The following is a 57671-nucleotide window of genomic DNA, read 5'->3' as shown; positions in this document are numbered from 1 at the left end:
CCGGCCTGCTGACCCTGGCCGACACCGTGGGCGCGCAGTTGCTCGCCACCGCGCTGCACCGGCAGGACCGCAGTGCCACCGTGCTCGCCGGGCACCAGGTGGGACTCGTGACCAACTCGTCGTTCATGTGGGCGAGGCTCGAGCACTCCGATCCCGGGCCGCTGGAGGAGGCCCTGCGGGAGAACGACGTGGTGATCGTGCCCGGTGGGCAGGCCGCCGACGCCCAGGGCCGCCCGACCTGGCTCGGCAAGAACAGCTCCGACCTGTCCGCGGTGGCCATCGCCGCCGCGCTGGGCACGTCGCGGTGCGAGATCCACTCCGACGTGGACGGCATCTACAGCACCGACCCGCATCTCGTCAGCGGCACCCGGCTGCTGCGGGAGGTCTCGTACAACATCGCGGCCCTGATGTCGCTGTACGGGGCGAAGGTGCTGCACCGGCGGTCCGTGCGGCTGGCCCAGAAGCACGGAATCGACATCGTGTGCCGGCTCAACCGGGCTCCCTACGGGGCGGGCTCGGTGATCGGCACGCGGGGCGCCACGGCCTCCGCGGTCGTGCTCAACCAGCGCTCCACGGTGCTGCGTTACGCGACGGAGGCGGCCGCGGACCATGCCTACGCCACCTTCCACGGAGCCAACATCGACACCGTCCGCCTGACCGACGGCCCGCTGGTGGCCGTCATCGGCGGCTTCGTCGACCTCGAGGAGTTCCAGCGCCGCCAGGGCCTGACGCTCGGCGTCCACGCCGGCATTCCGGTCACGGCACTGCGGGGCAGCAAGGTCGCGACCCACCTCGCCGAGAACGAGGAGGAGGCGCTGTACCTGGCGCAGCGCCTGCACGACGAACTGCAGAACCCCGACGCCCTGTTCCCCGAACCTGAGTTGATGGGAGTGTGATCCCGAATGACCACCGTTGCCGATCACCTGATCGCCGCCGACCGCGGCACCGACGGAGCCGGATCCGACGCGGCCCCGGCCGCGAAGACCTTCTCCAGGATCACCCTGTCCGACGCGGCGCGCGACGCCCTGGGAGCCCGGCTGGCCGAGGTGGGTGACCCGAACGCCGACATCGACCATGCGATGACCCGCTACCTGCAGATCTTCGCCGGGCTGCCGACCGCGGTCCTCCAGGAGATCCTGGACTTCGGCCGCCACATCGACACCCCCGGTGTCACGCTGATCGACAACCTCCCGGTCGACGAGCGTCTGCCCGACACCCCTTCCGACGGCGGGCCGAGCCGTGAGAAGCAGACCTATGTGGCCGAGGGAGTGCTGCTGGGCCTGAGCGGGCTGCTGGGAGAGCCGCTGGGCGTCCTGACGGAGAAGGCGGGGCAGCTCGTCCACGACGTCATCCCGGTCCCGGGCGGCGCCATGACGCAGACCAATCAGGGTTCGGAAGTCTTCCTCAACTTCCACAGCGACATCATGCACGACGTGATCGGCCGCTACGACGTCGCCAACCCCGATTTCCTGGTGCTCAGTTGCCTGCGCGCCGACCACGAGGGCATCGCGGGGACCCACTACGCGGACGCCCGTGACATCTCGGCGGCCCTCGCCCCCGAGGTGCTGGAGACGCTCCGTTCGCCGCTGTTCCGGCTGAACGCGCCGGGGAGCTACGTCCGTGACGTCGCCGACGGCGCGGAGGTGCTCTCCGACCCGGTGCCGCTGATCAGCGGCAACGACGAGTACCCCGAGATCGCCATCTCGGCCAACGGCGTCCAGCCGCTCACCACCGGGGCGCGGGCCGCCCTCGACGTGCTCCAGAAGGCCTGCCGTGACGTCGCCCACGCCGTCAACCTGCGGCCGGGACAGGCCCTGCTGATCAACAACCGCAAGGGCGTGCACGCGCGCACCTCCTTCACCGCCCGCTACGACGGCCAGGACCGCTGGCTCCAGCGCACGTACGTCCGGCGCAGCCTGTGGAACATCCGCTACCGGGTGACGCCGGAGAACCGCCGCGTCCACCACTGACCGGCCGCGCCGGCCGGCGACACGCGTCCTGCTCCACGACACGTGGCGCCACCTTCACGACACGTGGCTCCGCCTTCGGGTCCAAGCCCGTTCCGAGGCCCTCCTGCGGGAGGGCCTTCGTCGTTCCCGCGGTGTCCGTTCATCTCCGCTTCGACTGAGCGTCGACCGCAGGGCGTCTCCGGGACGTTCCGTGCTCCCGGCCGCCCGCGTGCGCCCCCTGTGCTTCGCCGGAAGCGTCCGGTCGCGCCCGGTTCGTCCTGTTTGACGTGGGCATGCTTGTGAAATCAGGGTAAAAACGCACTGCGGTGTTTCCCGGGTGCAGTACGGTGCCTTTCTGTGCGGTCGTCATGGGGATGGGTCCGCACGCACACCGCGGCTCTTGACCAGGGGTCGCGCGGCCTGGGGGGGCGTGTGGATGGCACAGGACGCTCGGACGTCTGCGGACATACGGGACACGGGCGAGACCCGTACGCGTCGGCAGCGGGAGGACCGGCATCGTGAAGAAACGTTCCGGCCCCGCGGTATCGGCCTGCGGGACAAGCCCGGTTGGTATGTGACCACGCTGCTCTGCGTGGATTCCCTGGTTCCGACCGTGACGCTGGCGCCCGTGCTGGAGCAGTCCGGGCAGCCCGCCTCCGGTCTGGTGACCCTCACCTCGACCCTGACCTGGCTCGGTGTGCGCGGCGCGAGACGCCGGTACACCCGTGACGAGGTGGGCGAGTCCCGCGGCGCCGTCCCGGTGCTGCACGACTGGCTCATGACGCTCGGGGTCCTCGCGGTGATCGGGGTCGGCGTCCGGACGGTCGTCGACCCCTTCGTCGTCCTCGCGGCCCTGACACCGGCCCTGCTGCTCGCGGTGTTCGCCCGGCGGGTGGTCTTCGCGCACCTGGCCCGGGAGCGCCGCGCGGCACAGGCGGTGCTGCGGGTCCTGGTCGTCGGTGAGGCCCAGGCCCTCCCGGTGGTGATGGGCCGGCTCGACTCCCGCACGGACCACCCCTACGCGGTGGTGGGCAGCGTCGCCGTCGGCGGTGAGGCGCCGGGCGCCGAGCGGCTGGACGCGCCCGCCGACCCGGACTCCGGCGCGCGCGCCGGGCGCGTGCTGGTGGACACGGTGCGCCGTCACCGCGCGGACGTGGTGCTGCTGGCGCCGGGGGCCCGGCTCTCCGGGCCGGCGCTGCGGCACCTGGTCTGGGCGCTGCAGGACGCCGAGGTCGAGGTGGCGCTGGCGCCCGGTCTGGTGGAGGTCTCCGACAAGCGGCTGGAGGTCGGCTCGGTGGCCGGCCTGACCGTGCTCAAGGTGGCTCCCCCGCAGGGGCCCGGAGGTGTCCAGCAGAGCCTGAAGGAGGCCCTGGACCGCTGCGGGGCCGCGCTCGGGCTGCTGGTGCTCGCCCCGTTCCTGGCCCTGGTCGCGCTGGCGGTGAAGCTGGACTCGCGGGGTCCCGCGTTCTACCGGCAGCAGCGGATCGGCCGTGACCAGGACGTCTTCGTGATGTGGAAGTTCCGCACCATGGTCGTCGACGCGGACGCCCTCAAGCGCGAGCTGGCGGAGCGCAACGAGAACGACGGCCTGATGTTCAAGATGCGCCGCGATCCGCGGGTGACCCGGGTCGGGCGGCTGCTGCGCCGCACCTCGCTGGACGAGCTGCCGCAGCTGTTCAACGTCCTCATCGGTGACATGTCCCTGGTCGGCCCGCGTCCTCCGCTGCCCGAGGAGGTCGCCGGGTACGACGCGACCGCGCTGCGCCGGCTGCGGGTCAAGCCCGGCATGACGGGGCTGTGGCAGGTCAGCGGCCGGTCGGACCTGTCCTGGGAAGAAACGGTTCAGCTGGACCTGCACTACGTGGACAACTGGTCGTTCGTCAGCGACCTCGACGTGCTCAGCCGTACGCTCCGCGCCGTCGCCGACGGCCGCGGAGCGTACTGAGGGGCCGCGGGGTGCGAGGGCTACGAGGGATGTGGCCCCGCTCAGGCGCGGGAGGAACCCGCGCCCTCGGACAGCCACCACCGGTAGGTGCCGGCGATGCCGTCGCGCAGCGCGATCGACGGCTTCCAGCCCAGGGCGGTCAGCCGCGACACGTCCAGCAGCTTGCGGGGCGTGCCGTCCGGCTTCGAGGTGTCCCAGCGGATCTCGCCGGCGAAGCCGGTGACCTCGGCGACCGTCTCCGCGAGCGCGCGGATGGTCAGGTCCTCGCCGCAGCCGACGTTGACCGGCTCGTCGCCGTCGTAGGTCTCCAGCAGCCGGACGCAGGCCGAGGCCAGGTCGTCGACGTGCAGGAACTCGCGGCGCGGGGAGCCGGAGCCCCACAGGGTGACGTGGTCCGCGCCCGAAGCGCGGGCCTCGTGGAAGCGGCGGATCAGCGCGGGCAGGACGTGCGAGGTCTCCAGGTCGAAGTTGTCGCCGGGGCCGTAGAGGTTGGTGGGCATCGCGCTGATCCACGAGGCGCCGAACTGGCGGCGGTAGGACTGGACCTGGCAGATGCCGGCGATCTTCGCGAGGGCGTACGGCTCGTTGGTGGGCTCCAGCGGACCGGTCAGCAGCGCGTCCTCGCGGATGGGCTGCGGCGCGAACTTCGGATAGATGCACGAGGAGCCCAGGAAGAGCAGGCGGCCCACCCCGGCGGCGTGCGCGCCGGAGATCACGCTCAGCTGGATCCGCAGGTTGTCCTCGAGGAACTCGACCGGACGCGTGCTGTTCGCCATGATCCCGCCCACCTTGGCGGCGGCCAGCACGACCGCGTCCGGGCGGATCTCGGCGAGGTACGCGGCGGTGGCCGCGGCGTCCCGCAGGTCCAGGTCGGCGCGGCCTCGGGTGAGGACCTGGTGGCCGTCGGCGGTGAGCCGGCGGACGACCGCGGAACCGACCAGCCCGCGGTGGCCCGCCACGAATATCCGGGACTGCGGCGCAAGAAGTGTCATGGACCGGATCATGCCAGCAGTCCGCGGGTGATCCCGCGCAATTCAGAAGATTTCCGTACGGATGGTTCGCGTACGGGGCGTGTGACCGAGTACGGGGCGGGGCCGGTCCTCCGGCCCGTCGGGGAGGAAAACCACTCATGAGCAAGACCGCGCTGATCACCGGTGTCACCGGCCAGGACGGGTCGTACCTGGCGGAACTGCTGCTGGGGAAGGGCTACACGGTGCACGGCCTGGTGCGCCGGTCGTCCAGCTTCAACACCGAGCGGATCGACCACATCTACCAGGGCCCCCAGGAACCCGGCCGGCGCTTCGTGCTGCACCACGCCGACCTCACCGACGGCGTCGCCCTGGTCAACCTGCTGCGCGAGATACAGCCCCAGGAGGTCTACAACCTGGGCGCCCAGTCGCATGTGCGGGTCTCCTTCGACGCCCCGCTGTACACCGGCGACGCCACCGGGCTCGGCTCGCTGCGGCTGCTGGAGGCGGTCCGCGCGGCGGGCATCGAGACCCGCTTCTACCAGGCGTCCTCCTCGGAGATGTTCGGCGCGACGCCGCCTCCGCAGAACGAGGCGACGCCGTTCCACCCGCGCAGCCCGTACGGCGCCGCCAAGGTCTACGCGTACTGGTCCACCGTCAACTACCGTGAGGCGTACGGCATGTACGCGGTCAACGGGATCCTCTTCAACCACGAGTCCCCGCGCCGCGGCGAGACCTTCGTGACCCGGAAGATCACCCGCGCGGTGGCCCGCATCAAGGCGGGGCTGCAGCAGGAGCTCTACCTGGGGAACCTCGACGCCGTCCGCGACTGGGGCTACGCGCCCGAGTACGTGGACGCCATGTGGCGGATGCTCCAGCAGGACGAGCCGACCGACTACGTGGTGGCCACCGGGGTCGCGGCCACGGTGCGCGAGTTCCTGGAGACGGCGTTCGGTCACGCGGGGCTGGACTGGCGCGAGCACGTCCGGTACGACGCCAAGTACGAGCGTCCGAGCGAGGTGGACGCGCTGATCGGCGACGCCTCCAAGGCCGAGGAGATCCTCGGCTGGAAGCCCGAGGTCAGGGTGGAGGAACTCGCGCGGATCATGGTCGACGCCGACGTCCGCCAGGTGAACGCCGAACTGGCGGGCACCGCGGTACGCGTCGACCGCTGAGCCGGCCGCCGGTCGCGGGACGTGACCGGCACGGCACACAGGCTCCGGCCGAATCCCGGGGGGACGGGGATCGGCCGGGCGCAGGGAGGAACACGTGTCCGGCGGCCCGCCGGGCACGTCAGGGGCGGCCCCAGGGCCGTTTGTTTGGGGGTTCCATGAGAAGAACGAGAGGGCTGAGCGCGGCCCTCGCGACGGTGCTGGCGGCGGGCCTTGCGGTCGCCGTGGCACCGCAGGCCGGCGCGATCAGCGAGTCGGTCGCCTTCACCGCGGACGATCTGCCCACCTGGCAGACCAATGGCATCGTCTGGGCGCTGGCCCAGGCGGACGGCGTGGTCTTCGCCGGTGGCACCTTCTCCGCGGTGCGTCCCCCCGAGGGGGGAACCGGCAGCGAGCAGCAGGCGGCGAACTTCGTGGCGCTGGACGCCGCGACGGGCGCGCCGACCGACTGCGACCTGTCCTTCACGGTGTCCTCCGGCACCGCCACCGTCCGCGCGATGGCCGTCTCCCCCGATCAGGAGACGCTGTACGTGGGCGGCTACTTCGGCGCGGTCAACGGCACCGCCGTCTCCAGCGTCGCCGCGATCGACATCGACACCTGCACGCCGCGGACCGGCTTCAACGCCGCATTCCCGGCGACCGTGCGGGCGCTGGCCGTCACCGACGACACGGTGTACGCGGGCGGCGACTTCACCAGCGTCAACGGCCAGCCGCGCGAGCGCTTCGCCGCCGTCGCCGCGGGCAACGGCTCGCTGCGCCCGTTCATCGCCGACGTGGACGAGCCGGGCCGGGCCATCGAGGTCACCCCCGACGGGCAGCACGCCCTGATCGGCGGCGACTTCTTCACCGTCAACGGGCAGAACTCGCACGCCCTGGCCGTGGTGGACGCCGCCAGCGGCGACGTCGAGAAGGCGTACCCGACCGGGTTCATCCCGAACACCTCGGTGGTCAAGGACATCGACACCGACGGGACCGGCTTCTACACCGGCAACGAGGGCACCGGCGGCGGGGTCTTCGACGGCCGCATCGCGCTGGACTACGGCACCTTCGACCAGCGCTGGCGCGACACCTGCCTGGGCGCCACCCAGGCCGTGGAGTCCTACGAGGACGTGCTCTACAGCGCCTCGCACGCCCACGACTGCTCCAGCGTCGGCGAGTACCCGGACGGGCGGCGCCAGCACTTCCTGGCCCAGCCGACCACCTCCACGGCCAAGCTGGGCTGGTTCCCGGACACCAACGACGGCCTCGGCGAGGGCATCGGCCCGCGCGCCCTCACCATCTCGTCGAAGAACGGCGTCGACTACCTGTGGTCCGGCGGCGAGTTCACCACCGTCAACGGCGCCGCGGCGCAGGGTCTCACCCGGTTCGCCTCCACCGGTGACGTGGGCGCGCCCACCGTCCCGGTGATCGGCGCGGACGCGGTGGAGCCCGGCAAGGTCAAGGTCCGCTGGCGCACCAGCATGGACGACGACGACAGCCGGCTGATCTACAAGATCTACCGCAACGGCTCGAGCACCCCGGTCGGGACGGTCGAGGCGGACTCCGTCTTCTGGGAGCGTCCGCAGGCCTCCTTCACCGACACCGGCGTGACCCCGGGCTCGACGTACAGCTACCGGGTGACGGCCTCGGACCCGGCGGGCAACACCAGCGCCCTGTCGGCGACCGCGAGCGTCACCGTGCCGAAGACGCCCGAGCCGTACGGCTCGGCGGTGCTGGCGGACGGCCCGAACCTGTACTGGCGCCACGACGAGAAGACCTCGCCGTACGTCGGCGACTCCTCGGCCGGCGACCAGAGCGGCGTGATGAGCGGCGGCCCGGCCCTCGGCGAGGCGGGCGCGCTCACGGGCGGCGGCACCTCGTTCGGCTTCGACGGCTCCGACGACCGCCTCTACAGCGACCGTCGCACCACCGTCGGACCGGCCTACTCGGTGGAGACCTGGTTCCGCACCACCACCACGAGCGGCGGCAAGCTGGTGGGCTTCGGCAACAACACCACCAGGAACAGCGGCAGCTACGACAAGCACATCTACATGGCCAACGACGGGCGCCTGTTCTTCGGCGCCTACAACGGGGCCACGCGGACGGTGAACTCCCTCACCCGCTACAACGACGGCAAGTGGCACCACGTCGTCGGCACGCAGGGCTCCGGCGGCATGACGCTGTACGTCGACGGCGCCCGGGTGGCGGGCAACACCGCGTACACCACGCACCAGAGCTACAGCGGCTACTGGCGCGTGGGCGGCGACAACCTGAGCGGCTGGCCGTCGCGTCCGAGCAGCGACAACTTCGCCGGTCAGATCGACGAGGTCGCGGTCTACCCGGCCGTCCTCGGCGCCGACCGGGTGGCCGCGCACCACCAGCAGGCCACCAAGCAGGGCGACACCGTCACCTCCGTGCAGGCGTCCGAGGACACCTACGTGAACGAGGGGTCCAAGAGCACCGCGTACGGCTCCGCCACCTCGCTGGCGGTCCGCGGCAGCTCCGGGTACGAGGCGTACCTGCGCTTCGCGCTGCCCGCGGCCCCGGCCGGCACCACGCTGACCGGCGCGGCGCTGGAGGTCCGCACGGACTCCTCCGCCACCGCCGGTTCGGCCGACGCCGTCACGCTGCGGCCGGTCACCGGCGCCTGGACCGAGGCGGGCACCACGTGGAACACCAAGCCCGCGCTGGGCCCGTCCACGCTGGGCACGCTCAACCCGCCGTCCGCCTCCAACTCCGGCGCCACCGCGGAGCTGGACGTCGCCGCGGTGCGCGCGGCGCTGGGCGGCGACTACGGCATGGCGCTGACGTCCGCCGGGACGGACGCGCTGTGGCTGTGGTCCAGCGAGGCCCCGTCCGCGGCGGGCACGCCGCGGCTGATCCTCACCTTCTCGCCCCAGTAGGGCGGACCCCCGGCCCGGTGGCCCCCCCGTCGGTCGCACGACCGCGGGGGGTCGCCGGGCCGGGGCACGGACCTGGCGCAGCCGCACCACCGAGCACGTCCCGCACGCGTGCGTGCGGAGCAGAGAGCAGGAGTTCCATGCGCAACCACCCGCTGGCGGCGGCCGCCGCCCTGATCGCCCTGGGCCTGCTGCCCGCGCTCTCCGGCTGCTCGTCCTCCTCCGACGACCGGGCCGAGGGCGGCGACCGGACGGCGGCGGGGCACTCCGCGCCCTCCGGGGACCGGACACCGGAGGAGGGGGCGTCCTCGTCCCCGGGGCCGGTGCTCCCGGACTCGAAGATCGAGGCGCCGAAGGGCTCCGGGGAGTTCACGAAGAAGGAGAAGGAGTACCTCAGCGGCCGGGTACCCGAGCAGATGGAGCCGGCCGCCGTCCTGGACCTCGGCAAGGAGGCCTGCCAGCGGATCGACCGCACCGCCCGGCACGACAAGGACGCGGTGATCGGCGCGCTGGTGGCCGGGGAGATCCCGGACGCCGAGCCGGCCGTCACCCACCTGTGCCCGGAGCACGAGCCGCTGATCGAGGCCGCGAAGGGCGGCTACCCGGACGGGCAGCACAAGAAGCCCGCGGCGGGGAAGTACCGGACCGTCTCCGCGGGACCGTCCTGCACCTGGACGGTCACCGGATCCGGCGGGAAGGTGCTGGCCTCCGGACCGGGCACCGGGGGCGGCAAGGACGGCACGTACACCATGACCGTGCCGTCCGGGGCCGCCCGGCTGCTCTCGTCCGGGTGCTACGCCTGGGTGCGGGCCTGACCGGTTCCGACCGCCCCGCCGTACACCTCCAGCAGCCTCCCGACCACCGCGTCGATCGAGAAGGCCTCGCCGGCCAGCCTGTGGGCCGCCGCCGAGGCCTTCTCGGCGTTCTCGGGCTCCAGCAGCTCCAGCACCGCCCCGGCCAGCGCGTCCGGACCCTCGACCACCCGGCCGGCGCCGGCCTCGCCGATCGCCGGCGCCAGGCCGTTGGAACGCGTCACCACGGCGGGCGTGCCGACCGAGAGGGACTCCAGGACCGACATCGGGAACGGCTCGTCCACCGAGGGCAGCACATAGACGTGGGCCCGGCGCAGCTCCTCCAGCACCCGGGCGGAGGGCAGCGCGCCGACGCAGAACACCCGGTCGGCCAGCCGCAGTTCCTCGATCCGCCGCCGCACGGCCGCGAGCTCGCCCTCGTCGGGACCGGCGACCACGAACTCGGCGTCCGGGTGGCGGCGCAGGACGGCGGGGGCGGCGTCGACGAAGTCCACGGGGCGCTTGCGGGCCTGCAGGCGGGCGGCGTACAGGATCCGCGGCGGCCCGGCGGGCTGCGGGCGCGGCTCCTGGGCGGGCACGCCGTTCACCAGGTGCACGGCGCAGGTCAGCGGGGCGCCGAGCACCGCGTCCAGGTCGCGCCGCTCGTGTCCGGTGAGGTGGAGCACGGCGGCCGCGCCGCGCAGCACCCGGCGGACGGCCAGGGCGTCCAGGACCTTGGCGAGCGCCTTGCCGCTGGGGTCGACCATGCCGTGCGTCTGCAGCACGAGCGGGACGCCGGCGCGCAGCGCGGCCAGCGCCACCGGGAGGGTGACCAGGTCGCGGGCGAGGTGGACGTGGACCACGTCCGCCTCGCGCACCAGGCGTCCGGCGCGGGCCAGCAGGGCGGGCGAGGTGATGCCGCTGAAGCCGAGCGGCAGCAGACGGCGGGCCGGGTACAGGCGGGCGGGCACGCCCTCCACCTCGCGCGGCGGGCCGTCGTCGAACCCCTCGGCCAGGGCGAGGAGTTCGGGACGGTGGCCGCGGGCCGCCAGGCCGTGGGCGAGGTTGAGCGCGACCCTGACGGGCCCGCCGAAGGCGCCGGTGGGCGAGTGCAGGGTGACCGCGTGCAGGACCCGCAGCGGCCCCTCGGGGGCGCTCACGCGGGCTCCTTCACGGGGCGGCGGGCGCCGTCGGCGGTGTGCAGGGTCAGCTCGGGCAGGTCCTGGTGGAGCACCGCGCCCGCGCCGACCACGGCGTGCCGGCCGACCGTGGCGCCGGCGAGCACGGTGGCCCGGGCGGCTATCCAGGCGCCGTCCGCGACGGTGATCGGGGCGTTGCGGTAGCGGAAGTCGGCGGCCCGGTGGTCGTGCGAGCCGGTGCAGAGCAGGGCCTCCTGGGAGACGCACACGTGGCGGCCGAGGGTGACCGGCTCCAGGTTGAGCAGCCAGGCGCCCTCGCCTATCCAGGTGTGGTCGCCGACGGTCAGCTTCCACGGCCACAGCACCCGCACCCGGTGGCGGATCAGCACCTGCTCGCCCACGGTCGCGCCGAAGGCGCGCAGCAGCGCGACCCGCAGCCGCGGCGGGCACCACCAGGCCATGAAGACCAGGTTCATCACCGCGAACCACAGGGCCTGGACCAGCTTGCCCCGCCCCTTGTCGTATCCGGCCAGGGTGAACGACGAGAGATCACGCATGCCGGCCCCCTTCCCCCCGCACGTCACCGGGGGGCGCCGCCCCGCCGGTCGTCCGCGCTCCCCAGCGCGGTGATCACAGGCTAGTGGGTCGCCGGAGGTCCCGGCAGGGCCTGTGGACAACCCTCGTCGCATCGTCCACGGGGCGGACGCGTGTTTGATGATCGCTCGTAGACTGCCAAGGACCCGGCCGGGGGGCCGGAGGGGTGTGGGGGAATGCGATGACCACCGAGCGAACGGCCGGCGGACCGCCGGGGGCCCCGGCGGGCGGGCCGGGGGGCGTGGGAGGCCCGCGGGGCGCCTCAGGCCCGCGCGGCGCGGGCGGCCCGAAGGAGGGCGCCGCGGGGCGCGGGAGCGCCGGTCAGGGGTCCGCCGTGCGGCGTCCGGGCATCCGGTTCCGTCCCTTCGCGCCGAGCACGCTGCTGACCACGGCGATGTCGGTGCCCCTGGTGCTGGGCCTGCCGCTGCTGCTGCCGCTGGTGGTGATGAACCAGCCGGGGGGCGGGGCGCGGGACACCGCGTACTGGCTGCAGGCCGGTCTCACCGCGTACTGCGGGGCGCGGCTGTCCGCCATGATCCTGGCCCGCCGCCGCAAGCTGCTGCAGGCCACCTTCTGGATGTTCTGCTACATGGCGATGGGCGTGGCCCCGCTGGCCCAGGCTGTGCTGGGCCGGGTGCCGACGCCCGTGGTGGGCCCGCGCGAGGACCTGGTGCTGGCGATCGCGCTGGTGCTCTTCGGCTGCTGCGCCTTCGACCTGGGGGCGCTGCTGGCGCGGTTCCGGCCGCCCTGGCGGCGCAGGGAGGCGGAGGAGGAACGGGACTTCGGCCGGGCGGAGACCGGCGAGGCGGGCGGACCGGGCGAGGCGGGCCGGACGTCCGACGCGGGCGGGGCGGGCGGGTCGGCGGGGGACCGGCGGCAGGGCCGCGAGGGCGGCGACCGGCCGCGCCTGGTGCACCGGCGCCGCGTCCATCTGCTCACCCTGGCGGCCTTCGCCGCGGCGGCGCTGCTGGTGATGCGGCTGGGCGGTCCGGCGGTCTTCTTCTCCAGCCGGCAGGAGATCACCGCCGGCCTGGAGGACGCGGGTCTGTCCGGCAACGGCTCCGAGGCGGGCCAGGCCTTCGTACGAGGCTTCGGCACGGTGCTGCCGCTGATCGCCCTGCTGGTCTACGTCCGGCGCCTGGCGACCTCCCGGCACGCGCGGCGCAGCTGGTCGACGGTGGCCGTCTTCGGGGCCCTGTTCTGCCTGAACGTCGTCGTCAACAACCCCATATCCAACCCGCGTTACTGGTTCCTCACGGTGATGTTCGCGCTGCTGTTCACGGCCTTCCCGGTGAGCGCGGCGCTGTACCGGATGTCGCTGACGCTGGGCGTGGTGGTGGCGCTGCTGCTGTTCCCCTTCGCGGACGCCTTCCGCTACGACGACAACAACACCCGGCCCATCGAGACCACGTCGTTCCTGGAGCCGCTGGCGCTGAAGGACTACGACCAGATCGGGATGTTCGCCAACACGATCACCTACGTGGAGTCCACCGGCCACACCTACGGCAACCAGCTGGCGGGCTGCGTGCTGTTCGCGGTGCCGCGGTCGGTGTGGGAGGGCAAGCCGGTGGACACCGGCGTGATGGTGGGCCAGTGGATGGGCACCCGGAACACCAATCTCTCCTCCCCCGTGTGGGCGGAGCTGTACATCGACTTCGGCGCGGTGGGGATGACGGCGGGGATGGGCCTCCTCGGGTACGCGGCCGCCCGGTTCGACCGGAGGGTGGCGAGGGCGTCGGCCGGCCGGCGGAGCCATCCGGGGCGGCTGCTGCTGATCACCGCCCCGCTGATCGCCGGCTACTCGTTCATCCTGCTGCGCGGTCCGCTGCTCCAGGCGACCGGAAGGGTCGCGATCGCCGCGATGTGCCTGTTGTTCATCACCACCCGCCGCGCGGACCGGGCGGTGCCGGGAAGCTAGGGCCTGCCCGGCGGACAGACCCTAGCGGAGCTCCGCGGGCGGGGTGCGGCGGTCGTCGACCGGTTCCACCCGGACCAGCTCGCCCCAGACGACGTAGCGGTGCTCGGAGGTGTACATCGGGGTGCAGGTGGTCAGGGTGATGTACTTCCCGGGCTTCTTCCGCCCGGACTTCTCCGGCACCTTCTCCAGCACGCCGACGTCGTACTTCGAGGTGCTCGGCAGGATCTCGAAGACCTTGTAGACGTACCACTTGTCCTTGGACTCGAAGACGACCGGGTCGCCCTCGTGGATCTTGTGGATGTTGTGGAACTTGGCCCCGTGGCCGTCGCGGTGCGCGGCCAGGGAGAAGTTGCCGTTCTTCCCGCCGGTCGGCAGGGCCGCCTTGACCGGGTCGGTGTAGTACCCGGCCGCGCCGTCGTCGAGCACCTTGGGGTCGGTGCCCTTCTTCACCAGGATCTGGTCGTCGTCCATGGCCGGGACGTGGAGGAAGCCGATGCCGTCCTTGGTGTCCAGCTTGCCGGGGACGCCGGCGCCCTCGATCTCCTGCTCCCACAGGTCGCGGACCCGGTCGCTCTCGCGGTCCGCGGCGCGGTCGGCGAGCAGGTTGGTCCACCACAGCGAGTAGACGACGAAGAGGCCGAGGACCACGCCGGCGGTCATCAGGAGTTCACCCAGGAAGCTGACCAGGGAGGCCACCGGTCCCCGGGCGGGGCGGCGACGGCCGTCCGGCCGGTGCGCGCCGGTGTCCTCGCCGCGCCGGTCGTGCTCTACCACTGCCACTGTGGCCGTCCCCCGTCGTGTGCCGTACTCACCCTGTCACGGGTCCACCAGCACGTCGGGCTTCCCCTTGGCGCGCGGGCGTTCCTCGTCCATCTTGCCCCAGACGATCATCCGGTAGGTGCTGGTGAACTCCGGGGTGCAGGTGGTCAGTGTGATGTAGCGACCCGGTCCGGTGAAACCCGACCCCGGCGGCACGGGCTCCAGGACGGAGACGTTGCCCGGTGACGTGGACGGAAGGATCGAGGTCATCCGGTACACGTAGTACGCCTTGCTGGTCTCCACCACGATCGGGTCACCCGGCTTCAGGCGGTTGATGTAGCGGAACGGCTCGCCGTGGGTGTTGCGGTGACCGGCCAGCCCGAAGTTGCCGGCCTTGTCGCCGGGCATCGCGGTGCGGATGCTCTCCTTGTCGTAGTGCCCGACCATCCCGCGGTCCAGCACCCGTTCCTTGTCGATGCCCTCCGCGATGGGCACCACCACGTCCAGGGTGGGGATGTGCAGGAGGGCGAAGCCCTGGCCGGCCTCGAAGGTGCCGGGGTCCCGGGCGCCCTTGTCCCAGTCGTCCTGGAGCTGGACGGTCTCCCGATCCACGTCGGCGGCGGCGAGGACGTTGGTCCACCACAGCTGGTAGGCGACGAACAGGATCATCAGCACGCCGGTGGTGATGAACAGCTCCCCCACGGCGCGGCTGATCAGCACGCCGGGACCGGGACGGCGGGCCCGCTCGGCGCGGCGGCGCTCCACCCGCGACAGCGCGGCGCCGCCGTCTCCGGAGCGCGCCTCGCCGTCCTCGGCGTCAGCCGCCTCCGCGCCGCGCGGGGCGGCCCGGCGGCCGTGACGGCCCTTGGCGGCCGCGGCGGCGGCCCTCCTGCGCGCGGCCCGGCCGCCCTCGGCGGGCGCCGGGGACGACGGAGAGGTGGAGGAGGCGGACGGATCCTCGTCCGTGGTCCCCTTGGTCCCCGTGGTCCCCGTGCCCCGCGTGCCCGCGGGGTCGTCCGCCGCAGGGCCGTCGGAGGGCGCCGGGGCGGGCGGGGGCACGACGGTGAGCCGCATGGTGCTCGACGGGTCCACGGCCTCGCCCCCGGCATGGACGTCGGCCGTGCCGAAAGGGTTCTCCGCGCCCGGGTACAGGAAGGGATCCACGGGCCCGAGCGGGTCGGCGGGACCCCCCGGGTACGCCGGGGGGATGCGCAGCGCCACCGTCTCGTCGTCCTCGGGGCGCCACCCGGTCACGCCGTGGACCTGCCGACGACCGGGGCCAGACCGGCGGACCGCGCCACCGCGTCCGGGTCGCCGCACTCGGCCAGCCAGTTGGCCAGCATCCGGTGGCCGTGCTCGGTCAGCACCGACTCCGGGTGGAACTGCACTCCCTCGACCGCGAGTTCCCGGTGGCGCAGCCCCATGACGATGCCGTCGGCGGTCCGCGCGGTCACCTCGAGCTCCGCGGGCACCGTCACCGGGTCGGCGGCCAGTGAGTGGTAGCGGGTGGCGGTGAACGGGGAGGGCAGCCCGGCGAAGACGCCCCGGCCCTCGTGCTCCACCGGGGAGGTCTTCCCGTGCAGCAGCTGCGGCGCGCGGTTCACCACGCCGCCGTAGGCCACCTGCATCGACTGCATGCCGAGGCAGACGCCGAAGACCGGCACACCGGCCGTCGCGCAGTGCCGCACCATGTCGACGCAGACGCCGGCCTCCTCGGGCGAGCCGGGGCCGGGGGACAGCAGCACGCCGTCGAAGCCCCGCTCGGCGTGGCCGAGGGTCACCTCGTCGTTGCGCAGCACCTCGCACTCGGCGCCGAGCTGGTAAAGGTACTGGACGAGGTTGAAGACGAAGCTGTCGTAGTTGTCGACCACGAGGATCCGCGCGCTCACTGTTCGTCCACCGTCGCATCGCCGAAGGGAAGGAGCGGCTCGGCCCACGGGAACACGTACTGGAACAGCACGTAGACCGCGGCCAGCGCGAGAATCAGCGAGAGCAGGGCCTTCACCCAGGTGTTGCCCGGCAGATGCCGCCAGATCCAGCCGTACACGGGTACCTACCCCTCCCCTTCGTCACCTTCGGTCGCGATGCCGCCGCACGCCGCCGTGCACCACGGAGGCGTACAGCAACCAGACTAGGGCCTTTCGGAGGCGTTTCCGGCGGGCCTGGCGTACTGGAGGTCCACGGTGCCGGTGTAGCCGGGCAGGGTGCGCACCCCGTCCTCCTCGACCTTCCAGCCCAGGCCGTAGACGTTCACGTAGACCATGTAGTTCTGGATGGCGGGGGACTCGGCGAGGGACTTCTGCAGCCGCTCCGGGTCGCCGACGGCGGTGACCTTGTAGGGAGGGGAGTAGACCCGGCCCTGGAGGATCAGGGTGTTGCCCACGCAGCGCACCGCGCTGGTGGAGATCAGCCGCTGGTCCATGACCTGGATGCCCTCGGCGCCGCCCTTCCAGAGCGCGTTCACCACGGCCTGCAGGTCCTGCTGGTGGATGACCAGGTAGTCGGGCTCCGGCTCGGGGTAGCCGGGGAGCTTCGCGGTGGCGTCCGGCGGGGCGTCGTTGAGCGTGACGGTGACCGCCTCGCCCTTGACCGGGTCGGTGCCCGCCGCCTGCTCGAGCTCCTTGAGCTCGGCGTCCTCGGCCTCGCTGGAGCCCTGCTCACGGACGGCCAGCTCCTCCACGTCCTCGCGGAGGGCGGCGTTGGACCTCTCCAGCCCGGCGTTCTCCCGGCTGCGCTCGTGGATCAGGTCCGACAGGCGCAGCAGGGAGTCGTCGGTGCGGATGTTGGTGCCCTTGGCCGTGTGGAAGCTGGTCGCGAAGAGCAGACCGGCCAAGGCGAACACGGCCAGCGTGAGGACTCTCACGGGACGGAACCGGGAGCGGCCGGGGCTGGTGCCCGTCCCGGGGGAGTCGGCAGAATTGCTCAACGTACCCTTGTCTCCTTCGGCGCCGCGGAAGCACTACGCTAACGGACGCCCGGGGGAGTGCTCAGTCGTCCCTTTGCCGTACATCTGAACATCCCTTTGCAGCTGCCCCGGAGCGTGCCCCGTTCCAGCGCGGCCACGCAGCGCATCGACAGGAGAGTCCCTCGTGCCGAAGTCACGTATCCGCAAGAAGGCCGACTACACGCCGCCCGCGGCGAAGACGCAGCCGGCGGCGATCAAGCTGACCAACCGTGCCTGGGTGGCTCCGGTGATGCTGGCGCTGTTCCTGGTCGGTCTGGCCTGGATCGTCGTCTTCTACGTGACGGAGGGCTCGCTGCCTCTCGAGGCGTTCGGCAACTGGAACATCGTGGTGGGCTTCGGCTTCATCGCCGCCGGATTCGCCGTCTCCACCCAGTGGAAGTAACGGTCCGGCCCTCGCGGAGTGCCTGCGGCCGCTAGTTATCCACAGCAGTTATCCACAGGTGGAAAAGAAAAGAAGATCTGTGGATAACCGCCGGGAAGCGGTCCGGATGTGACCGATCCCTCACTGCTCGAATGCCTGTTCCCCCTGTAGCTGACCTGCGGAAATCGCTGTCAGTTGCAGGGGGTTCGGCGTTTCCCCAGGTGGGCCCAGATCTTTCACGAACCTGTGGACAGAGCTGTGACTCTGGGCGATGACTCAGGTGAGCTGGGCAGTTCTCAACAGAGTGACGGCGACGACCGCGGCCAGGACCAGAACGCAGGAGCCGTACTGGATCAGCGTCCGCCGGGGGCCGCGGGCGTGCAGCATCGCGTAGCCGATCACGCCGCCGGCGATCAGCCCGCCCAGGTGGGCCTGCCAGCCGATGCTGGTGCCGGGGAGCAGGGGCAGCGCCAGGTTCAGCGCCAGCAGCAACAGCATGGGCCGCAGGTCGCGCCGGAGTCGTCGCTGAAGGACCAGGGCGGCGCCGAAGACGCCGAAGACCGCGCCCGAGGCGCCCAGGGCTCCGCTGTTCGGGTTCATCAGGAGATAACCGAGCGCGCTGCCCGCCAGCCCGGAGACCAGGTAGAGCGCCAGGTAGCGAAGGCGCCCCAGCACCTCCTCCAGCGGTCCGCCGACCATCCACAGGGCCAGCGTGTTCACCGCGATGTGCCACACCTCGAGGTGACTGAACATCGAGGTGACCATGCGGTACCACTCGCCGAGGAAGGCGACGCCCACCGGCCACAGCACCACGTCGTCCGACAGGTCGGGCTGGACCTGGAGGGCGAGGAAGACGGCGAGGTTGACGCCGATGAGGATCTTGGTGACCAGCCGGGTGTCGGAGACCACCGGCGCGCCGGTCAGTGTCCGGGGCCGGGAGGACGCGGTGGCGGATCCGCCGCGCACGCACTCGGGGCACTGGAAGCCGACGGAGGCGCTGATCATGCAGTCACCGCAGATGGGCCGGTCACAGCGGGTGCACCGTATGCCCGTCTCGCGGTCCGGGTGGCGATAGCACGTGGGCAGGGTGTGCGCCTGCTCCTGGTTCCCCTGGTCGTCCGCCACGTCCTGCAGATCCCCTCACTCGGACCGAAAAGTCTCGCCCCGCTCGCCCTAGGTACGGGCGGGCGGGGCGAAAGGTTCCCTCGGCGGTCCCTGCGTCAGCGGGACTCGACGACGACCGACTCGATGACCACGTCGTTGACGGGGCGGTCGGTGCGCGGGTTGGTCTGGGTCGCGGCGATGGCGTCCACGACCTTCTGGCCGGCCTCGTTGGTGACCTCGCCGAAGATGGTGTGCTTGCGGTTCAGCCAGGTCGTCGGGGCGACCGTGATGAAGAACTGCGAGCCGTTGGTCCCCGGGCCGGCGTTGGCCATGGCCAGCAGGTACGGCTTGCTGAAGGAGAGGTCCGGGTGGAACTCGTCCTCGAACTGGTAGCCGGGACCGCCGGTGCCGTTACCGAGCGGGTCACCGCCCTGGAGCATGAAGCCGCTGATGACCCGGTGGAAGACGGTGCCGTCGTAGAGCCGGTCGGTCGTCTTCTGGCCGGTGGCGGGGTTGACCCACTCGCGCTCGCCCTGGGCGAGCTCGACGAAGTTCTTGACCGTCTTGGGCGCGTGGTCCGGGAAGAGCCGGACTTCGATGTCGCCGTGGTTGGTCTTCAGGGTGGCGTAGAGCTGCTCGGCCACGATCTGCCTTCCGTTGTCCTCTGTGACCCCTCGATCCTCGCACGCCCCGCACCTGGAGTCGGGCACCGGCCGTCGTGCGGAGCGGATCGAGTGGTTTCGGTTGCGCGTCCCGGGTCGACTCGTTCTCGGAGCGGTCTCTTTCGGCCGTCCATGGACCTGCGTCGTGACCCGGATGCCCGCTGCGGCATGCCCAATACCGCATCCGGAGGCATGATCCGACAAAGGGTGGAAAGCCGATGGAAACCGTACGCCACCGAGGAGGAGGAACCCGTGACCCGCAAGAATTGCGCGCGCGCCCGGTCCGGTTCGGCGAAGGACAGCGTGATGCACGCCGGTCAGGCGCTGGCGCCCTACGCCGACACGGCCAGGGTCAGGGCCGCGCAGTACGCGAACGAGGCGCGCGTACGGCTCGCGCCCGTGGTGACTCAGGCCGCAGGGCAGGCCCGTGCCCAGTACGGCGCCCATGTGGCTCCGCGCCTGGCCCAGGCGTCCGCCTACGTGCCGGCCAAGGTCGACTCGGCCGCCCGTGAGGCGGCGTTGAAGACCCGACTGGCGGCCCAGCAGGCCGTCGACTACTCGCGTCCGGTGATCGAGCAGGCCAAGGCCAACGCCGGCCCGGTGCGGGACGAGGCCGCCGCGCGCAGCGCGGCCGCCCTGGCGGCACTGAAGGGGCAGGTGTCCCCCAAGGACATCCAGCGCCTGGTGAAGAAGCGTCGCCGGCGGTCCGCCGTCGGTGGATTCGCCAAGAAGACGGTGATGCTCAGCCTGCTGGGCGCCGCCGCCTACGCCGCCTGGCAGTGGTGGGACAAGCAGGCCAACCCGGACTGGCTGGTCGAACCGCCGGAGGCCACCGAGGTCCCCGACGACGCGAGCAGCCTGACCCCGGAGGACAGCGCGCCTCCGATCGTCCCCACCCCGGAGAACGCCCGTACCGACGAGAACACCGGCCCGTCGACGGTCGGTGAGAAGAACACGCCGGCCTCGTCGGACGACGAAGAGCGCCGCTGACCCTGGCGTCGCACCGGGTGGTGTTTCACGTGGAACATCACCCGCACATCAGGCCCCGGCAGCCTCATTTCCCTGAGGCTGCCGGGGCCTGATGTCACTCCCTATTCGAACGACGTTCCCTCTATAGTTCGAAGACGGCTCCGGCCGGAACATTTCGCCGAGCGCCGCCCCATACGCACCTCGCTGCCACGCGCTCGGCCAGGGGGTAGGGGAACAGGGGAGGGGCTCGGCGATGACACACGCCGTGAACGAGGGACCCGTGCGGTCCGACGACAGTCCGAACGCCGGGGAAGGCCGCCGCGATCGTCGGCGCCGGCCACGCCGCAAGGTCCTGCGCAACGTGATGATCGGCTGTGCCGTGCTGGCGCTGGTCGCGGGGGGTACGGCCTGGTGGCTGTACGACGACCTGGACGGCAACATCACGTCCGTCGATCTCGACAAGGCGCTGGGCGACGACCGGCCCACCAAGGAACCGGCGGCCGGTGAGGCGCTGAACATCCTGGTGCTGGGTTCCGACTCCCGTGCCGGCGCCAACGCCGCGCTGGACAAGGGGAACGTGGGCGGGGCCCGCTCCGACACCGCCCTGGTGGTGCACGTCGCGGAGGGCCGCACCGAGGCGGTGGCCGTCTCCATCCCGCGCGACACCCTCGTCGACCGCCCCGCCTGCACCCGCGCCAACGGCGACGAGGTGGGTCCGGCGAAGCGGGTGATGTTCAACTCGGTCTACTCGCAGGTGGGTTCCGCCTGCACCCTGAAGACCGTCGAGACCATGTCCGGGGTCCGCATCGACCACCTGATGGAGATCGACTTCGCGGGCTTCAAGTCGCTGGTCGACGAGCTGGGCGGAGTGACGGTCGACGTCAAGGAGCCCATCCGCGACACCAAGGGCGGCTTCACCCTGGAGCCGGGACAGCACCGCCTGGACGGCACCGAGTCGCTGAAGTTCGTTCGCACCCGCTACGGCTACCGGGACGGCAGCGACCTGGGGCGCATCGGCCTCCAGCAGCAGTTCCTGGTGGCGCTGATGGGTGAGGTGAAGCGGCAGGACCTGCTGGGCGACCCGGTGAAGACCTACAAGATCGCCGACTCGCTCACCGGCGCGCTGACCACCGACTCCGACCTGGCCTCGCTGACCTCGCTGGCCGACTTCGGGCAGTCGCTCCAGGGCATCGACCCGTCGGCCATGGACACCGTGATGCTGCCGGTCAAGTACGACGTCGCCGATCCCAACCGTGTGGTGCCCGCACAGCCCCTGGCCGACAAGGTCTGGGAGGCGCTGCGCAACGACCGTCCGATACCCGAGTCGGCCCGGAAGTCCCCGGCCGGCGGCGGCAACTGAGCGGGGGCCGCGCATGACCACGGCAGAGGCCCAGCAGTCCCCCGCCGGCACCGGCGGGCCCGTGTCCGGGCGTCTCACCTTCCGGGAGGCGCTGGAGCGGCTGTCCGGGGCGCAGAAGAGCGCCAAGGGCGTCTCGCTCTACTCCCGGTACGTCAACCGCCCGGTCGGCCGCGTGCTGGCCGCCGGGTCCTACCGCGCCGGGCTCAGCCCCAACCAGGTCACCCTGGTCAGCGCGCTGTTCAGCTTCGGCGGCATCGCCGTGACCGCGCTGGCCGACCCGGTCTGGTGGACCGGACCGGTGGTCTGGCTCGCGCTGGCGACCGGCTTCGCCTTCGACTCGGCCGACGGCCAGCTGGCGCGCCTGCGCGGCGGCGGCAGTCCGGCGGGCGAATGGCTGGACCACGTCGTGGACTGCGCCAAGACGACCGCGCTGCACACGGCGGTGCTGCTGGCCTTCTTCCTGCGGCCCGAGGCGTTCGGGACACACCGGGAGGCCTGGCTGCTGCTGCCGCTGGGCTTCCTGTTCGCGGCGATCGTGACCTTCTTCGGCGGGCTGCTCACCGAGCAGCTCAAGCGGAAGACTGGGGCCGGCGGACCGGCCGGCCCCGCCGCGCCGCCGTCCCTGGTGCGGGCGGTGGCGCTGCTGCCGGTCGACCACGGCGTGTTCTGCCTGGTCTTCCTGCTGCTCGGGGCCGGTCAGGTCTTCCTGTGGGGCTACGCCCTGCTGGGCGCGGCCGCGGCGCTGTACCTGCCGATGTTCCTGGTGAAGTGGTTCAGGGAGCTCAGCCGCGGCTGAGCTCCCCCGCTTCCGGGAGCGGCGGGGCCAGCGAGTCCAGTGCCCGGCGCAGCTGGGTGCTGGACGTGTGGACGGTGTACGGGAAGTAGACGACGTCCACCCCGACGGCCGCGAAGTCCTGCTCCAGCTTGTCCCCCTTGGGGGTCCCCCGCCAGTCGTCACCCTTGAAGAGCACGTCGAAGCGGACCTGCTTCCAGGTCTCCACCTTGTCCGCGACGGTCTCCACGAAGGCGGCGTCCACGTACTTGATGTTCCGCACGATCTCCAGCCGCTCGATGAGCGGGATGACCGGACGGCGCCCCTTGGCCCGTTCGGCCATTTCGTCCGACACCACCCCGGCGACCAGGTAGTCGCACTGCTGCCGGGCATGCCGAAGGATGTTCAAGTGCCCTATGTGGAACAGGTCGTAGGCACCAGGCGCGTACCCCACGCGGTACGGTCTGCGATTCGACACCTTGCGTTTCCCCCCTATGAGAACGCGTTCTACCCCCCTGCGTCTGAATTGACAGTACCGTGCACCCTTCGGGTGGGACAGGTGAACGATTAGGGTGACAAACAGTTCGTTCGCCGCAAGGGGGGCCTGTGACGCGCAACGTGACTGAGCATCAGACCGGGGAGGACCGAATACCCCGGCGCCGCCTGCTGCTCGTCTCCACCAACTACGCGCCGGAGCACACCGGCATCGGTCCGTACGCGACCCAGATCGCCGAGCACTGGGCGTCACGGGGGCACGAGACGCATGTCCTCGCGGGCATGCCGCACTACCCGGCGTGGTCCGTGGACCCCGACTATCGGGGTGTGTGGCGGACGACCGAGGAGCGGGGCGGGGTGAGCGTCCACCGGCGGCGTCACCTGGTGCCGTCCCGGCAGACCGCCGTGCGACGCGCCCTGTTCGAGGCGACCGTGCTGGGCCACCAGCTGGTCGCCCCGCCCCGGATGGGTCGCCCGGACGCCGTCCTCGCCCAGCTGCCGAGCCTGGCCGGCGGGGTGGTGGCGTCCCGGCTGGCGGCCCGCTGGAAGGTGCCCTTCGTCCCCGTGGTGCAGGACCTGATGGGGGCGGCGGCCGAGCAGAGCGGCATCTCCGGCGGCGACCGGGCGGCGAGCGCCGCGGCCGCGGTCGAGGGGCGCGTGCTGCGCGGCGCCACCCTGGTCGGCGTCATCCACGAGACCTTCGTCGAGCGCGTCGAGGCGCTGGGCGTGGAGCGCGGCAGGATCCGCGTGGTGCCCAACTGGTCGCACGTCGCGGCCCCGTCGGGCGACCGCGGGGCGACCCGGGCCCGGCTCGGCTGGGGGGCCGTACCGGTGGTGCTGCACTCCGGGAACATGGGCCTCAAGCAGGGCCTGGAGGTCCTGGTGGGCGCCGCCCGCCTCGACCCGGAGGTCCGCTGGGTGCTGATGGGCGACGGCAACCAGCGCGCCGCGCTGCGGGAGCAGGCCGCGGGGGTGCCCAACGTGGAGTTCCTGCCGTCGGTGGGCGACGACGAGTTCCCCGACGTGCTCGCGGCCGCCGACGTCCTGGCGGTGACCCAGCGGGCGTCCGTGCTGGACATGAGCGTGCCCTCCAAGCTGACCTCCTACTTCGCGGCCGGTCGGCCGGTGGTGGCCTCGGTCGCGGACGGCGGAGGCACCGCCGAGGAGGTGCGGCGTTCCGGCGCGGGCGTGCTGGTGCCGCCGGAGGACCCGGCCGCGCTGCTGGCGGCGGTACGGAGACTGGACGCCGACCGGACCGCGGCCGCGGAGCTGGGCGCGCGGGGTCCGCGTCACGTGGCGGCGCACCTGGGCCGGGAGGCCGGGCTGGCCCGTTACGACGCCCTGCTGGACGAGGTCCTGGCGGACCGGGCCGGCACGGCGGCGGGGGAGCAGGAGAACGTGAGAGGGGCGGGAGCATGACCGAGGCCAACGGGGCACCGGCCGGACTGGTGCCGGTGCCGGAGGACGAGCCCGATCTGCTGCGGGACCAGTTCCTGCAGCTGATGCGCTATCCGCGGCTGATCGCGGGCGGCGTCCTGCTGGGCCTGCTGGGCGGCGCCTGGCTGGGGCTGAGCACCGCCGACACCTATGTGGCCACCAGCGACGTGCGGCTGCGGGTCGCCACCGACGACCCGTTCAGCGCCACCCAGTCGGCCTCCAAGCTCGACATGAACACCGAGCGGCAGGACGCGGGCAGCCGCCGCACGGCCGAGCGCGCGGCGGAGAAGCTGGGCATAGGCGGCCAGGAGGAGGCCTTCCTGTCGGGCCTCCAGGTCACCAACCCGCCGCAGTCGCAGGTCCTCCGGTTCAGCTACACCGCCGCCGACCCCCAGGAGGCGGCGCGCCGCGCCAACGCGGCGGTCGCCGCGTACCTGGCGGAACGCCACCAGGACACCGAGGCCACCCGGGACTCGATGATCAAGGGCCTGAAGAACCAGCTGAACCCGATCGCCAAGCAGCACGAGGAGCTCGCCAAGACCCTCACCAGCAACAGCCCGGAGTCGGACTTCAGCGTCAAGGCCAACCTGCTCAACAAGATCACCGAGCTGAACGACCGGATCAGCAAGCTGGACTCGCTCGACATGACGCCGGGCAAGGTGATCCGCAAGGCGACGCCGCCGACCGCCTCCGACGGTCCCGGCTGGAGCCTGTCGCTGATCCTCGGCGGCACCGGCGGTCTCGCGCTGGGCCTGCTCTTCGCCTGGGTGCGCCTGGTCTTCGACCCGGCCGCCCGGTCCGAGGGCGACGTGGCCCGCGCGCTGCGCGCCCCGGTCCTCGGGTCGCTCCCCCGCACCGACCCCGACGGCCCGCTGCTGGCGGACGACCGCGACGACTCGCCGCTGGCCGAGGAGTACCGGTCGATCGCATACCGGCTCGCCTACGACCGGCGGTTCGCCGACCGGCGCCGGCTGCTGGTGGCGGCCCCGCGCGGCTCCAGCCGGACGGCGGCCGCCGTCGCGGTCAACCTGGCGGCGACCTTCTCGGAGACCGGCAAGCGCGTCCTGGTCGTCGAGGCGGACCTGCGCCGCCCGTTCCTCACCCATGAGCTGGACGCCCGCGAGCTGTCCCGCCCGTCGTGGACCGACGAGAACGCGGGGGGCGCGGCCGACGAGGAGTGGCCGGGCCGCCGTCGCCTGCTGGTCGACGCGGGCGAGTCCGGCGGCTTCGAGCTGGTCCCCGGCGCCCGGGTGCGCAACGTGGCCCGCTCGCTGACCTCCCCGGAGACCTCACGCCTGGTCGCCGAGGCGGACGACGTGCACGCCACGGTGATCGTCCTGACCCCTCCGGTGTTCGCCTACGCCGACGCGCTCGCCCTGGTGGACCGTGTGGACGGCGTGCTGGTGGTCTGCGACCCGCGCGGCGTGCACCGCGCCCAGCTGGCCCGGCTGCGGGACCTGATCGTCGGCGCGGGCGGCACCGTGCTGGGCGCGGTGATGCACCGCGGACAGGACACCGAGCCGGTGCGGGACAACCGCGGCCGGGGCCGCAAGCAGAAGAAGGGCGCCGCGCGTCAGGAGCCCAGGGCCGCCGCCGAGCCCGCGCCGCGCCGGCGTCAGGAGCCCACCTACATCCGCCACGAGCACGACGACCAGCCGACGCTCGGGCTCCAGACGGTGTCCCTCCCGCCGGACCGCCAGTGACGGGGACACCCGTCGCCCGGACTCCCGAGCCCGCCGAGACCCCTGAGCCCGCCGGGGCCTCCGAGTCTCCCGGGACCTCCGGGACCTCTGGGACTCCCGAGACCTCCGGGTCCGAGGACGACGGCAGGGTCGGGGGCGGCGGAGGGGACGGGGGAGGCGGGAAGGGGCTGCGCGGTCCGGTGGCCGTCGTCGCGTCGATCCTCGACCAGGCCGCCTCCGGGCTGACCAACATCCTGGTGCTGATCCTGGCCGCGCGGGTCTCCACGGCGGCCGGGTTCGCCGAGTTCTCCATGGTCTACCTGGTCTTCACCGTGGCCCTCGGCCTCTTCATGAGCTACGTCGGCCAGGCCTTGGTCCTGGTGCGCGAGGCCCGTGAGGCCGCCTGCCGCCCGGCGCTCGCCTTCACCGCGCTCGCCTCCCTGGTCTGCGCGGCCCTGCTGGCGGCGACCGGCTGGGCCGTCGACGGCGGCACGGGCCGGGCGCTCGCGGCCCTGGGCGCCGTGCTCCCCGTGGTGCTGCTCCAGGACGGCGCCCGGTACTGCTTCTCGCTGCTCCAGCGGCCCCACCACGCGCTCGCCTCCGACGGGCTGCGGCTGCTGGCCACCGTGGGTCTCCTCGCCGTCCAGCCCGACGGGGCCGGCTCCGCCCGCCTCGTCCTCGCCTGGGGATGCGCCGCGCTGCCCTCCCTGGCCGTCGCCGCCGCGCTCCTCGCGCGGCCGCTGCGCGCGGCCGCGGGGGCGGACGGGGCGGCGGGTCACGGCCTCGGCGGGTACCTGCGCCGCGGCCACCTCGGGCAGCGGTTCGTGGTCGAGTACGCCGTCGGCAACGGTTCCAGCCAGCTGGCGGTGCTCGCGCTCGGCCTCTTCGGCAGCCCGCTCGCGGTGGGCGCGCTGCGGGGCGCCTCGGCGCTGTTCGGACCGCTCAACGTGTTCTTCGGCGCCGCCAACGCCTTCGGTCCCCCGCTGCTGGCCCGTCTCGGCGGCGGCGGACGCGCGGTCGCCCGCGCCACGCTGCTGCTCGGTGTCGCCCTCGCCGTCACCGGCGGGGCGTGGGCGGGCCTGTGGCTGCTGCTCCCCGACGACTGGGGCCGCCAGGTCCTCGGCGCCACCTGGCCCGCGGTCGCCGCGCTGCTGCCGGCCACGGGGACGCAGTACCTGCTGATGGGCTTCGGCGTCAGCGCCCTGCTCACCCTGCGGGTCCTCAGCCCGCGCGAGACGCTGCCGGTGCAGGTCGTCTTCTCGCTGCTCTCGATGGCCTTGCTCTTCACCGGCTTCACCCTCGCCGGAGCGGCGGGCGCGGCGTGGGGGCTGGCCGCGGGATCAGGGCTCAAGGCTGCGGCGTCCTGGCTGCGGGTGGTGCGGGTGCGGCGCGCGGCGTGAGCGCCCCGGACATGCGGACGGGCCCGCTCACCGTGAGGTGAGCGGGCCCTTCGCCGTGGATCGGTGGGCCGGTCAGGCCACCAGGAGGATGATCTCCTGGTTCGGGTCCGCCAGGGGCTGCCCCGGGAGAGGGTTCTGGGTGACGACCTTCCCGTTCGGGTCCTGGTTCCCCATCACCTTGATGTTGTTGTACCCGGCCTGCCGCAGTTCCTTCTCGGCGTCCTTCCGGGGCTTGTTCGCCACGTCCGGGACGGCCTTCGGGCCTTCTTTGAGCTTGCCGATCTTCAGGGTGATCGTGGAGCCCACATCGGCCTTCTCACCCGGTCCGACGGGGAGCGCCTGGACGACCTTGTCGTTCTGGTTCGGGTCCGTGACCTCGACGCGCTGGTCGTCGCACTGGCCGATCAGGCCATCCTCCTGAAGGGCCTGCTTGGCCTCGTCACAGGTCCTGCCGATGACCGCCGGCACGTTGACCTGCTGCGGGGGCCTGGCGACCGAGATGGTGACCTCGGTTCCCTTCTCGCGCTTGACGCCGTCGGTCGGGTCCTGGTCGAGGACCGTGCCCTCCTTCTCCTGGGCGTTGACCTCGGGCTTGACGGTGACATCGAAGCCCGCCTTCTCCAGCGCGGCCTCCGCCTCGTCCTGCGACATGCCGACGACGTCCGGGACCTCCTTCTTGGGAGCGCCGGTGGAGAGGACCAGTGCGATGGTCTCGCCCTCGTCGACCTTGGTGCCCTCCGCGGGATCCTGGCTGCAGACCTTGCCCTTGGGCTGCTTCTCGCACTCTCCGGTGGAGAACGAGACCTTCAGATCCACCCTCGTGGCCCGGTCCCGTGCCTCCGACTTGGTGTCGCCGACGAAGGACGGCACCTCGGGCCGGTTCGGGGTGTCCCCGCCGGCGAGCCACTGGCCGATCAGGATGGCGCCGATCAGCACCAGCACCGCGGCCACGATCAGGAGGATCGTCGACTGCTTGTTCTTCTTCTGCCGACGCCGGTCGGGGCGATCCCCGTCGTAGCCGTAGCCGCCGTCGTCCGGGTTCATCGGCGGCATCATGGAGGTGGCGCCGGCCGGGGCCATCGCGGTGGTGGGCTGGTCGTCGCCGTAGCCCTGGTTGTAGCCGCCGTAGCCCGCGCCGTAGCCGACCGCGCCCATCGCCGCGGTGGCGGCGACCGGCTGGCCGTCGAGGCAGGCCTCGATGTCGGCGCGCATCTCGTCGGCCGACTGGTAGCGGTAGTTCGGGTCCTTGACGAGCGCCTTCAGCACGATCGCGTCCATCTCGGGCGTGATCTCGGGGTCGAAGACGCTCGGCGGCTGGGCCTCCTCGCGCACGTGCTGGTAGGCGACGGCGACCGGGGAGTCACCCACGAACGGAGGACGCACGGTGAGGAGCTCGTAGAGCAGGCAGCCGGTGGAGTACAGGTCGGAACGCGCGTCGACCTGCTCGCCCTTGGCCTGCTCCGGGGAGAGGTACTGGGCGGTGCCGATCACGGCGGACGTCTGGGTCATGGTCATGCCGGAGTCGCCCATGGCCCGGGCGATGCCGAAGTCCATCACCTTGACCTGGCCGTTGCGCGTCAGCATGACGTTGGCCGGCTTGATGTCGCGGTGGACGATGCCGGCCCGGTGCGAGTACTCCAGGGCCTGGAGGATGCCGATGGTCATCTCCATGGACCGCTCCGGCAGCAGCTTGCGGCCGCTGTGGAGCAGCTCACGGAGCGTCGAGCCGTCGACGTACTCCATGACGATGTACGGGATCGAGACCCCGTCGATGTAGTCCTCGCCCGTGTCGTAGACCGCGACGATCGCGGGATGGTTGAGCGAGGCGGCCGACTGGGCCTCACGGCGGAACCGGGCCTGGAACGAGGGGTCACGCGCGAGGTCCGCCCGCAGCGTCTTCACCGCCACGGTGCGACCGAGCCGGGTGTCCTGCGCGAGGTAGACCTCGGCCATGCCACCACGGCCGAGCACGTGGCCCAGCTCGTACCGGCCGCCGAGGCGACGCGGCTCTTCCATAGCTACCTACCAGCCCTCTCCGTCGGTACCGACCGCACCCTGCGTGGATTCGGCGGCGTGCCGTCCGGGCATACCGTACCCGCCCCACGGCGCCCCGCCGGGCCACGCCCGTCACCCGATACACGACCGGTATCGACGGCCCGGGAGGGCGTCGCGGTATGTGACGGAGGGGCCGCGGAGGTCACTCCTGGGTCGTCACTTGTTCAGCACGGCCTTCATGATGTCCTTCGCGATCGGGGCCGCGAGACCACCACCGGAGATGTCCTCACGGACCGCGGAGCCGTCCTCGACGACCACGGCGACGGCCACGGACTTGCCGTTGGAGTCCTTGGCGTAGGAGATGAACCACGCGTACGGGTTCTTCTCGTTGTTCTCGCCGTGCTGGGCCGTACCGGTCTTGCCGCCGACGGTGACGCCGGGGATCTGCGCGGTCGTACCGGTGCCGTCCTTGACGACGGTCTCCATCATCTCCTGCAGCTTCTGGGCGTTCTCCGGGGAGACGGCCTGCGAGAGCTCCTCCGGCTCGGTCTCCTCGATGACGTCCAGATTGGCGGAGCGCAGCTGGGCGACCGAGTACGGCTTCATCAGCTTGCCGTCGTTGGCGACGGCGGCGGCCACCATGGCCATCTGCAGCGGAGTGGCCCGGTTGGACGCCTGACCGATGCCCGCCATCGCGTTCTGCGGCGGGACGTCCTCGGGGTAGATGCTGGCGTCGGCGCGAACCGGGGTGAAGACCTCTTCGTTGAAACCGAACTTGTCGGCGTGCTCGATCATCGTCTTGTTGCCGAGCTCGTCACTGATCTTGCCGAAGACGGTGTTGCAGGAGATCCGCAGCGCCTCGCGCAGACTCACGTCCTTGCAGACGCCGTGGTCGTTGGTGAGCTTGGTCGTCGACTGCGGCAGCGGGAACGGGTCCGGGCTGTCGGTGGAGGCGTCGATGTCGTCGATCAGCCCTTCCTCCAGCGCGGCGGCCGCCGTGACCACCTTGAAGGTGGAACCCGGCGGGTAGGTCTGGCGCAGAGCCCGGTTGAGCATCGGGTCGTCGGGGTTGTTCTTCTTCTGCAGGGAGTTCCACGCCTTGGCGTCGGAGTCCATGCTGCCGGCGAACTTGCCCGGGTCGTAGGACGGCGCGGAGACCATGGCGAGGATCTTGCCGGTCGCCGGGTCCAGCGCGACGGCCGCGCCCTTCTTGCCCTTGAGCCCGTTCCAGGCGGCCTTCTGGGCGGCGCTGCTCAGCGTGGTGACGACGTTGCCGCCCTGGCGCTCCTTGCCGGTGAGCATGTCCAGGGTGTTGCGGAAGAACAGCCGGTCGTCGTTGCCGGTGAGGATCCCGTCCTCGAGCTTCTCGAGGGCGTTGGAGTCGAAGGCCTGCGAGGAGTAGCCGGTGACCGGCGCCCACATCGGGCCGTTCTTCCAGGTCCGCTTGTACTGGAACTCGCCGTCGGTCTTCTTGGAGCCCGTGATGGCTTTGGCGTCGACGATGATGTCGCCGCGCGGGATCGAGTAGCGCTCGATGCGGACCCGGCGGTTGTCCGAGTCCTTGGCGAGCGAGTCGGCCTGGGCGTACTGGAGCCAGTTGTCGCGCAGCAGCAGGGCCAGCATCAGCAGGCCGCAGAAGATCGCGATCCGGCGCAGGGGCTTGTTCACGGACGGACCACCTGGGTCATCTCGGCGTCGGGATTGGGTGCCGGTGCGGGCGCCGGCCGTCGGGCCGTGTCGCTGACCCTCAGCAGCACGCCGATGAGCGCCCAGTTGGCGATGACGGCGGAACCACCGGCCGCGACGAACGGCAGGGTCATACCGGTCAGCGGGATGAGGCCCATCACACCGCCGGCCACCACGAAGACCTGGAGCGCGAAGGCGCCGGACAGACCCACCGCCAGCAGCTTGCCGAACGGGTCACGGGCGGCGAGGGCGGTGCGGATGCCGCGCTGCACGATGAGCACGTACAGCAGCAGGATCGCCATCACGCCGGTCAGGCCGATCTCCTCGGCGAAGGTCGCGAGGATGAAGTCGGAGTTGGCGGCGAAGCCGATCAGGTCGGAGTGGCCCTGGCCCCAGCCGCTGCCCAGGGTGCCGCCGGACCCGAAGGCCCAGAGCGCTTCCGCCGACTGCTCGGTGTGGCCGGGGACACCCTGACGGCTGAGCTGCCACTCGCGCATCGGGTCGAGCCAGGCCTGTACACGCTGCTGGACGTGCGACTCGAAGGTGGCCACCGTCACGGCGCCGACGGCGGACATCAGCAGACCGAAGACGATCCAGCTGGTCCGCTCGGTGGCGACGTACAGCATGATCACGAACATGCCGAAGAACAGCAGCGAGGTACCGAGGTCGGTCTCGAAGACGAGGATCAGGATCGACACGGCCCAGACCACCACGATGGGGCCCAGGTCACGGCCGCGCGGCAGGTAGAGGCCGAGGAAGCGACGACTGGCGAGGGCCAGGGCGTCGCGTTTCACCATCAGGTAGCCGGCGAAGAAGACCGCGATGACGATCTTCGCGAACTCCGCGGGCTGGATGGAGAATCCGGCGACGCTGATCCAGATCTTCGCGCCGAAGATGTCCTTGCCCAGGCCAGGGACCAGCGGGAGCAGGAGAAGGACCAGGGCCACCAGCATGGAGATGTAGGTGTAGCGCTGCAGCACACGGTGGTCCTTGAGCAGGAACAGCACGAGTGCGAACAGCACGATGCCCAGGCCCGAGTAGAGGAGCTGGTTGGGCGCCTGCTCGAAGAACTCCTTGCGCGCCTGGAGCCGCTCGGACTGGTCCAGCCGCCAGATGGTGACCAGCCCCAGGCCGTTGAGCAGGGTGGCCAGCGGCAGCAGCAGCGGGTCGGCGTAGGGCGCCAGCTTGCGCACGGCCAGGTGGCCGAGCGCCGCCATGGCGCCCAGGCTCAGGCCGTACGTGGCCAGCCCCGCCGGGATCGACCCGTCGATGGCCAGGCCCACGTTGATGTAGGCGAAGACCGGGATGGCCACGGCGAACACCAGCAGCGCGAGCTCGGTGTTGCGGCGGCTGGGCGCGCCGACGGCGCCGATGGTGGACGTCTGATGGGTACTACTGCTCATCGTGTTCCAGGGCCCCTCACGGCTTGCCTACTGATCGCCGCACAGCGAGACCAGCTTCTTCTCCTCCTCGGAGAGGCTGGGGCCGGGGCTGGGAGCGGACGTCTTGGACGGGGCGGCGTTCTGGCCCACCGCGTCCGGGTTGGTGGCCTCGGCGTTGTCCGCGGGCTTCTTGGGCTTGGGGTTCTGCTTCTCGGCCGCCTGTCGCTCGGCCTCCTTGCGGCAGGCGGAGGCCTGGACCTTGAGCTCCTCGATCTTCTCCACCGCCTCGCCGCGGCCGCCCTGGGCGATGTTCGCCTCGACCTTCTTCTGCTGGTAGGCAGGCAGGTACTTGAGTTCGATCTCGGGGTGGTCCTTCTCCACCTTCGAGAGCGACACCCATCCCAGGTCCTGGCTGATGCCCCGGTACAGCGCGACGTGCTCGTCCTTGGTGCCGACGTAGAACTGGGTCTGCGTCCAGCGCCAGCCGCCGTAGAGGCCGCCGCCGATCACACCCAGGGCCAGCACCGTGTAGAACGATCTCTTCAGCCAGCGGCGTCCCTTGCGGGGCTTGGTGAAGTCCTCGTCGGTCCACTCGCCGAAGTTCTCGCCGCCGGCCATGAAGCCGGTGTCGCCGCTGCCGGGCGGGCCGAACTGGCCCTCGCCGCCCGGCGCGGGCGCGGGACGGCCGAGACCGGCCGCGCGGCCCGCGGGCGTCTGCATCGCGCCGTTGTCGTCGGTGACCTGGTTCTCGGCGACCGCGCCGACGACCAAGGGGGTGTCGGACAGGCGCGCCCCGGCGAGGGTCTCGCCGGTGTCGAGGTCGAGGACGTCGGCCACGATCACGGTGATGTTGTCCGGGCCGCCGCCGCGCAGGGCGAGCTGGATCAGCTCCTGGACGGTCTCCTCGGGGCCCTGGTAGCTGGCGAGGGTGTCCTCCAGGGTCTGGTGGGACACCACGCCGCTCAGGCCGTCGGAGCAGATCAGGTACCGGTCGCCGGCCCGCACCTCGCGGATCGACAGGTCCGGCTCGACGTGGTCGCCGCTGCCCAGCGCGCGCATCAGCAGGGAGCGCTGCGGGTGGGTGGTGGCCTCCTCCTCGGTGATCCGGCCCTCGTCCACCAGACGCTGCACCCAGGTGTGGTCCTGGGTGATCTGGGTGAGGACGCCGTCGCGCAGGAGGTAGGCGCGGGAGTCGCCGACGTGGACCAGGCCCAGGCGCTGGCCGGTCCACAGCAGGGCGGTGAGCGTGGTGCCCATTCCCTCGAGGCGGGGGTCCTCCTCGACCATGACGCGCAGCTGCTCGTTGGCGCGCTGCACGGCCGTGCCGAGGGAGGTCAGGATGTCGGAGCCGGGGACGTCGTCGTCGAGGGCGACGATGGTGGAGATCACCTCGGAGGAGGCGACCTCACCGGCCGCCTGGCCGCCCATGCCGTCGGCGATGGCGAGCAGGCGCGGACCGGCGTAGCCGGAGTCCTCGTTGCCCTCCCGGATCATCCCCTTGTGCGATCCGGCGGCGAAACGCAGTGACAGACTCATGCGCACCTCGCCCGTCGGCTGCTGCTCCGTCGGCTGTTGCGGGGAAAGCCGCAGCCGGTCGTGTCGAGCCACCCTGCCCACCCTCCGGTCGGGAGCGCGCCGGCGTCCTGGGTGGGGACTGGTGCCGCGTGCTCGCTCCGCTCGCTCATTCTCGTACTACTTCCGCAGCTCGATGACGGTCTTGCCGATGCGGATCGGCGCGCCCAGCGGTATCGGCACAGGGGTCGTCAGCCGGTTCCGGTTCATGAACGTGCCGTTGGTGGATCCGAGGTCCTCGACGATCCACTGGCCGTCGCGGTCCGGGTAGATCCTGGCATGGCGGCTGGACGCGTAGTCGTCGTCCAGCACGATGGTGCTGTCGTGCGCGCGGCCCAGGGTGATGGTCTGCCCCTGGAGCGCGACGGTGGTGCCCGTCAGCGTGCCCTCGGTCACCACCAGCTTGGTCGGGGTGTTGCGGCCGCGACGGCCGCCCGACGCGGCCTGGCGGCCCTGGGGCTGCGGTGCGGCGGCCTGGCGGCCGGGCCGCTCGGCGGCCCTTCCTGCCTCCCGGCGCGCCCCGCGCTGGGTGACGCGCACACCGAAGAGGTCACTGCGGATGACCTGCACGGCCACGATCACGAACAGCCACAGGACGGCCAAAAAACCCAGCCGCATGACCGTGAGGGTCAGCTCTGACATTGCCCCCGCTTCACCCTTCGGCTTGCCGGTAAATGATGGTGGTGCTGCCCACGACGATCCGCGAGCCGTCGCGGAGCGTAGCGCGGGTGGTGTGCTGTCCGTCCACCACGATGCCGTTGGTGGAGCCCAGGTCCTGTACGTAGGCCGGGCTCCCCGTGTGGATCTCGCAGTGGCGGCGCGAGACGCCCGGGTCGTCGATGCGCACGTCCGCCTCGGTGGACCGGCCGAGCACCAGCGACGGCCGGGAGATCTGGTGGCGGTTGCCGTTGACCTCGATCCAGAAGCGGGTGCGGGCGCCGGCCGCCGGGCCCGCCGGACCGCCGGGCGCCGGCGGGCGTCCGGCCGCGGGCGGGTATCCGTAGCCGCCGGGGGCGCCGGGGGCGCCCATGCCGGGCGGGGTGTTGGGCATCGGGGGCGGCGGGGCCGCCGCTCCGGGCCGGCCCGCGGCCGGGCCGGGGTAGCCGTAGCCCCCCGGGGCGGGAGCGCCGCCGGCGGCGTTCGGGTGCGCCGGGGCGCCCTGCTGGTCCGTGGACCCGGCGAGGGTGCGGCTGCGGACCCGGTACAGCCCGGTGTCCAGGTCGTCGGCCTTGGACAGGTGGACCTTGATCGGGCCCATGAACGTGTACCGCTGGTGCTTGGCGTAGTCACGCACCATTCCGGCCAGCTCGTCGCCCAGCTGCCCCGAGTACGGGCTCAGCCGCTCGTAGTCGGGTGTGCTGAGTTCCACGATGAAGTCGTTGGGCACGACGGTGCGGTCGCGGTTCCAGATCGTGGCGTTGTTGTCGCACTCGCGCTGCAGCGCTCCGGCGATCTCCACGGGCTGGACCTCGGCCTTGAACACCTTGGCGAAGGTGCCGTTGACCAGACCTTCGAGACGCTGCTCGAACTTCTTCAGGACTCCCATGGGGCACCTCCTCCGTCCCTGTCCTTGCCGTACCGGGTGTACCGCCCGGGGTACTGCTCGCGGTACTGCTTACTGATCGTATCCACGCGGCCGTGAATCGCCTGGTTCCCCCTGTCGGCCCAAGTGTGGCCACCGGGCTGTCCTCACCTCCGGCCGCTTCGGCCGGGTGTGCTGACTGCGAAGGTTCCCTGCGAAGTACGCCTTCGAACTTGCTCGGCGGGTCTTCCCGCTTCCTGCTGTTCGTCGTCGCCGCCGGGCGCCGTCCCAGGATCGTACGGGCGGCCCACGACCAGTGTCCCGCACCTGTGGACGGAGCGGTCTCCTCTCGGGGGAGGAGTGCGTGGACCGGTACAAGGTTGATACGTAAACCAGCCTGTATGGCTGGCGAGTGGGGCTGTGGACAGGAACACAGTGCAGGGGTGCCGGAGGAGGCCCGGAGCGCGGCCGGCACGGCCGCTCGGACGCGGTGGCCGGGCGGTGCCCGGGCGGTCCCCGCGGGGTGCGGAGACGGCCGGGAAGCGACTGGCGATCATGGACGGAAAGGGATGTGAATCCACCCCACGGGGCGTGCTAATGTTCTGCATGTCGGAAGGGCGCGGCGCCGAAAGGGGCCGGACCGGAAGACGCACCCAATGCGCGGGTGGCGGAATAGGCAGACGCGCTGGATTCAGGTTCCAGTGCCCGCAAGGGCGTGGGGGTTCAACTCCCCCCTCGCGCACAACGACGAACGGTCGTCATCGTGAAAACGATGGCGGCCGTTTCTCGTTGTCCCCCTCTTCTCCCTCCTCCCACTCCTCCTCGGGAGTGGGCGCCCCGCTCTGTCGTCCGGGCAGTGACGGGGATAACGTCGGCGCCAATCGCTTGTCGGTCGGCGCGGGGGAGGCGGTCCGGTGGCCGGTACCGGGGTGGAGACGGAAACACGTGCGGCTGTGCCGCCCGGGCAGCGCCGGGGTGGCCGGGAGCCGGACGGAGGCCTTCCGCGGCTGCCCGTGGTGCGGGGGTTCGCGCCCCGCACGCGGGCCGGCGGCGGAGCCGGCGCCAAGGCGCGAGGCAAGGCACTGCGCCGGTCGACGCCCCGCGCGGACCACGCCCGCCTCGACCTCGATCCGGGCCGGCCCGACGCGCTCACGGCCGTCGAGGAGTCCGGCCGGGGCCGTATACCCCGGCTGACCCCGCTGCGGGTGGGACGGATGGCCGCGAGTCCGTTCGCCTTCCTGCGCGGGACGGCAGGCCTCATGGCGTACGACCTGGCCCGCACCCCTGTGACAGGAGTCACGGCGCAGATCTGCGGTGACGCCCATGCCGGCAACTTCGGTCTGTACGGCGACGTCCGCGGTGGCCTGGTGATCGACCTCAACGACTTCGACGAGACGGTGCGGGGCCCCTGGGAGTGGGACCTGAAGCGGCTCGCCACCTCCCTGGTCCTCGCGGGACGGGAAGCGGGCGCGGACGAGGACGAGTGCCGCGAGGCCGCCCTGGACGCCGCGGGCTCCTACCGGCGCACCCTGCGGGTGCTGGCGAAGATGCCCGCCGCCGAGGCGTGGAACGCCATCGCGGACGAGCGGCTCGTGTCGCACGCCGACGCGCGTGACCTGCTCGGCACGCTGGAGAAGGTGTCGGCCAAGGCGCGCTCCAACACCAGTGGCCGCTTCGCCGCCAGGTCCACCGAGAAGGGCCAGGACGGCGGGCGGCGCTTCGTGGAGGCGCCCCCGGTGCTGCGTCGGGTGCCGGACGCGGAGGCCGCGGCGGTCGCCCTGTCGCTGGAGACCTGGACCGCGACCCTGCCGGAGGACCGGCTGCCACTGCTGGCCCGGTACGCGGTGCACGACGTGGCGTTCCGCGTGGTGGGCACGGGCAGCGTCGGCACCCGCTCCTACGTGGTGCTGCTGCTGGACCACCGGGGCGAGCCGCTCGTCCTCCAGGTCAAGGAGGCCAGGCCGTCGGCGCTGCTGCCGCACCTGGCGACCGTGGGAATCGCCACACCGCCGGTGGAGCACGAGGGCCGCAGGGTGGTGCTGGGGCAGCGCCACATGCAGGTGGTGAGCGACTTCCTGCTCGGCTGGACGACGGTCGAGGGGCGGGACTACCAGGTGCGTCAGTTCCGCAACCGGAAGGGAAGCGTGGACCCCGCGGCGCTGCCGGCCGGCCAGATCGACGACTACGCCCGGATGACCGGCGCGCTGCTGGCCCGTGCGCACAGTCACAGCGCCGACCCGCGGCTGCTGACCGGCTACTGCGGCAAGAACGAGGAGCTGGACGAGGCCGTGGCGTCCTTCGCGGTGGCCTACGCCGACCGCACCGAGGCCGACCACGCCGATCTGGTGGCCGCCGTGCGGTCGGGGCGGGTCGAGGCCGAGACGGGAGTGTGACCGGTCCTTGATCGCCTTGGGAGGTACGGGACTTGGCCGGTGGCCTACGCTGGGCGGATGACCACCCCGGATGCTGACCGGACCCCGCCCGAGCCCTCGGAGGGCTCCGCCGGAGCCCCTCCCCGCCCCGAGGAGCGTCTGGAGCGCGCCGTCATGGCCGCCGAGAAGGCGCTGATCGAGTTCGAGATCGCCGTGGAGACCTTCCGCGTCGAGATCGAGAACTTCTCCCGGCTGCACGAGCAGCGGCTCGGCCCGCTGTACGCGCGGCTGGAGGAGCTGGAGGCCCTCATCGCCGAGGCGCGCGCCGCCCGCACCGGCGACCCGGAGGACCTGCGCCGAGCCCAGGAGGCACGGGCCCGTCTGACGCCCATCCCCGGAGTCGAGGAGCTGCTGCACGGCTGGATGGACGGCCAGGGGCTGTTCCCGGAGTCCGTGGCGATGCTCACCGAACGCAGCGTGCAGCCGCCGCCGCGCGTCCGGCCGGGCGAGGAGGCCCGCCGCCTCTACCGCGAGCTGGTCCGCGCGGCCCACCCGGACCTCGCGCAGGACGAGGGCGAGCGTAAGCGGCGTGACGAATTCATCTCCCGGGTGAACGCCGCCTACGCCCTGGGCGACGAGAAGAAGCTGCTGGCGCTGCAGGAGGAGTGGGCGGCCGGGCCGGTGCCCGAGCGGCGTCCCACCCCCGCCGACGAGCTGTACGACCGTCTCGAGTGGCTCGCGGCCCGCAAGGAGCTGCTGACCGAGCTGGCGGGCAAGCTGGAGGAGAGCGCCATCGCCTCCATGCTGCGCCTGGCTCCGGACGACCCCGACGGGCTGCTGGACGACATCGCCGGCAAGCTGGCCGGCGAGATCGCCGAGCGCGAGGCCGAGCTGGCGGCGCTGCACCAGGGCTGAGCGGGCGCCGGGGCTGAGCGGGCGCCATGGCTGAGCGGGCGCCGGGGCCGGCCGGGCACGGGTCGGTGAACGCCGGGTCGGCCGGGCGGCGGGGCGCGGTCGGGTAGCGTCGGGCGCATGAACTTTGGAGCTGGTGTGCCCACGGTGCAGGTCACGGACCTCGCGGACGGTGACTTCCTGCTGGACGTCCGGGAGGACGACGAGTGGCGGGCGGGTCACGCCGCCGGGGCGCTGCACATCCCGATGAGCGAGTTCGTGGCCCGTTACGGCGAGCTCACCGAGGCCGTGCCGCAGGACGGCCGGGTGAACGTGATCTGCCGCTCCGGCGGGCGGTCCGCGCAGGTGACCATGTACCTCGTGCAGCAGGGCCTGGAAGCCGCGAACGTGGACGGCGGCATGGGCGCCTGGGCCGCCGCGGGACGGCCGGTGGTGGACGACGAGGGCAAGCCGGGTCAGGTCGTCTGAGGCGCGTCCTCGACGCCCCGTCCCCTTTCCCCTTGTCCGCTTTTCCGCTCTTCCGCACCGCCTTCCGGGCCTCGGCCCCGGGAGGCGGAGTGGCCCCGCACGCCCCGAGCGGTGGGCCGTAGGGTGTCCACCGCTGTGGAAAACCTCGGACCCCTTGCAGCCCTGTTGTCCACAAGGGTGTGCCGGGGTCGCCGGGACTCAGTACGGTTCGTGCGAACAACCGGGACGGGCGAGACGGGGCGCGAATGGAAGCACACGTGGGCGGGTCTCCACCCGAGGAGACGGATGCCCCGACCGGAGTGGCCGCGCTGGGCCTTCCCTGCCGGATCGTCGCGGCCGTCGCCCTGGCGGCGGTGGCCGCTCTCGCCTGCGTCCACCTGGGCATGGTCTTCCTGCATCTCGCGCCGTCGAACACGCTCAGCAAGCAGCACGCCCAGACGATCGACAAGTGGGTCTACCCCGAGTTCGAGCAGAACTGGAAGCTCTTCGCCCCCAACCCGCTGCAGCAGAACATCGCGGTGCAGGTCCGGGCGGAGATACGCACCGAGGACGGTCGCACCCGCTCGGTGGGCTGGACCGACCTCTCCGCGGAGGACGGCCGTGCCATCGACGGCAACCCGGCCCCCAGCCACACCCAACAGAACGAACTCCGCCGCGCCTGGGACTTCTTCACCTCCTCGCACGACGAGGAGAACCGCCCGGTGGGGTCGCGCGGCCGGATCTCCGAGGAGTACCTGCGGCGCATCGTGGTGATGCGGCTGGTCCGCGCCCACGGGGCCGAGGTCGAGCGGATACAGATACGCTCCCGGACCCTTCAGGTGCGGCCGCCCGCCTGGAGCGGTGAAAAGGTGTCGGCCGAACCGAGCTACCGGGTCCTTCCCTGGTGGCTCGTCCCCGACGAGTCCGACGAGCCCCGGGGAGGTGCCCGGTGAACCGCTCGGCGCTCACTCTCGGGAAGCTCGTCTCCCGGGTCACCGACTCCACGCTCGGTCCGTACCAGAGCGCGGTGATACGCATAGGCTTCGCCGCCACCTGGCTGCTGTTCCTGCTCCGCGAGTTCCCCCACCGGCACGAGCTGTACGGGCCCGACAGCCCGTGGAGCTGGGAACTCGGCGAGCGACTGGTGTCGGACAACGGCGCCTTCACGGTGCTGCTGTGGACCGACTCGGAGTTCTGGTTCGAGGCCGTCTACCTCTTCGCCGTCCTGGCGAGCCTGCTGCTGGCGCTGGGCTGGCGTACCCGCACCATGTCCGTCCTCTTCATGGTGGGCGTGCTCTCGCTGCAGAACCGCAGCGTCTTCATGGGCGACGGCGGCGACAACGTGATCCACCTGATGGCCGTCTACCTGGTGTTCACCCGGTGCGGACAGGTCTGGTCGCTGGACGCCCGCCGGGCGCGGCGACGGGAGGCGGCCGGTGACGGGCGGGAGCGCCTCGACGTCGTGGGTCCGGTTCTATGGGCCGTCTCGGTGATCGGGCTGCTCCCGGCCACGCTGAGCGATCCCTCGCCCGACTGGTTCGTTCGGGCGCTGCTGTGGGCGGTGTGGGTCGCGCTCGGTGCGTGGTGGCTGGTGGGGCGGATCGCCCCGCGCTCCGACGCGCGTGCGCTGTTCGACGTGGTGGGTAACATCGTCCACAACACCGCGCTGCTGGTGATCATGGCCGAGGCGTGCCTGATCTACGCCACGGCGGGCTGGTACAAGATCCAGGGCTCGCGCTGGCAGGACGGCACGGCGCTGCACTACCCGCTGCACCTGGACTACTTCTCTCCGTGGCCGGGGCTGGCGGACCTGCTGGCGTCCAACGCCACGATGGTCATGCTGATCACGTACGGCACGGTCGCCGTGCAGGTGGCCTTCCCGTTCACCCTCTTCAACCGCAGGGTGAAGAACGTCCTGCTGGCCATGATGATCATCGAGCACCTGGCGATCGCGGTCGTGCTGGGACTGCCGTTCTTCTCGATGGCGATGATCGTGGCCGACTCGGTGTTCCTGCCGACCACGTTCCTGCGGCGGGTGGGCGACGCCGCAGGGCGACTGACCGGACGGTTCCGGCCGGGCGGTCGGGACGGCGGTCGGGGCAGCGGCCCGGGTGGCCGGGACGGCGGTCGGGGCAGCGGCCTGGGCGGCTGGAGGGGCCAGGGCGGCCCCGCGGTGGCGACGGCAGCGGCCGGGGCGGCACCGGCCGACACCGGTGCCGCGTGGGTGCCCGCTCAGGGCGGCCCGGGATGGGCCGCGGAGAAGGCGGAGCGAGACGGGGAGCCCGCAGAGCCCGGGAAGCCTGGTGGGGAGTCCGGCGCGGAGGGCGCGGGACCCACTGCCTCCGAGGGCGGCGTCCCGGGGACGGACGCGGCCGGGGCCGGCGCCCGTGGCAGGGACGCCTCCGGACCGACGCCTCCCGGGGCGGCGGGCCCCCGGCCGTGACGGACGCCTCCGCGCGGAAGCGATCGGAAGTCATCGGGAGTGATCGGGAGCGGGCCGGCCGCCTAGGCTTCGGTCCGTGACCGCCTCCCCCGACATCCCGCGTGCCTGGCGCTCCCTCGCCGAGGGCGCCGTCCTCCTGGACGGGTTCCACGCGCTCAAGCACGCCCTCCGCTTCGGGGCCGCCGTGCCGCTGGCCGTCGCGACGGACCGGGCGGCGGCGCTCGCCCTCGCCGAGGATCTGGCCCCGGACGTCCGAGCGGCGCTGGACGGGCTGCTGACCGAGGTCGACGACGCGGCCTACCGGCAGCTGGTCCCCCGCCCGCACCCCACCGGCGTGGCGGCGCTGGCCGAGCGCCCGGACCGCGAGGCGGCGCTGCGGACCCTGGGTTCGCTCCCCCGCCGCGCTCCCGTCGTGGTGCTGGACCAGCCCCGCAACCTCGGCAACGCCGGAGCGGTGGTCCGGCTCGCCGCAGGGTTCGGGGCGACCGGCGTGGTCACCACGGGGCCGCTCGACCCCTGGCACCCCAACGTGGTGCGCGGCGGGGCCGGGCTGCACTTCGCCACCGTCGTGGAGCGGCTGGACGTGGCGGACCTGCCGCCCGGGCCGGTGTTCGCCCTGGACGCGGAGGGCGAGGACATCCGCGGGGTCCGGCTGCCCGACGACGCCGTGCTGGCCTTCGGGTCCGAGCGCAGCGGGCTCACGCCCGAGCTGCGTGGCAGAGCCGACCGGCTGCTGTCCCTGCCGATGCGTCCGCAGGTGTCCAGCTACAACCTGGCGACCAGCGTGGCGATGACGCTCTACCACTGGAGCTCGCAGTCCCCCGCCGGCGCCCCGGCCCCGGCCGGGACGCCCGCGGAGAACTGACCGGCGGCGGCCAGGACAGGCCCTACGCCTCCCGGCGGACCTCCACCGTGCGGAATCGGTTGGCGACGAAGGCGGCGTCGCACAGCGCCGCGTTGGCCGCCGGGTTGCCGCCCGAGCCGTGGAAGTCGGAGAAGGCGGCCGTCTGGTTCACGAAGACCCCGCCGGTCAGGTTGAGGGAGAGCTGGGCGCACTCCTCCAGGCAGACCTCCTCGACGGCCTGCTCCACCTCGGCGTTCGTGGTCCAGGCGGCGACCGTCATCGCGCCCTTCTCCCGGATCGTGCGCCGCAGCAGCTCCACGGCGTCGGCGGCCGAGTCGACGGCGACGGCGAAGGAGACGGGGCCGAAGCACTCCTCCAGGTAGGCCGGGTCCTCCTCGGACTTGGCCGCGTCGAGGCGGACCATGACGGGCGTGCGCACCACCGCGTCGGGGAAGTCCGGGTGCGCGACCTCGCGCGAGGGGAGTACGACCTCGCCCAGCTCGGCGGCCGCCTCCAGGCGCGCCTTCACGTCAGGGTTGACGATCGCGCCGAGCAGCCCCGCCGCCCGGGCGTCGTCGCCCAGCAGCTTGGAGACGGCGGCGGCCAGGTCGGCCGTCACCTCCTCGAAGGTGCGGTGGCCCTGGTCGGTGTCGATGCCGTCTCGGGGGATGAGCAGGTTCTGCGGGGTGGTGCACATCTGGCCGCTGTACAGGGAGAGGGAGAAGGCGAGGTTGGAGAGCATGCCGCGGTAGTCGGCGGCCGACTCGATCACCACCGTGTTGACGCCGGCCTTCTCGGTGTAGACCTGCGCCTGGCGGGCGGTGGTCTCCAGCCAGTCACCGAAGGACGTGGAGCCGGTGTAGTCGATGACCCGGATCTCCGGGCGCACCGCCAGCGTCTTCGCCAGGCCCTCGCCCGGCCGCTCGGCGGCCAGCGCGACCAGGTTCGGCTCGAAGCCGGCCTCGGCGAGCACCTCGCGCGCGATGCGCACGGTGAGGGCCAGCGGCAGCACGGCCCGCGGGTGCGGCTTGACCAGGACCGGGTTGCCGGTGGCCAGCGAGGCGAAGAGACCGGGGAAGCCGTTCCAGGTGGGGAAGGTGTTGCAGCCGATCATCAGCGCGACGCCGCGCGGGACGGCCGTGAACTCCTTGGTGAGCAGCAGCGGGTCGCGCTTGCCCTGCGGCTTGCTCCAGTCCGCGGTCTGCGGGACCCGGGTCTGCTCCTGGTAGGCGTAGGCGACCGCCTCCAGGCCGCGGTCCTGCGCGTGCGGTCCGCCGGCCTGCAGGGCCATGACGAAGGCCTGGCCGCTGGTGTGCATGACCGCGTGCGCGAACTCGTGGGTGCGGGCGTTGATCCGCCGGAGGATCTCCAGGCAGACCAGGGCCCGCAGCCGGGGGCCGGCCTCGCGCCAGCCGCGCATGCCCGCCCGCATCGCGGGGAGCAGCACGTCGATGTCCGGGTGCGGGTAGGTGACGCCCAGCTCGATGCCGTAGGGGGACACCTCGCCGCCGACCAGTTCGTCGGTGCCCGGCTGGTCGAGCTCGAAGGGGCGGTTCAGCAGCACCTGGAAGGCGGCCTGGCCCTCCTCGGCGGACTGCGTGCCGTTCTGCCCGTAGGCCTTGGGGTGCTCGGGGTGGGGCGACCAGTAGGCGCGGGTGGTGATCGCCTCCAGGGCCTGGTCGAGCGTGGCCTGGTGGCGGTCGGTCAGCTCGGCGGCGGTCAGGCCGCCGTCGGCGGACGGGGACGTGGCGGGGACGTGCGCGGTCGGTGCGGTGGCCATGGGTGGACCCACCTCCTCCTCGGACCGGCTCCTCGTCGAACCGGCACGCTGGGCAGGAACAGAAGGACAGGGCTAGAGTAACCGAACGATCGGTCGGGACAAGGGGGTCCGCCGCGCCTGTGGAAAACCCCGTGCGGGAGGATCGCGCTCATGACAGCACTCGACCTGAAAAGCCCCGTGGCAGTAGTCGGTACCGGCACCATGGGCCAGGGCATCGCCCAGGTCGCACTGGTCGCCGGACATCCCGTCCGGCTCCACGACGCCGCCCCCGGCCGGGCCGGCGAGGCGGCGGCCGCGATCGTGGCGCGTCTGGACCGGCTCGTCGAGAAGGGCCGTCTCAGCCCCGCCGACCGCGACGCCGCCCGGGACCGGCTGACGCCCGCCGGCGCCCTCTCGGACCTGGCCGGATGCGGTCTGGTGGTGGAGGCGGTCCTGGAGCGCCTCGACGTCAAGCAGCAACTGTTCCGCGAGCTCGAGGAGGTGGTCGGCGAGGAGTGCCTGCTGGCGACCAACACCTCCTCCCTGTCCGTCACGGCCATCGGCGGCGCGCTGCGCCTGCCCGGCCGGTTCGTCGGACTGCACTTCTTCAACCCGGCGCCGCTGATGCCGCTGGTCGAGGTCGTCTCCGGCTTCGCCACCGACCCCGGGGCCGCCGGGCGGGCGCTGGAGACGGTGCGCGCCTGGGGCAGGACCCCGGTGGCCTGCGCCGACCAGCCCGGCTTCGTCGTCAACCGGATCGCCCGGCCGTTCTACGCGGAGGCCTTCGAGCTGTACGAGCTCGGCGCCGCGGACCCGGCCACCATCGACGCGGTGCTGCGCGAGAGCGGCGGCTTCCGGATGGGCGCCTTCGAGCTCACCGACCTGATCGGCCAGGACGTCAACGAGGCCGTCACCCGCTCGGTGTGGGAGTCCTTCTTCCAGGACGTGCGCTTCCGGCCCTCGCTCGCCCAGCGCCGACTGGTCGAGTCGGGGCGGCTCGGGCGCAAGTCCGGTCACGGCTGGTTCCCCCATGGGGGTGAAGAGGGCGCCGGGCGGCCGGAGCCGCGGACCGCCGGTCCGGAGCAGGCGCCCGGCCACGTCACCCTTCTGGGTGCGCTCGGTCCGGCGTCCGGTCTCGTCGAGCTGATCCGGGAGTCCGGCGTCGACCTGCGGGTCGAGGACGAGGGCTTCGCCGAGGAGGGCGAGGAGAAGGGCCGTCTGGTGCTGCCGGGCGGCGGCACGCTGGTCCTCGCGGACGGCGAGACGGTCGGCGAGTACGGGCCCGACCTGATCTCCTTCGATCTGGCCCTGGACTACCGGGCGGCCACCCGGATCGCGCTGGCGGCCTCCCCGGTCACCTCACCGGAGACCCTGGCCGAGGCGGTGGGCCTGTTCCAGGCGCTGGGCAAGAAGGTCAGCGTCGTCGGTGACGTCCCCGGCATGATCGTCGCGCGCACGGTCGCCCGGATCATCGACCTCGCCTTCGACGCGGTGGCGCGCGGGGTGGCCGGCGAGGAGGACGTCGACACCGCCATGCGGCTGGGCGTCAACTACCCCTTGGGTCCCTTCGAATGGAGCCGCCGGCTCGGTGACGACTGGGCCTACGGCGTCCTCGACGCGGTGCACGAGCGGGAACCGTCCGGCCGCTGCGCCCCCTCCCTGGCGTTGCTGCGGCACGCCTTCGCCGCGGCGAAGTGACGGGGGAGCCATCGCCATGACCACGCCCAAGCGTGACACCTACACGCCGGACTCGCTGCTGCGGGTGGCCGTCCAGGTCTTCAACGACCGCGGGTACGACGGCACGTCGATGGAGCACCTGGCCAAGGCGGCCGGGATCTCCAAGTCGTCGATCTACCACCACGTCTCCGGCAAGGAGGAACTGCTCCGGCGGGCGGTGAGCCGGGCGCTGGAGGGTCTCTTCGGCATCCTCGACGAGCCGCAGGCCAAGGAGGGCGGCGCGGCCGGCCGCCTGGAGTACGTGGTGCGGCGGATGGTCGAGGTGCTGATCGCGGAGCTGCCCTACGTGACGCTGCTGCTGCGGGTGCGCGGCAACACCGGCACCGAGCGGTGGGCGCTGGAGCGGCGGCGCGAGTTCGACCACCGGGTCGCCGACCTGCTGAAGAACGCCGCGGCGGAGGGTGAGGTACGGGGCGACATCGAGGTGCGGCTGGCCACCCGCCTGGTCTTCGGCATGATCAACTCGATCGTCGAGTGGTACCGCCCCGACGGCGGCACGGGCGCGCGCCGCGAGATCGCCGACGCGGTGGTCCAGCTGGTCCTCACGGGCCTGCGGGGCTGACGGCGGGCTCCTCGGGGCCCGCCGCTCCTCGGCGGCCGGTGGACCGGCTCGGGGAGCCCCGGTGGCGGACGTGGCTCAGACCGGGCTGCCCGTGGCGCCGGTGTTGCCCGGGACGCCCCGGCTCTTGGGGACGTCCGGGGCCTCCGCGCGCCGCGGGCCGTCCGTGCCGGCAGTGCCGGCCGTGCTGTCGGGGGAATCGATGTCCTCGACCTCGAAGACCAGCAGGGTCCGGGTGGAGAGCACCTCCGGCATGGAGTGCAGCCGGGTCAGCACCAGCTCGCGCAGCGCCCGGTTGTCGGGCGCGTGCACCAGCATCAGCACGTCGAAGTCGCCTCCGACCAGTGCCAGGTGCGAGGCCCCCGGCAGCGCTCTCAGCCGTTCGCGCACCGTGCGCCAGGAATTCTGGACGATCTTCAGAGTGATGTAGGCGGAGGTGCCCTGACCCGCCCGCTCGTGGTCGATCCGGGCGCCGAAGCCGCGGATCACGCCGTCCTCGATCAGCCGGTTGATCCGCGCGTAGGCGTTGGCCCGGGAGACGTGCACCCGCTCGGCCACCGACCGGATGGACGCGCGGCCGTCCTTCTGGAGCATTCCGAGGATGTCCTGGTCGATGGCGTCCAGCACCCTGGGAGGCGGCAGCGGGCGGGTGCCGGCGGGCGCCGGCACGACACCCTTCTCCGGGCCGTCGGCCATTTGTTCAGGTCGCATGCTTCCCCGCCTCCCTCCCCTGGACACCGTGCCTCCATCTCAGGCTGTGGAGAACCGTTTGTCCACAGGCTGACGCCGCCTGTAGCCAAAATCCGCCAACGACCGAACAATCGGTAGGTGAGGTGCGTCACACCCGGCGTCCTCGTAGCCACTCCCACGAGGAGGTGCCGTCATGACGGTGATGGAGCAGCGGGACACCTACCGCCCCGCCCCGCCGCCCGCCTGGCAGCCGCGCACGGACCCCGCGCCCCTGCTGCCCGACGCCGAGCCCTACCGCGTCCTGGGGACGCCTGCCGCCGACGAGGCCGCCGCGGCCGATCCCGGCCTGCTGCGCCGCCTGTACGCCGAGGTGGTGCGCGGTCGCCGCTACAACGCCCAGGCCACCGCGCTGACCAAGCAGGGCCGCCTCGCCGTCTACCCGTCCAGCACCGGCCAGGAGGCCTGCGAGGTGGCCGCCGCCATGGTCCTCGCCGACCAGGACTGGCTCTTCCCCAGCTACCGGGACACCCTCGCCGTGGTCGGCCGCGGCGTCGACCCGGTGGAGGCGCTGACCCTGCTGCGCGGCGACCGGCACACCGGCTACGACCCCTACGCCCACCGGGTCGCCCCGCTGAGCACCCCGCTGGCCACCCAGCTGCCGCACGCGGTCGGGCTGGCCCACGCCGCCCGCCTCAAGGGCGACGACGTGGTGGCCCTCGCCATGATCGGCGACGGCGGCACCAGCGAGGGCGACTTCCACGAGGCGCTCAACTTCGCCGCCGTCTGGCAGGCCCCTGTCGTCTTCCTGGTGCAGAACAACGGCTTCGCCATCTCCGTCCCGCTGGCCAAGCAGTCGGCCGCCCCCTCCCTGGCCCACAAGGCCGTCGGGTACGGCATACCGGGCCGGCTGGTGGACGGGAACGACGCCGTGGCCGTGCACCAGGTCCTGAGCGAGGCCGTCCGGCACGCCCGGGAGGGCAACGGCCCGGTGCTGGTGGAGGCGATCACCTACCGCCTGGACGCCCACACCAACGCCGACGACGCCACCCGCTACCGCGAGTCCGCCGAGGTGGACGCCTGGCGCGACCACGACCCGGTGCTGCTGCTCGAGCGGGAACTGACCGCGCGCGGCGTGCTGGACGAGGACGCGATCGGCGCCGTCCGCGAGGACGCCGAGGCGATGGCCGCCGACCTGCGGGCCCGGATGAACCAGGACCCCGAGATCGACCCCATGGAACTCTTCGCGCACGTCTACGCCGAGCCCACGCCCCAGCTGCGGGAGCAGCAGGAGATGCTGCGGGCCGAGCTGGAGGCCGAGGCGCACCCGAAGCAGGAAGGCACGGCCCGATGACCACCGGCACCTCCCTCGGTACCGCCGTCGACAGCGCCGTGGCGGTCACGCAGACCGCCATGGCGCAGGCGCTCAACCGGGCCCTGCGGGACTCCATGGCCGAGGACCCGTCCGTCCACGTCCTCGGCGAGGACGTGGGCACCCTGGGCGGCGTCTTCCGGATAACCGACGGCCTCGCGGCGGAGTTCGGCGACCACCGGTGCACCGACACCCCGCTCGCCGAGGCGGGCATCCTCGGCACCGCCGTCGGCATGGCCATGTACGGGCTGCGGCCGGTGGTCGAGATGCAGTTCGACGCCTTCGCCTATCCGGCCTTCGAGCAGCTGATCTCGCACGTCGCGAAGATGCGCAACCGCACCCGGGGCGCGATGCCCCTGCCGATCACCGTGCGCGTCCCCTACGGCGGCGGCATCGGCGGCGTGGAGCACCACAGCGACTCCTCCGAGGCTTACTACATGGCGACGCCCGGTCTGCACGTGGTCACGCCGGCCACGGTGGCCGACGCCTACGGCATGCTGCGGCAGGCCATCGCCTCCGACGACCCGGTGGTCTTCCTCGAGCCCAAGCGGCTCTACTGGGGCAAGGACGCCTGGGACCCTCAGGACCCGGCCCCGGTCGAGCCGATTGGCCGGGCGGTGGTCCGCCGGAGCGGGCGCAGCGCCACGCTGATCACCTACGGCCCGTCGCTGCCGGTCTGCCTGGAGGCGGCGGAGGCGGCCAGGGCGGAGGGCTGGGACCTGGGCGTGGTCGATCTGCGGTCGCTGGTGCCGTTCGACGACGAGACGGTCTGCGCCGAGGTGCGGCGCACCGGCCGCGCGGTCGTGGTGCACGAGTCGGGCGGCTTCGGCGGACCCGGCGGGGAGATCGCCGTCCGGATCACCGAGCGCTGCTTCCACCATCTGGAGGCACCCGTTCTCCGGGTCGCCGGATTCGACATCCCGTATCCTCCGCCGATGGCGGAGCGGCATCACCTGCCCGGCGTGGACAGGATCCTGGACGCGGTGGGACGGCTGCAGTGGGAGGCGGGCGACTGATGGCCGAGGTATTCGAGTTCAAGCTGCCGGACCTGGGCGAAGGGCTGACCGAGGCCCAGATCGTGCAGTGGATGGTCGAGGTCGGCGACGTGGTCGCCGTCGACCAGCCTGTCGTCGAGGTCGAGACGGCCAAGGCGATGGTGGAGGTGCCCTGCCCCTACGGCGGGGTGGTCACCGCGCGGTACGGCGAGGAAGGGGGGTCCCTTCCGGTGGGCGCGCCGCTGATCACGGTCGCGGTGGGCGCCGTCCCGGGCGACCTGTCCCTGGGCGAGGCCGGCGCCGCCGTCTCCGGCACGGCGGCCGGCACGGTGAACGGCACGGCCGTCGAGGGCGCGGAGGGCTCCGGGAACGTGCTGGTCGGCTACGGCACCTCGGCGCCGCCGGCCCGTCGTCGCCGGGTCCCCCCGCCGACCCCGGTCCGCGGCAGGCCGCGGCAGCCGTCGGAGTCCTCGCCGGCGCAGCCGGCCGGTGCGCGGGCGGCCGAGGCGCCGTCCGCCCCGGCGGAGGCCGCCGCTGCGGCTTCCGCGCCGGTCTCCGTGAACGGCACGGCCGCTCCCGCCCGGGCGGCGCGGTCCGCGGGCGGCGTGGGCGCCGCGTCCGCGCAGGACGGTCCGGTCCCGGTCATCTCCCCGCTGGTGCGTCGCCTCGCCCGGGACAACGGCCTGGATCTGCGGGACATCACCGGTTCCGGCCCCGAGGGCCTGATCCTGCGCGCCGACGTCGAGTACGCGCTGCGCGCCGCGGCGTCCCGCGAGCAGACGCAGGACCACCAGGCCACCGTGTCTCCGCTGCGGCCGGTGGACGCGCCCGTGGCGGCCGACGCCGGTGTCACGCGGATCCCGCTGCGGGGGCTGCTCGGCGCGGCGGCCGACAAGTTCACCCGGAGCCGGAGCGAGATACCGGATGCCACCTGCTGGGTGGACGCCGACGCGACGGAGCTGTTGAACGCCCGAGCGGCGATGAACGCCGGGCCGGGGCCGAAGATCTCGCTGATCGCCCTGCTGGCGAGGATCTGCGTCGCCGCCCTCGACCGCTTCCCGGAGCTCAACGCCACGGTCGACACCGCGGCGCGGGAGATCGTGCGGCTCGGGGAGGTGCACATCGGCTTCGCCGCGCAGACCCCACGGGGGCTGGTGGTGCCCGTGGTGCGCGACGCCCACCGGCGGGACGCGGAGTCGCTGGCCGGGGAGTTCTCGCGGCTCACCGAGTCGGCGCGGTCCGGCGGGCTGCGGCCCGCCGAGCTCTCCGGCTCGACCTTCACCCTCAACAACTACGGTGTGTTCGGCGTCGACGGTTCGACCCCGATCCTCAACCACCCCGAGGCTGCCATGCTCGGTGTGGGGCGCATCACCCCGAAGCCCTGGGTGCACCAGGGCGAGTTGGCGGTGCGTCAGGTGACGCAACTGTCGCTGACCTTCGACCACCGGGTCTGCGACGGCGGGACCGCGGGCGGTTTCCTGCGGTACGTGGCCGACTGCGTCGAGCAGCCGGCGGTACTCCTGCGTTCCCTGTGATCGCGGCGCCCTCCATACTCGGGGGGTGATCGACCACAGCAGCTCCCCCGCCGTGCGGGGCGACGGGCACCACGGCTTCGACGCCGTGGTGCTCGCCGGCGGCGCCGCCCGCCGGCTGGGCGGCGCCGACAAGCCGGGTGTGCGGGTGGGCGGCAGGGCCCTGCTCGACCGGGTCCTGGCCTCCTGCGCCGACGCCGGGCGCACCGTCGTCGTGGCCGACCCCCGGTCCACGGCGCGGCCGGTGCGGTGGGCGCGGGAGTTTCCGCCCGGCGGCGGGCCGGTGGCCGCGCTGGCGGCCGGCCTCGAGCAGACCACCGCCGACGTCGTCGTGGTCCTCAGCGCCGACCTCCCCTTCCTCGACGCCGCCACCGTCCACCGCCTCGTGCACACGCTGACCGCGTCCGCCGCCTCCGCCGACGGGTCCGCCTCTGCCGCCCACGTCACCGGGGCAGCCCCCGCCGCGGGCACCGCCGCCGACGCTGCGGGCCCTGTGGACGCCGCCGTCGCCGTCGCGGCCACGGGTGCTGCCGACGCCCGGGGTGTGGCCGGCACTGCTGGTCGCACCGACCCCTCCAGCGGTGGCACCGCCGCCGGTACCGCCGACTCAGCCAACCGTGCCGGTGAAGCCGATCGCGCCCGTGAAGCCGGCACCCGCGGGGTCGTCAGCTCGGCCGACGGGGACGCCGGGTGCGATGCCGTGCTGGTGGTGGACGGGGAGGGGCGGCGGCAGCCGTTGGTGGCCGCCTACCGGGCCGAGCCGCTGCGGCGCGTACTCGCCGCGGTCGCCGAGGAGAACGGCGGCCTCTCCGGGCTGCCCCTGCGACGACTGACCGGAGCGCTTCGGGTCACACTCATCAGCGACCCCGCCGCGTCCTTCGACTGCGACACCTGGGACGACATCGACACCGCCCGCGCACGTATCAGGGAGCATGAGCACGTGTTGGATGAATGGATCACCGCAGCCAAGGACGAGCTGGGCATCGACCTGGACGTCGACAAGACTCTGCTCCTCGACCTCGCCCGTGACGCGGCGCACGGTGTCGCCCGCCCCGCGGCGCCGCTGACCACGTTCCTGGTCGGCTACGCGGCCGGTCGGGCGGGCGGCGGTCCCGAAGCGGTCGCCGAGGCCACCCGCAAGGCCGTCGCCCTGGCCCTGCGCTGGGCCGACGAGGCCGCCGCCGCGAAGGGAACCGCCTCGGACACCGCTTCCGGCACCGCGCCCGGCAGTCCTTCCGGCACCGCGCCCGGTACCGCAGCTGACGACGCGACGCCCGCGGACGCCGGATGACCGATCCAGGAAACCCGGGCGGCTTCGACGACCTCGGTGTGCACGACGCGCTGACCCTCGTCAACGAGGGCCGGACCACCGGCGTGCCAGCCCCCGGCCGTCCCCCGGTGGAGGCCTCGAAGCCGGCGGAGGCCCGGACCGGTCACCGGCACACCGGTCTGCCCTGGCGGCAGGCGCGTGCCGTCGCCGACCGGGCGGGTCACGCCGCCCGTGCCGCGCGCCGCCGCTCCCGCATGCCCGTGCAGGTGCCGCTCGACGCCGCACTGGGCCTGGTGCTGGCCGCTCCGCTCACCGCGCTGACCGACCTGCCGCCGTTCGACACCTCCGCGATGGACGGCTGGGTCGTGGCCGGCCCCGGCCCCTGGCAGGTGCGGGAGACCCACGTCCTGGCCGGTGACACCGAGCCCGCGCCGCTGGCCGACGGCGAGGCCGCACCCATCGCCACCGGCGCCCGGGTGCCCCGCGACACCACGGCGGTGCTGCGGAGCGAGCACGGCCGTCTCGACCAGGCCGGCCGCCTGCACGCCCAGCGCGAGACAGGGCACGGCCAGGACATCCGTCTCCGCGGCCAGGAGTGCCGCTCGGGGGACCAGTTGCTGCCTGCCGGGACGCCCGTCACCCCGCCGGTCCTCGGCCTGGCCGCCGCGGCGGGGTACGACACGCTCACCGTCGCCGCCCGCCCGTGCGTCGAGATCCTGGTCCTGGGCGACGAACTCCTCACCGAAGGGCGGCCGCGTGACGGGCTGATCAGGGACGCCCTCGGCCCCATGCTTCCGCCGTGGCTGCGGGTCCTCGGAGCCGAGGTCACCGCCGTCCGCCGGCTGGGCGACGACGCCGAGGCGCTGCGCCGCGCGGTCGTCGACAGCGAGGCCGACCTGATCGTCACCACCGGCGGCACCGCGGCGGGCCCGGTCGACCACGTCCACCCGATCCTGCACGCGACCGGCGCCGACCTGCTGGTCGACGGCGTCCAGGTCCGCCCGGGTCACCCCATGCTGCTGGCCCGGCTGAAGGACGGGCGCCACCTGGTCGGTCTGCCGGGCAATCCGCTGGCCGCCGTCTCCGGTCTGCTGACGCTCGCCCAGCCGCTGCTGCGTGCCCTGGGCGAGCATCCGGCGCCGGAGCCCTACGCCCTGCCGCTGGCCGAAGGAGTCCAGGGGCATCCGCACGACACCCGGCTGGTGCCGGTGGTGCTGCGCGCGGACCGGGCCCATCCGCTGCACTACAACGGCCCCGCCATGCTCCGCGGCATGGCGGCGGCCGACGCCCTCGCCGTGATCCCGCCGGGCGGATTGCGGCCGGGAGACGAAAGCGAGCTCCTGGACCTCCCCTGGACGCTCGCCGGAACTGGAGTGTGTTTCACGTGAAACTGCCGGGACAGGACGCCATCGCCCGACAGGCGGGCGAACGTCTGGTCACCTACCGGGTGAAGCTGCCGCAGAAGGAAGTGCCGCATCCCCTTCGGCAGGTCGGCAAGCGCCTGCTGATGGCCCTGGCCGTGCTGGTGGCGACCGCCTTCGTGGTCTACCTGGACCGCGACGGCTACAACGACAACGCCGGCGGCGGACTCGACCTGCTCGACAGCTTCTACTACGCGACCGTCACCCTCTCCACCACGGGCTACGGCGACGTCACCCCGGCCAGCGACAGCGCCCGGTTGACCAACATCCTCGTCATCACGCCCCTGCGCGTGGTGTTCCTGATCATCCTCGTCGGCACCACCCTCGAGGCGCTCACCGAGCGCACGCGGGAAGAACTGCGCCTGAACCGCTGGAGGCACACCTTGCGGGACCACACCGTCGTCGTCGGCTTCGGCACCAAGGGCCGCTCGGCCCTGCAGACGGTCTGCGCCTCGGGTGTCCCCGCGGAGCAGATCGTGGTGGTCGACCCCAGTGCCAAGGCGATCGACTCCGCCGCCGCCGAGGGATACGCGGGCGTGGTGGGCGACGCCACCCGTAGCGACGTGCTGCTGCGCGCCGAGACGCAGCGTGCGCGCCAGATCATCATCGCCACCCAGCGCGACGACACCGCGGTGCTGGTCACCCTGACGGCCCGCCAGCTGAACCGGGGCGCCAAGATCGTGGCGGCGGTCCGCGAGGAGGAGAACGCGCCGCTGCTCCGGCAGTCGGGCGCGGACGCGGTCATCACCAGTGCGAGCGCGGCGGGCCGTCTGCTGGGCCTGTCGGTGCTGAGTCCGGCCGCCGGCATGGTGATGGAGGACCTCATCCAGCAGGGCAGCGGACTCGACATCGCCGAACGGCCGGTCATAAAGGCCGAGGTGGGCAAGAAGCCGCGTGAGCTGGACGACATGGTGATCAGCGTGGTGCGCGGTCATCGGGTCCTCGGGTTCGACGACGCCACGCTCGGCACGCTGCAGATCGCGGACCGGGTGATCTGCATCGTGCGGTCCTCGCAGGCACGTCAGGTCGCGCCGGACATGCGGCCGTTGCCGCATCCGGACCGGCAGGGGGGAACCATCGACCGCCCGTGACGGTCGTCCGAGGCTCCGCCGGCCCGGTCGCTCCCGCGCTCGCTCCTGCCCCCGCCCCGGAGGCCGTGCGCCCCGGAGGCCGTGCGGCCGTGCGGCCGTGCGGACGGCGGCATGCCTGGGGCTTCGTCCGGTGAAGGAGTAGCGTCGTTCGCATGTATGCGATCACGATTCCCGAGGCGGGCGGACCCGAGGCGCTGGTGTGGGCCGAGGTGCCGGACCCGGTGCCCGGAGAGGGCGAGGTCCTGGTCGAGGTGGCGGCGGCGGCGGTCAACCGCGCCGACCTGCTCCAGCGGCAGGGGTTCTACGACCCGCCGCCGGGGGCGTCCCCCTACCCCGGGCTGGAGTGCTCCGGCCGGATCGCCGCCCTCGGCCCGGGGGTGACCGGGTGGAGCGTCGGTGACGAGGTGTGCGCGCTGCTGTCCGGCGGCGGTTACGCCGAGAAGGTGGCCGTCCCGGCCGGGCAGCTGCTGCCGGTTCCGGAAGGGCTGCCGCTGCGGGACGCGGCGGCGCTCCCCGAGGTGACGTGCACGGTCTGGTCGAACGTCTTCATGGTCGCCGGTCTGCGTCCGGGCGAGACCCTGCTGGTGCACGGCGGGTCCAGCGGCATCGGCACGATGGCGATCCAGCTGGCCAAGGCGGTCGGCGCGAAGGTGGCGGTGACCGCGGGCACCCAGGAGAAGCTGGACCGCTGCGCGGAGCTCGGCGCCGACATCCTGATCAACTACCGCGAGCAGGACTTCGTCGAGGAGATCGCCAAGGCCACGGACGGCGCCGGGGCGGACGTCATCCTCGACAACATGGGGGCCAAGTACCTCGACCGCAACGTGCGGGCGCTGGCGGTCAACGGGCGCCTGGCGATCATCGGGATGCAGGGCGGGATCAAGGGCGAGCTGAACATCGCGACGCTGCTCAACAAGCGCGCGGCGGTCAGTGCGACCTCGTTGCGGGCGCGGCCGCTGGGCGAGAAGGCGGCGATCGTGGCGGCGGTGCGGGAGCACGTGTGGCCGCTGGTGGCCGACGGGCACGTGCGGCCGGTGGTCGACCGGGCCGTCCCGCTCGCCGAGGCGGGGGAGGGCCACCGGGTCCTGGAGTCCAGCGACCACATCGGCAAGGTCCTCCTCCTCACCCCCGCCGCGACCGCGTGACCGGTCCACGGATCACCGCGCCGTCGGCCCCCGCGCCGCCGGCCACCGGTCGGCAGGCCACCGGTCCGCGGATCACCGGTCCGCGGGCCGGCGGTCCACGCGTCCACGGCTCATGACTGGCGCAGGCGGAGGGCCTGGAAGGTCAGGGCCAGGGCGAGGCCGGTGAGGATGAGGCCGACGCCGAGCGGGGCCGTGCTGCGCGTGCCGGATCCGGTGCGGGCTCCGGCCTGGTCGCCGGAGGGACCGGAGTCGGCGGCGTCCGGCGGGACCAGGGCGGGCGGCGTGGGACCCGGGCCCGGTGGTGTGACGCCGGGAACCACGGCGCCGAGGGAGGCGGACGGCCCGGGGACCCACCAGGAGGGTGCGGGGACGGGGCCAGGGGAAGCGGATTCCTCGGGCGCCGGCTCCTCGGGTGCGTCGGGCGGCTCCGCCCGGTCCCCCGGGCGCGTGGCCGGTCCGGGCAGATGCGGCGGACGGCCGCGTCGCGTCGCCGGCCCGCTCGGGTGGCCGTGCGACGCGGTGGCCCCCGGCGACGCGGTGACGCCGGGTGGGAGCGGCACTCCCGCGGAGACGGACGGTCCCGGGACCGCGCCCGACGGAGAGGCCGAACGGGTGGGGCCGGGCGGGAGCGAGGTCGGGGCGGATGGCGGTGTCGGGGACGCGCTGCGGCCCGGCCGCTCCTGCCCGTCGCCCACCACGCTGCCCGCCCGCGAGGGCGAGGTGGCGCTCGGCGCCGGCGTGCCCGGCGACGCGGCCGTCACGACGGCGGCCACGGCGGGCATGGGAGTGAGGAGCCCGGGCAGGAGCAGTGCGGACGCGAGTGCCCGTCGGCCTTGGGTGGCCATACCGATGACCCCCTGCTGGGTCGGAGCCCGGAAGCGACGGTCCCAGCCTCACACGCGGCCCTGACCGCGGCACCCCGGGACATCCGGACGGTGGATCAGCAGACTCTTCAGGCAAGGACGGTATTGATCGTGTGGGGACAACAGGTGCGAGACAATGGCGGTATGGAGATGCCGAGGAACGAGAGCTCGCCCGAGAACCCGCAGATCCTGGTCGTGGGCCAGGACGGTATGGCACTCGGCGGCGGCGGGGACGACGAGTCCCGTGAGACCCCCGTGACGGAGCAGGTGGAGCAGCCTGCGAAGGTCATGCGGATCGGCAGCATGATCAAGCAGCTGCTGGAGGAGGTGCGCGCCGCTCCCCTCGACGAGGCGAGCCGGGTGCGCCTGAAGGAGATCCACGCCAGCTCGGTGAAGGAGCTGGAGGACGGGCTGGCCCCGGAGCTGGTCGACGAGCTGGAGCGGCTCTCGCTGCCGTTCACCGACGAGGGAACGCCGAGCGACGCGGAACTGCGGATCGCCCAGGCCCAGCTGGTGGGCTGGCTGGAAGGGCTCTTCCACGGGATCCAGACCACGCTCTTCGCGCAGCAGATGGCCGCGCGGGCCCAGCTGGAGCAGATGCGCCGTGCGCTGCCGCCGGGTGTCGCCGCGGACGGGGACGACGTCCGGGCCACCGGCCGCTCGGGCGGCCCCTACCTGTGACCCCGGTCGGCCACGTCCGACCGACCGCCCCGACGAACGGGCCCGGAGCAGCGCCTTGTGCGC

General features: G+C 72.7%; 49 protein-coding genes, 1 tRNA gene and 1 pseudogene (1 of these 51 running past the window's edge). 31 read left to right on the top strand and 20 right to left on the bottom strand.

Annotated features, from left to right (window positions below; genetic code table 11):
• The 3 genes from ACFRAV_RS18785 to ACFRAV_RS18775 all read left to right on the top strand — a co-directional run.
• Positions 1-896, top strand: partial view of an aspartate kinase gene (locus ACFRAV_RS18785; RefSeq protein WP_382556894.1) — the 3' portion only. Its footprint begins 205 nt before the window's first position; 896 of the gene's 1101 nt are visible here — the last part of the coding sequence; its start codon lies beyond the left edge, outside the window; its stop codon occupies positions 894-896.
• A 6-nt stretch (positions 897-902) separates the two neighbouring features.
• On the top strand, positions 903-1970 hold the full coding sequence (locus ACFRAV_RS18780; protein ID WP_382556892.1) for a TauD/TfdA family dioxygenase: 1068 nt from the start codon (positions 903-905) through the stop codon (positions 1968-1970).
• 571 nt (positions 1971-2541) lie between these two features.
• Positions 2542-3894, top strand: a complete 1353-nt coding sequence (locus ACFRAV_RS18775; protein WP_351115031.1) for a sugar transferase — start codon at positions 2542-2544, stop codon at positions 3892-3894.
• 41 nt (positions 3895-3935) lie between these two features.
• Here ACFRAV_RS18775 and ACFRAV_RS18770 read toward each other — a convergent pair whose 3' ends face one another.
• Positions 3936-4886 carry a GDP-L-fucose synthase family protein gene (locus tag ACFRAV_RS18770; protein WP_382556890.1) on the bottom strand — a complete coding sequence of 317 codons (951 nt, stop codon included), beginning with the start codon at positions 4884-4886 and terminating at the stop codon, positions 3936-3938.
• A 137-nt stretch (positions 4887-5023) separates the two neighbouring features.
• Here ACFRAV_RS18770 and gmd point away from each other — a divergent pair, with 137 nt between their 5' ends.
• The 3 genes from gmd to ACFRAV_RS18755 all read left to right on the top strand — a co-directional run bounded on the left by gmd (position 5024) and on the right by ACFRAV_RS18755 (position 9728).
• Complete coding sequence (gene gmd, locus ACFRAV_RS18765; RefSeq protein WP_382556889.1) at positions 5024-6037, top strand: GDP-mannose 4,6-dehydratase; 1014 nt, start codon at positions 5024-5026, stop codon at positions 6035-6037.
• A gap of 155 nt (positions 6038-6192) precedes the next feature.
• Entirely contained in the window at positions 6193-8916 is a 2724-nt protein-coding gene (locus tag ACFRAV_RS18760) for a DNRLRE domain-containing protein (RefSeq protein ID WP_382556887.1), read from the top strand.
• 137 nt (positions 8917-9053) lie between these two features.
• Complete coding sequence (locus tag ACFRAV_RS18755; RefSeq protein WP_382556885.1) at positions 9054-9728, top strand: hypothetical protein; 675 nt, start codon at positions 9054-9056, stop codon at positions 9726-9728.
• On the opposite strand, the gene ACFRAV_RS18750 is transcribed toward ACFRAV_RS18755, so the two are convergent.
• Both ACFRAV_RS18750 and ACFRAV_RS18745 read right to left on the bottom strand, forming a co-directional pair.
• On the bottom strand, positions 9707-10843 hold the full coding sequence (locus tag ACFRAV_RS18750; protein ID WP_382556938.1) for a glycosyltransferase: 1137 nt from the start codon (positions 10841-10843) through the stop codon (positions 9707-9709). The genes ACFRAV_RS18755 and ACFRAV_RS18750 overlap by 22 nt on opposite strands.
• Before the next feature lie 17 nt (positions 10844-10860).
• Entirely contained in the window at positions 10861-11400 is a 540-nt protein-coding gene (locus ACFRAV_RS18745) for a WcaF family extracellular polysaccharide biosynthesis acetyltransferase (RefSeq protein WP_382556883.1), read from the bottom strand.
• Positions 11401-11831: 431 nt separating this feature from the next.
• On the opposite strand from ACFRAV_RS18745, the gene ACFRAV_RS18740 reads away from it, so the two are divergent.
• The gene (locus ACFRAV_RS18740) at positions 11832-13355 is read left to right on the top strand and encodes a hypothetical protein (protein ID WP_382556935.1); all 1524 of its coding nucleotides are present in this window, start codon (positions 11832-11834) and stop codon (positions 13353-13355) included.
• A 21-nt stretch (positions 13356-13376) separates the two neighbouring features.
• On the opposite strand, the gene ACFRAV_RS18735 is transcribed toward ACFRAV_RS18740, so the two are convergent.
• From ACFRAV_RS18735 to ACFRAV_RS18715, 5 genes are all read right to left on the bottom strand, one after another.
• Positions 13377-14129, bottom strand: coding sequence for a class E sortase (locus ACFRAV_RS18735; protein WP_382556934.1), 753 nt, complete (start codon positions 14127-14129; stop codon positions 13377-13379).
• Between the two features lie 42 nt (positions 14130-14171).
• A complete protein-coding gene (locus tag ACFRAV_RS18730; RefSeq protein WP_382556881.1) occupies positions 14172-15368 on the bottom strand; it encodes a class E sortase in 1197 nt (398 codons plus the stop codon).
• On the bottom strand, positions 15365-16003 hold the full coding sequence (locus ACFRAV_RS18725) for an aminodeoxychorismate/anthranilate synthase component II (RefSeq protein ID WP_382556878.1): 639 nt from the start codon (positions 16001-16003) through the stop codon (positions 15365-15367). Before ACFRAV_RS18725 ends, ACFRAV_RS18730 begins: the two co-directional genes overlap by 4 nt.
• The gene (locus ACFRAV_RS18720) at positions 16000-16161 is read right to left on the bottom strand and encodes a hypothetical protein (RefSeq protein WP_351115024.1); all 162 of its coding nucleotides are present in this window, start codon (positions 16159-16161) and stop codon (positions 16000-16002) included. Before ACFRAV_RS18720 ends, ACFRAV_RS18725 begins: the two co-directional genes overlap by 4 nt.
• An 84-nt stretch (positions 16162-16245) precedes the next feature.
• Positions 16246-17040 (bottom strand): DUF881 domain-containing protein, encoded by a 795-nt coding sequence (locus ACFRAV_RS18715; protein WP_382556876.1) that lies wholly within the window; start codon positions 17038-17040, stop codon positions 16246-16248.
• A gap of 163 nt (positions 17041-17203) precedes the next feature.
• Here ACFRAV_RS18715 and crgA point away from each other — a divergent pair, with 163 nt between their 5' ends.
• Entirely contained in the window at positions 17204-17461 is a 258-nt protein-coding gene (gene crgA / locus ACFRAV_RS18710) for a cell division protein CrgA (RefSeq protein WP_351115021.1), read from the top strand.
• A 255-nt stretch (positions 17462-17716) separates the two neighbouring features.
• On the opposite strand, the gene ACFRAV_RS18705 is transcribed toward crgA, so the two are convergent.
• Together ACFRAV_RS18705 and ACFRAV_RS18700 are read right to left on the bottom strand one after the other, a co-directional pair.
• A complete protein-coding gene (locus tag ACFRAV_RS18705; protein WP_382556873.1) occupies positions 17717-18445 on the bottom strand; it encodes a rhomboid family intramembrane serine protease in 729 nt (242 codons plus the stop codon).
• A gap of 215 nt (positions 18446-18660) precedes the next feature.
• A complete protein-coding gene (locus ACFRAV_RS18700; protein WP_382556872.1) occupies positions 18661-19188 on the bottom strand; it encodes a peptidylprolyl isomerase in 528 nt (175 codons plus the stop codon).
• Between the two features lie 270 nt (positions 19189-19458).
• Between ACFRAV_RS18700 and ACFRAV_RS18695 the strand changes: the two genes are divergently transcribed.
• The 3 genes from ACFRAV_RS18695 (at position 19459) to ACFRAV_RS18685 (ending at position 22331) form a co-directional block, all read left to right on the top strand.
• On the top strand, positions 19459-20196 hold the full coding sequence (locus ACFRAV_RS18695) for a DUF5324 family protein (RefSeq protein ID WP_382556870.1): 738 nt from the start codon (positions 19459-19461) through the stop codon (positions 20194-20196).
• 232 nt (positions 20197-20428) lie between these two features.
• The gene (locus ACFRAV_RS18690; RefSeq protein ID WP_382556867.1) at positions 20429-21535 is read left to right on the top strand and encodes an LCP family protein; all 1107 of its coding nucleotides are present in this window, start codon (positions 20429-20431) and stop codon (positions 21533-21535) included.
• A gap of 13 nt (positions 21536-21548) precedes the next feature.
• Complete coding sequence (locus tag ACFRAV_RS18685) at positions 21549-22331, top strand: CDP-alcohol phosphatidyltransferase family protein (RefSeq protein ID WP_382556865.1); 783 nt, start codon at positions 21549-21551, stop codon at positions 22329-22331.
• On the opposite strand, the gene ACFRAV_RS18680 is transcribed toward ACFRAV_RS18685, so the two are convergent.
• A complete protein-coding gene (locus tag ACFRAV_RS18680; protein WP_351115013.1) occupies positions 22318-22785 on the bottom strand; it encodes an adenylyltransferase/cytidyltransferase family protein in 468 nt (155 codons plus the stop codon). The genes ACFRAV_RS18685 and ACFRAV_RS18680 overlap by 14 nt on opposite strands.
• Before the next feature lie 140 nt (positions 22786-22925).
• Between ACFRAV_RS18680 and ACFRAV_RS18675 the strand changes: the two genes are divergently transcribed.
• The 3 genes from ACFRAV_RS18675 (at position 22926) to ACFRAV_RS18665 (ending at position 27321) form a co-directional block, all read left to right on the top strand.
• The gene (locus ACFRAV_RS18675; RefSeq protein WP_382556863.1) at positions 22926-24221 is read left to right on the top strand and encodes a glycosyltransferase family 4 protein; all 1296 of its coding nucleotides are present in this window, start codon (positions 22926-22928) and stop codon (positions 24219-24221) included.
• On the top strand, positions 24218-25942 hold the full coding sequence (locus ACFRAV_RS18670; RefSeq protein ID WP_382556862.1) for a lipopolysaccharide biosynthesis protein: 1725 nt from the start codon (positions 24218-24220) through the stop codon (positions 25940-25942). Before ACFRAV_RS18675 ends, ACFRAV_RS18670 begins: the two co-directional genes overlap by 4 nt.
• Before the next feature lie 167 nt (positions 25943-26109).
• The gene (locus ACFRAV_RS18665; RefSeq protein WP_382556933.1) at positions 26110-27321 is read left to right on the top strand and encodes a hypothetical protein; all 1212 of its coding nucleotides are present in this window, start codon (positions 26110-26112) and stop codon (positions 27319-27321) included.
• 72 nt (positions 27322-27393) lie between these two features.
• Here the strand turns inward: ACFRAV_RS18665 and pknB are convergent, their stop codons facing one another.
• The 6 genes from pknB to ACFRAV_RS18635 all read right to left on the bottom strand — a co-directional run bounded on the left by pknB (position 27394) and on the right by ACFRAV_RS18635 (position 35502).
• Positions 27394-29337, bottom strand: a complete 1944-nt coding sequence (pknB, locus tag ACFRAV_RS18660; protein ID WP_382556859.1) for a Stk1 family PASTA domain-containing Ser/Thr kinase — start codon at positions 29335-29337, stop codon at positions 27394-27396.
• Between the two features lie 195 nt (positions 29338-29532).
• Positions 29533-30984 carry a peptidoglycan D,D-transpeptidase FtsI family protein gene (locus ACFRAV_RS18655; RefSeq protein WP_382556857.1) on the bottom strand — a complete coding sequence of 484 codons (1452 nt, stop codon included), beginning with the start codon at positions 30982-30984 and terminating at the stop codon, positions 29533-29535.
• Complete coding sequence (locus tag ACFRAV_RS18650; RefSeq protein ID WP_382556855.1) at positions 30981-32405, bottom strand: FtsW/RodA/SpoVE family cell cycle protein; 1425 nt, start codon at positions 32403-32405, stop codon at positions 30981-30983. Before ACFRAV_RS18650 ends, ACFRAV_RS18655 begins: the two co-directional genes overlap by 4 nt.
• Before the next feature lie 27 nt (positions 32406-32432).
• On the bottom strand, positions 32433-33920 hold the full coding sequence (locus ACFRAV_RS18645; protein ID WP_382556853.1) for a Stp1/IreP family PP2C-type Ser/Thr phosphatase: 1488 nt from the start codon (positions 33918-33920) through the stop codon (positions 32433-32435).
• Positions 33921-34076: 156 nt separating this feature from the next.
• Entirely contained in the window at positions 34077-34598 is a 522-nt protein-coding gene (locus tag ACFRAV_RS18640) for an FHA domain-containing protein (RefSeq protein WP_382556850.1), read from the bottom strand.
• Between the two features lie 10 nt (positions 34599-34608).
• The gene (locus tag ACFRAV_RS18635; protein ID WP_382556848.1) at positions 34609-35502 is read right to left on the bottom strand and encodes an FhaA domain-containing protein; all 894 of its coding nucleotides are present in this window, start codon (positions 35500-35502) and stop codon (positions 34609-34611) included.
• 634 nt (positions 35503-36136) lie between these two features.
• On the opposite strand from ACFRAV_RS18635, the gene ACFRAV_RS18630 reads away from it, so the two are divergent.
• The 7 genes and pseudogenes from ACFRAV_RS18630 to ACFRAV_RS18600 all read left to right on the top strand — a co-directional run bounded on the left by ACFRAV_RS18630 (position 36137) and on the right by ACFRAV_RS18600 (position 42517).
• Positions 36137-36220: transfer RNA gene (locus ACFRAV_RS18630), tRNA-Leu, on the top strand.
• 211 nt (positions 36221-36431) lie between these two features.
• Complete coding sequence (locus ACFRAV_RS18625) at positions 36432-37871, top strand: DUF2252 domain-containing protein (protein WP_382556847.1); 1440 nt, start codon at positions 36432-36434, stop codon at positions 37869-37871.
• A 57-nt stretch (positions 37872-37928) separates the two neighbouring features.
• Complete coding sequence (locus tag ACFRAV_RS18620) at positions 37929-38765, top strand: hypothetical protein (RefSeq protein ID WP_382556845.1); 837 nt, start codon at positions 37929-37931, stop codon at positions 38763-38765.
• A gap of 135 nt (positions 38766-38900) precedes the next feature.
• On the top strand, positions 38901-39230 hold the full coding sequence (locus ACFRAV_RS18615; protein WP_382556931.1) for a rhodanese-like domain-containing protein: 330 nt from the start codon (positions 38901-38903) through the stop codon (positions 39228-39230).
• 257 nt (positions 39231-39487) lie between these two features.
• The gene (locus ACFRAV_RS18610; protein ID WP_382556842.1) at positions 39488-40162 is read left to right on the top strand and encodes a DUF5819 family protein; all 675 of its coding nucleotides are present in this window, start codon (positions 39488-39490) and stop codon (positions 40160-40162) included.
• Positions 40159-41424 (top strand): annotated as a pseudogene (locus tag ACFRAV_RS18605) (HTTM domain-containing protein); the annotation flags it as partial. The gene ACFRAV_RS18610 and the pseudogene ACFRAV_RS18605, both read left to right, overlap by 4 nt.
• Before the next feature lie 304 nt (positions 41425-41728).
• On the top strand, positions 41729-42517 hold the full coding sequence (locus tag ACFRAV_RS18600) for a TrmH family RNA methyltransferase (protein ID WP_382556841.1): 789 nt from the start codon (positions 41729-41731) through the stop codon (positions 42515-42517).
• 22 nt (positions 42518-42539) lie between these two features.
• Here ACFRAV_RS18600 and paaN read toward each other — a convergent pair whose 3' ends face one another.
• Complete coding sequence (gene paaN, locus ACFRAV_RS18595; protein ID WP_382556839.1) at positions 42540-44276, bottom strand: phenylacetic acid degradation protein PaaN; 1737 nt, start codon at positions 44274-44276, stop codon at positions 42540-42542.
• 150 nt (positions 44277-44426) lie between these two features.
• On the opposite strand from paaN, the gene ACFRAV_RS18590 reads away from it, so the two are divergent.
• Entirely contained in the window at positions 44427-45953 is a 1527-nt protein-coding gene (locus tag ACFRAV_RS18590; RefSeq protein WP_382556836.1) for a 3-hydroxyacyl-CoA dehydrogenase, read from the top strand.
• Between the two features lie 16 nt (positions 45954-45969).
• Entirely contained in the window at positions 45970-46554 is a 585-nt protein-coding gene (locus tag ACFRAV_RS18585) for a TetR/AcrR family transcriptional regulator (protein WP_382556833.1), read from the top strand.
• A 75-nt stretch (positions 46555-46629) separates the two neighbouring features.
• Here ACFRAV_RS18585 and ACFRAV_RS18580 read toward each other — a convergent pair whose 3' ends face one another.
• Positions 46630-47262: an Lrp/AsnC family transcriptional regulator gene (locus ACFRAV_RS18580; RefSeq protein ID WP_382556830.1), complete on the bottom strand. Its 633-nt coding sequence runs from the start codon at positions 47260-47262 to the stop codon at positions 46630-46632.
• A gap of 172 nt (positions 47263-47434) precedes the next feature.
• Here ACFRAV_RS18580 and pdhA point away from each other — a divergent pair, with 172 nt between their 5' ends.
• From pdhA to ACFRAV_RS18545, 7 genes are all read left to right on the top strand, one after another.
• A complete protein-coding gene (gene pdhA / locus ACFRAV_RS18575; RefSeq protein ID WP_351114993.1) occupies positions 47435-48592 on the top strand; it encodes a pyruvate dehydrogenase (acetyl-transferring) E1 component subunit alpha in 1158 nt (385 codons plus the stop codon).
• The gene (locus ACFRAV_RS18570; protein ID WP_382556828.1) at positions 48589-49626 is read left to right on the top strand and encodes an alpha-ketoacid dehydrogenase subunit beta; all 1038 of its coding nucleotides are present in this window, start codon (positions 48589-48591) and stop codon (positions 49624-49626) included. The genes pdhA and ACFRAV_RS18570 overlap by 4 nt, the downstream gene beginning before the upstream one ends.
• The gene (locus ACFRAV_RS18565; protein WP_382556826.1) at positions 49626-51140 is read left to right on the top strand and encodes a dihydrolipoamide acetyltransferase family protein; all 1515 of its coding nucleotides are present in this window, start codon (positions 49626-49628) and stop codon (positions 51138-51140) included. The genes ACFRAV_RS18570 and ACFRAV_RS18565 overlap by 1 nt, the downstream gene beginning before the upstream one ends.
• A gap of 25 nt (positions 51141-51165) precedes the next feature.
• Positions 51166-52428: a DUF6457 domain-containing protein gene (locus ACFRAV_RS18560; protein WP_382556823.1), complete on the top strand. Its 1263-nt coding sequence runs from the start codon at positions 51166-51168 to the stop codon at positions 52426-52428.
• Positions 52425-53795, top strand: coding sequence for a molybdopterin molybdotransferase MoeA (locus tag ACFRAV_RS18555; RefSeq protein ID WP_382556822.1), 1371 nt, complete (start codon positions 52425-52427; stop codon positions 53793-53795). Before ACFRAV_RS18560 ends, ACFRAV_RS18555 begins: the two co-directional genes overlap by 4 nt.
• Complete coding sequence (locus ACFRAV_RS18550) at positions 53792-54919, top strand: potassium channel family protein (protein ID WP_382556819.1); 1128 nt, start codon at positions 53792-53794, stop codon at positions 54917-54919. The genes ACFRAV_RS18555 and ACFRAV_RS18550 overlap by 4 nt, the downstream gene beginning before the upstream one ends.
• Before the next feature lie 152 nt (positions 54920-55071).
• Entirely contained in the window at positions 55072-56064 is a 993-nt protein-coding gene (locus ACFRAV_RS18545) for an NAD(P)H-quinone oxidoreductase (RefSeq protein ID WP_382556817.1), read from the top strand.
• Between the two features lie 110 nt (positions 56065-56174).
• Here the strand turns inward: ACFRAV_RS18545 and ACFRAV_RS18540 are convergent, their stop codons facing one another.
• Positions 56175-56384: a hypothetical protein gene (locus ACFRAV_RS18540; protein WP_382556814.1), complete on the bottom strand. Its 210-nt coding sequence runs from the start codon at positions 56382-56384 to the stop codon at positions 56175-56177.
• A gap of 687 nt (positions 56385-57071) precedes the next feature.
• Here ACFRAV_RS18540 and ACFRAV_RS18535 point away from each other — a divergent pair.
• On the top strand, positions 57072-57608 hold the full coding sequence (locus ACFRAV_RS18535; protein WP_382556812.1) for a bacterial proteasome activator family protein: 537 nt from the start codon (positions 57072-57074) through the stop codon (positions 57606-57608).
• Positions 57609-57671: the final 63 nt, after the last annotated feature.

This window comes from Streptomyces sp. NPDC056600, assembly GCF_042792855.1.
Classification (GTDB): Bacteria; Actinomycetota; Actinomycetes; order Streptomycetales; family Streptomycetaceae; genus Streptomyces.
The sequence above is the reverse complement of the archived record's forward strand: the minus strand, read 5'-3'. Positions and strand labels throughout refer to the sequence as shown.

Excerpts from the sequence above, each read along its gene's own strand:
- ACFRAV_RS18780 (WP_382556892.1), top strand. The coding sequence starts at position 903 with ATGACCACCGTTGCCGATCACCTGATCGCCGCCGACCGCGGCACCGAC.
- ACFRAV_RS18770 (WP_382556890.1), bottom strand. The coding sequence starts at position 4,886 with ATGACACTTCTTGCGCCGCAGTCCCGGATATTCGTGGCGGGCCACCGC.
- gmd (WP_382556889.1), top strand. The coding sequence starts at position 5,024 with ATGAGCAAGACCGCGCTGATCACCGGTGTCACCGGCCAGGACGGGTCG.
- ACFRAV_RS18760 (WP_382556887.1), top strand. The coding sequence starts at position 6,193 with ATGAGAAGAACGAGAGGGCTGAGCGCGGCCCTCGCGACGGTGCTGGCG.
- ACFRAV_RS18755 (WP_382556885.1), top strand. The coding sequence starts at position 9,054 with ATGCGCAACCACCCGCTGGCGGCGGCCGCCGCCCTGATCGCCCTGGGC.
- ACFRAV_RS18745 (WP_382556883.1), bottom strand. The coding sequence starts at position 11,400 with ATGCGTGATCTCTCGTCGTTCACCCTGGCCGGATACGACAAGGGGCGG.
- ACFRAV_RS18740 (WP_382556935.1), top strand. The coding sequence starts at position 11,832 with ATGTCGGTGCCCCTGGTGCTGGGCCTGCCGCTGCTGCTGCCGCTGGTG.
- ACFRAV_RS18705 (WP_382556873.1), bottom strand. The coding sequence starts at position 18,445 with ATGATCAGCGCCTCCGTCGGCTTCCAGTGCCCCGAGTGCGTGCGCGGC.
- ACFRAV_RS18690 (WP_382556867.1), top strand. The coding sequence starts at position 20,429 with ATGACACACGCCGTGAACGAGGGACCCGTGCGGTCCGACGACAGTCCG.
- ACFRAV_RS18685 (WP_382556865.1), top strand. The coding sequence starts at position 21,549 with ATGACCACGGCAGAGGCCCAGCAGTCCCCCGCCGGCACCGGCGGGCCC.
- ACFRAV_RS18670 (WP_382556862.1), top strand. The coding sequence starts at position 24,218 with ATGACCGAGGCCAACGGGGCACCGGCCGGACTGGTGCCGGTGCCGGAG.
- pknB (WP_382556859.1), bottom strand. The coding sequence starts at position 29,337 with ATGGAAGAGCCGCGTCGCCTCGGCGGCCGGTACGAGCTGGGCCACGTG.
- ACFRAV_RS18650 (WP_382556855.1), bottom strand. The coding sequence starts at position 32,405 with ATGAGCAGTAGTACCCATCAGACGTCCACCATCGGCGCCGTCGGCGCG.
- ACFRAV_RS18645 (WP_382556853.1), bottom strand. The coding sequence starts at position 33,920 with ATGAGTCTGTCACTGCGTTTCGCCGCCGGATCGCACAAGGGGATGATC.
- ACFRAV_RS18640 (WP_382556850.1), bottom strand. The coding sequence starts at position 34,598 with ATGTCAGAGCTGACCCTCACGGTCATGCGGCTGGGTTTTTTGGCCGTC.
- ACFRAV_RS18635 (WP_382556848.1), bottom strand. The coding sequence starts at position 35,502 with ATGGGAGTCCTGAAGAAGTTCGAGCAGCGTCTCGAAGGTCTGGTCAAC.
- ACFRAV_RS18620 (WP_382556845.1), top strand. The coding sequence starts at position 37,929 with ATGACCACCCCGGATGCTGACCGGACCCCGCCCGAGCCCTCGGAGGGC.
- paaN (WP_382556839.1), bottom strand. The coding sequence starts at position 44,276 with ATGGCCACCGCACCGACCGCGCACGTCCCCGCCACGTCCCCGTCCGCC.
- ACFRAV_RS18590 (WP_382556836.1), top strand. The coding sequence starts at position 44,427 with ATGACAGCACTCGACCTGAAAAGCCCCGTGGCAGTAGTCGGTACCGGC.
- ACFRAV_RS18585 (WP_382556833.1), top strand. The coding sequence starts at position 45,970 with ATGACCACGCCCAAGCGTGACACCTACACGCCGGACTCGCTGCTGCGG.
- ACFRAV_RS18580 (WP_382556830.1), bottom strand. The coding sequence starts at position 47,262 with ATGCGACCTGAACAAATGGCCGACGGCCCGGAGAAGGGTGTCGTGCCG.
- pdhA (WP_351114993.1), top strand. The coding sequence starts at position 47,435 with ATGACGGTGATGGAGCAGCGGGACACCTACCGCCCCGCCCCGCCGCCC.
- ACFRAV_RS18570 (WP_382556828.1), top strand. The coding sequence starts at position 48,589 with ATGACCACCGGCACCTCCCTCGGTACCGCCGTCGACAGCGCCGTGGCG.
- ACFRAV_RS18565 (WP_382556826.1), top strand. The coding sequence starts at position 49,626 with ATGGCCGAGGTATTCGAGTTCAAGCTGCCGGACCTGGGCGAAGGGCTG.
- ACFRAV_RS18555 (WP_382556822.1), top strand. The coding sequence starts at position 52,425 with ATGACCGATCCAGGAAACCCGGGCGGCTTCGACGACCTCGGTGTGCAC.
- ACFRAV_RS18545 (WP_382556817.1), top strand. The coding sequence starts at position 55,072 with ATGTATGCGATCACGATTCCCGAGGCGGGCGGACCCGAGGCGCTGGTG.
- ACFRAV_RS18535 (WP_382556812.1), top strand. The coding sequence starts at position 57,072 with ATGGAGATGCCGAGGAACGAGAGCTCGCCCGAGAACCCGCAGATCCTG.